General features: G+C 71.8%; 58 protein-coding genes (2 of these 58 cut by a window edge). 24 read left to right on the top strand and 34 right to left on the bottom strand.

What is annotated here, in order from left to right; all coding sequences use genetic code 11:
* Both RAN62_RS14455 and RAN62_RS14450 read right to left on the bottom strand, forming a co-directional pair.
* Positions 1-224 carry the 5' portion of a PH domain-containing protein gene (locus RAN62_RS14455; protein WP_305785107.1) on the bottom strand. It extends 139 nt beyond the left edge of the window, so the window shows 224 of its 363 coding nt (coding positions 1-224); the start codon lies at positions 222-224; its stop codon lies off the left edge, out of view.
* An 11-nt stretch (positions 225-235) separates the two neighbouring features.
* Positions 236-547 carry a pterin dehydratase gene (locus RAN62_RS14450; RefSeq protein WP_305785106.1) on the bottom strand — a complete coding sequence of 104 codons (312 nt, stop codon included), beginning with the start codon at positions 545-547 and terminating at the stop codon, positions 236-238.
* A 185-nt stretch (positions 548-732) separates the two neighbouring features.
* Between RAN62_RS14450 and RAN62_RS14445 the strand changes: the two genes are divergently transcribed.
* Positions 733-1,173, top strand: coding sequence for a (deoxy)nucleoside triphosphate pyrophosphohydrolase (locus RAN62_RS14445; RefSeq protein ID WP_305785105.1), 441 nt, complete (start codon positions 733-735; stop codon positions 1,171-1,173).
* On the opposite strand, the gene RAN62_RS14440 is transcribed toward RAN62_RS14445, so the two are convergent.
* Both RAN62_RS14440 and RAN62_RS14435 read right to left on the bottom strand, forming a co-directional pair.
* Positions 1,144-2,685 (bottom strand): long-chain-fatty-acid--CoA ligase, encoded by a 1,542-nt coding sequence (locus RAN62_RS14440; protein ID WP_305785104.1) that lies wholly within the window; start codon positions 2,683-2,685, stop codon positions 1,144-1,146. The two genes, RAN62_RS14445 and RAN62_RS14440, sit on opposite strands and share 30 nt — an antisense overlap.
* Complete coding sequence (locus RAN62_RS14435) at positions 2,682-3,854, bottom strand: acyl-CoA dehydrogenase family protein (RefSeq protein ID WP_305785103.1); 1,173 nt, start codon at positions 3,852-3,854, stop codon at positions 2,682-2,684. The genes RAN62_RS14440 and RAN62_RS14435 overlap by 4 nt, the downstream gene beginning before the upstream one ends.
* Positions 3,855-3,908: 54 nt before the next feature.
* Here RAN62_RS14435 and RAN62_RS14430 point away from each other — a divergent pair, with 54 nt between their 5' ends.
* Genes RAN62_RS14430 through RAN62_RS14415 form a run of 4 tightly spaced genes read left to right on the top strand, consistent with a single transcriptional unit; the run spans position 3,909 to position 7,552 of the window.
* Positions 3,909-4,538, top strand: a complete 630-nt coding sequence (locus RAN62_RS14430; RefSeq protein WP_305785102.1) for a TetR/AcrR family transcriptional regulator — start codon at positions 3,909-3,911, stop codon at positions 4,536-4,538.
* Positions 4,535-5,929 (top strand): aldehyde dehydrogenase family protein, encoded by a 1,395-nt coding sequence (locus tag RAN62_RS14425; protein WP_305785101.1) that lies wholly within the window; start codon positions 4,535-4,537, stop codon positions 5,927-5,929. The genes RAN62_RS14430 and RAN62_RS14425 overlap by 4 nt, the downstream gene beginning before the upstream one ends.
* A gap of 20 nt (positions 5,930-5,949) precedes the next feature.
* Positions 5,950-7,011, top strand: a complete 1,062-nt coding sequence (locus RAN62_RS14420) for an alcohol dehydrogenase catalytic domain-containing protein (RefSeq protein WP_305785100.1) — start codon at positions 5,950-5,952, stop codon at positions 7,009-7,011.
* Positions 7,012-7,030: 19 nt separating this feature from the next.
* The gene (locus tag RAN62_RS14415; RefSeq protein WP_305785099.1) at positions 7,031-7,552 is read left to right on the top strand and encodes a hypothetical protein; all 522 of its coding nucleotides are present in this window, start codon (positions 7,031-7,033) and stop codon (positions 7,550-7,552) included.
* An 82-nt stretch (positions 7,553-7,634) separates the two neighbouring features.
* Here the strand turns inward: RAN62_RS14415 and RAN62_RS14410 are convergent, their stop codons facing one another.
* Positions 7,635-8,195: an NADPH-dependent FMN reductase gene (locus RAN62_RS14410; RefSeq protein WP_305785098.1), complete on the bottom strand. Its 561-nt coding sequence runs from the start codon at positions 8,193-8,195 to the stop codon at positions 7,635-7,637.
* 90 nt (positions 8,196-8,285) lie between these two features.
* On the opposite strand from RAN62_RS14410, the gene RAN62_RS14405 reads away from it, so the two are divergent.
* The 5 genes from RAN62_RS14405 (at position 8,286) to RAN62_RS14385 (ending at position 11,012) form a co-directional block, all read left to right on the top strand.
* A complete protein-coding gene (locus tag RAN62_RS14405) occupies positions 8,286-8,765 on the top strand; it encodes a MarR family winged helix-turn-helix transcriptional regulator (protein ID WP_305785097.1) in 480 nt (159 codons plus the stop codon).
* A 175-nt stretch (positions 8,766-8,940) separates the two neighbouring features.
* Positions 8,941-9,504, top strand: a complete 564-nt coding sequence (locus RAN62_RS14400) for a ribonuclease FAU-1 family protein (protein WP_305785096.1) — start codon at positions 8,941-8,943, stop codon at positions 9,502-9,504.
* A 30-nt stretch (positions 9,505-9,534) separates the two neighbouring features.
* Positions 9,535-9,930: an ArsR/SmtB family transcription factor gene (locus RAN62_RS14395; protein WP_305785095.1), complete on the top strand. Its 396-nt coding sequence runs from the start codon at positions 9,535-9,537 to the stop codon at positions 9,928-9,930.
* A complete protein-coding gene (locus tag RAN62_RS14390; RefSeq protein WP_305785094.1) occupies positions 9,927-10,418 on the top strand; it encodes an SRPBCC domain-containing protein in 492 nt (163 codons plus the stop codon). The genes RAN62_RS14395 and RAN62_RS14390 overlap by 4 nt, the downstream gene beginning before the upstream one ends.
* A gap of 12 nt (positions 10,419-10,430) precedes the next feature.
* A complete protein-coding gene (locus tag RAN62_RS14385; protein WP_305785093.1) occupies positions 10,431-11,012 on the top strand; it encodes a phosphoesterase PA-phosphatase in 582 nt (193 codons plus the stop codon).
* A gap of 213 nt (positions 11,013-11,225) precedes the next feature.
* Here the strand turns inward: RAN62_RS14385 and RAN62_RS14380 are convergent, their stop codons facing one another.
* From RAN62_RS14380 to glpX, 3 genes are read right to left on the bottom strand one after another with little or no spacing between them, the layout of a single operon-like run.
* Positions 11,226-12,527, bottom strand: coding sequence for an MFS transporter (locus RAN62_RS14380; protein WP_305785092.1), 1,302 nt, complete (start codon positions 12,525-12,527; stop codon positions 11,226-11,228).
* Between the two features lie 33 nt (positions 12,528-12,560).
* Positions 12,561-13,106 carry a hypothetical protein gene (locus tag RAN62_RS14375; protein WP_305785091.1) on the bottom strand — a complete coding sequence of 182 codons (546 nt, stop codon included), beginning with the start codon at positions 13,104-13,106 and terminating at the stop codon, positions 12,561-12,563.
* 14 nt (positions 13,107-13,120) lie between these two features.
* On the bottom strand, positions 13,121-14,137 hold the full coding sequence (gene glpX, locus RAN62_RS14370) for a class II fructose-bisphosphatase (RefSeq protein ID WP_305785090.1): 1,017 nt from the start codon (positions 14,135-14,137) through the stop codon (positions 13,121-13,123).
* Between the two features lie 100 nt (positions 14,138-14,237).
* Between glpX and RAN62_RS14365 the strand changes: the two genes are divergently transcribed.
* Together RAN62_RS14365 and RAN62_RS14360 are read left to right on the top strand one after the other, a co-directional pair.
* Positions 14,238-14,777: a DUF4245 domain-containing protein gene (locus RAN62_RS14365; protein WP_305785089.1), complete on the top strand. Its 540-nt coding sequence runs from the start codon at positions 14,238-14,240 to the stop codon at positions 14,775-14,777.
* 132 nt (positions 14,778-14,909) lie between these two features.
* Positions 14,910-15,734, top strand: a complete 825-nt coding sequence (locus RAN62_RS14360) for a hypothetical protein (RefSeq protein ID WP_305785088.1) — start codon at positions 14,910-14,912, stop codon at positions 15,732-15,734.
* Positions 15,735-15,852: 118 nt separating this feature from the next.
* On the opposite strand, the gene RAN62_RS14355 is transcribed toward RAN62_RS14360, so the two are convergent.
* The 3 genes from RAN62_RS14355 to RAN62_RS14345 are packed head-to-tail and all read right to left on the bottom strand — an operon-like array spanning position 15,853 to position 17,848.
* A complete protein-coding gene (locus RAN62_RS14355) occupies positions 15,853-16,053 on the bottom strand; it encodes an exodeoxyribonuclease VII small subunit (RefSeq protein WP_305785087.1) in 201 nt (66 codons plus the stop codon).
* On the bottom strand, positions 16,053-17,273 hold the full coding sequence (gene xseA, locus RAN62_RS14350) for an exodeoxyribonuclease VII large subunit (RefSeq protein WP_305785086.1): 1,221 nt from the start codon (positions 17,271-17,273) through the stop codon (positions 16,053-16,055). Before xseA ends, RAN62_RS14355 begins: the two co-directional genes overlap by 1 nt.
* Positions 17,274-17,296: 23 nt before the next feature.
* The gene (locus RAN62_RS14345) at positions 17,297-17,848 is read right to left on the bottom strand and encodes a hypothetical protein (protein WP_305785085.1); all 552 of its coding nucleotides are present in this window, start codon (positions 17,846-17,848) and stop codon (positions 17,297-17,299) included.
* Here RAN62_RS14345 and RAN62_RS14340 point away from each other — a divergent pair.
* Positions 17,847-18,962 carry a 4-hydroxy-3-methylbut-2-enyl diphosphate reductase gene (locus RAN62_RS14340; protein ID WP_305785084.1) on the top strand — a complete coding sequence of 372 codons (1,116 nt, stop codon included), beginning with the start codon at positions 17,847-17,849 and terminating at the stop codon, positions 18,960-18,962. The genes RAN62_RS14345 and RAN62_RS14340 overlap by 2 nt on opposite strands.
* 336 nt (positions 18,963-19,298) lie before the next feature.
* Here the strand turns inward: RAN62_RS14340 and RAN62_RS14335 are convergent, their stop codons facing one another.
* Positions 19,299-20,111, bottom strand: a complete 813-nt coding sequence (locus RAN62_RS14335) for a hypothetical protein (RefSeq protein WP_305785083.1) — start codon at positions 20,109-20,111, stop codon at positions 19,299-19,301.
* 54 nt (positions 20,112-20,165) lie between these two features.
* Here RAN62_RS14335 and RAN62_RS14330 point away from each other — a divergent pair, with 54 nt between their 5' ends.
* The gene (locus RAN62_RS14330; RefSeq protein WP_305785082.1) at positions 20,166-21,326 is read left to right on the top strand and encodes a DNA recombination protein RmuC; all 1,161 of its coding nucleotides are present in this window, start codon (positions 20,166-20,168) and stop codon (positions 21,324-21,326) included.
* 24 nt (positions 21,327-21,350) lie between these two features.
* Here the strand turns inward: RAN62_RS14330 and RAN62_RS14325 are convergent, their stop codons facing one another.
* From RAN62_RS14325 to RAN62_RS14305, 5 genes are all read right to left on the bottom strand, one after another.
* Positions 21,351-21,890, bottom strand: a complete 540-nt coding sequence (locus RAN62_RS14325; protein ID WP_305785081.1) for a hypothetical protein — start codon at positions 21,888-21,890, stop codon at positions 21,351-21,353.
* Between the two features lie 5 nt (positions 21,891-21,895).
* A complete protein-coding gene (locus RAN62_RS14320) occupies positions 21,896-22,405 on the bottom strand; it encodes a hypothetical protein (RefSeq protein WP_305785080.1) in 510 nt (169 codons plus the stop codon).
* A 154-nt stretch (positions 22,406-22,559) separates the two neighbouring features.
* Positions 22,560-25,088 (bottom strand): valine--tRNA ligase, encoded by a 2,529-nt coding sequence (valS, locus tag RAN62_RS14315; protein ID WP_305785079.1) that lies wholly within the window; start codon positions 25,086-25,088, stop codon positions 22,560-22,562.
* Positions 25,089-25,130: 42 nt separating this feature from the next.
* On the bottom strand, positions 25,131-25,625 hold the full coding sequence (locus RAN62_RS14310; RefSeq protein WP_305785078.1) for a methylated-DNA--[protein]-cysteine S-methyltransferase: 495 nt from the start codon (positions 25,623-25,625) through the stop codon (positions 25,131-25,133).
* On the bottom strand, positions 25,622-27,067 hold the full coding sequence (locus RAN62_RS14305; protein ID WP_305785077.1) for an AlkA N-terminal domain-containing protein: 1,446 nt from the start codon (positions 27,065-27,067) through the stop codon (positions 25,622-25,624). The genes RAN62_RS14310 and RAN62_RS14305 overlap by 4 nt, the downstream gene beginning before the upstream one ends.
* A gap of 100 nt (positions 27,068-27,167) precedes the next feature.
* On the opposite strand from RAN62_RS14305, the gene RAN62_RS14300 reads away from it, so the two are divergent.
* Together RAN62_RS14300 and ychF are read left to right on the top strand one after the other, a co-directional pair.
* Complete coding sequence (locus RAN62_RS14300) at positions 27,168-28,148, top strand: SDR family NAD(P)-dependent oxidoreductase (protein WP_305785076.1); 981 nt, start codon at positions 27,168-27,170, stop codon at positions 28,146-28,148.
* A gap of 392 nt (positions 28,149-28,540) precedes the next feature.
* Positions 28,541-29,626 carry a redox-regulated ATPase YchF gene (gene ychF / locus RAN62_RS14295; RefSeq protein WP_305785075.1) on the top strand — a complete coding sequence of 362 codons (1,086 nt, stop codon included), beginning with the start codon at positions 28,541-28,543 and terminating at the stop codon, positions 29,624-29,626.
* A gap of 84 nt (positions 29,627-29,710) precedes the next feature.
* Here the strand turns inward: ychF and RAN62_RS14290 are convergent, their stop codons facing one another.
* The 5 genes from RAN62_RS14290 to phoH2 form a co-directional block, all read right to left on the bottom strand.
* Entirely contained in the window at positions 29,711-30,022 is a 312-nt protein-coding gene (locus RAN62_RS14290) for a Uma2 family endonuclease (protein WP_305785074.1), read from the bottom strand.
* A 397-nt stretch (positions 30,023-30,419) separates the two neighbouring features.
* Entirely contained in the window at positions 30,420-31,079 is a 660-nt protein-coding gene (locus RAN62_RS14285) for a rhomboid family intramembrane serine protease (RefSeq protein ID WP_305785073.1), read from the bottom strand.
* Between the two features lie 52 nt (positions 31,080-31,131).
* Positions 31,132-31,890, bottom strand: coding sequence for a serine protease (locus RAN62_RS14280; RefSeq protein WP_305785072.1), 759 nt, complete (start codon positions 31,888-31,890; stop codon positions 31,132-31,134).
* A 76-nt stretch (positions 31,891-31,966) separates the two neighbouring features.
* Positions 31,967-32,692 carry an aggregation-promoting factor C-terminal-like domain-containing protein gene (locus RAN62_RS14275; protein ID WP_305785071.1) on the bottom strand — a complete coding sequence of 242 codons (726 nt, stop codon included), beginning with the start codon at positions 32,690-32,692 and terminating at the stop codon, positions 31,967-31,969.
* 354 nt (positions 32,693-33,046) lie between these two features.
* Positions 33,047-34,441 (bottom strand): RNA 5'-3' helicase PhoH2, encoded by a 1,395-nt coding sequence (phoH2, locus tag RAN62_RS14270; RefSeq protein WP_305785070.1) that lies wholly within the window; start codon positions 34,439-34,441, stop codon positions 33,047-33,049.
* A gap of 294 nt (positions 34,442-34,735) precedes the next feature.
* Here phoH2 and otsB point away from each other — a divergent pair, with 294 nt between their 5' ends.
* The gene (gene otsB, locus RAN62_RS14265; RefSeq protein WP_438874502.1) at positions 34,736-35,569 is read left to right on the top strand and encodes a trehalose-phosphatase; all 834 of its coding nucleotides are present in this window, start codon (positions 34,736-34,738) and stop codon (positions 35,567-35,569) included.
* Between the two features lie 148 nt (positions 35,570-35,717).
* Here the strand turns inward: otsB and RAN62_RS14260 are convergent, their stop codons facing one another.
* Complete coding sequence (locus RAN62_RS14260; RefSeq protein WP_305785068.1) at positions 35,718-36,557, bottom strand: LysR family transcriptional regulator; 840 nt, start codon at positions 36,555-36,557, stop codon at positions 35,718-35,720.
* 69 nt (positions 36,558-36,626) lie between these two features.
* Here RAN62_RS14260 and RAN62_RS14255 point away from each other — a divergent pair, with 69 nt between their 5' ends.
* Complete coding sequence (locus tag RAN62_RS14255; protein WP_305785067.1) at positions 36,627-37,616, top strand: EamA family transporter; 990 nt, start codon at positions 36,627-36,629, stop codon at positions 37,614-37,616.
* On the opposite strand, the gene RAN62_RS14250 is transcribed toward RAN62_RS14255, so the two are convergent.
* From RAN62_RS14250 to RAN62_RS14235, 4 genes are read right to left on the bottom strand one after another with little or no spacing between them, the layout of a single operon-like run.
* Positions 37,604-38,374, bottom strand: a complete 771-nt coding sequence (locus RAN62_RS14250; protein WP_305785066.1) for an isoprenyl transferase — start codon at positions 38,372-38,374, stop codon at positions 37,604-37,606. The genes RAN62_RS14255 and RAN62_RS14250 overlap by 13 nt on opposite strands.
* Positions 38,375-38,406: 32 nt before the next feature.
* Positions 38,407-39,525 carry an NAD(P)/FAD-dependent oxidoreductase gene (locus RAN62_RS14245; protein WP_305785065.1) on the bottom strand — a complete coding sequence of 373 codons (1,119 nt, stop codon included), beginning with the start codon at positions 39,523-39,525 and terminating at the stop codon, positions 38,407-38,409.
* Entirely contained in the window at positions 39,522-40,373 is an 852-nt protein-coding gene (locus tag RAN62_RS14240; RefSeq protein ID WP_305785064.1) for a hypothetical protein, read from the bottom strand. The genes RAN62_RS14245 and RAN62_RS14240 overlap by 4 nt, the downstream gene beginning before the upstream one ends.
* 18 nt (positions 40,374-40,391) lie before the next feature.
* Positions 40,392-42,164 carry a phosphoenolpyruvate carboxykinase (GTP) gene (locus RAN62_RS14235; protein ID WP_305785063.1) on the bottom strand — a complete coding sequence of 591 codons (1,773 nt, stop codon included), beginning with the start codon at positions 42,162-42,164 and terminating at the stop codon, positions 40,392-40,394.
* Between the two features lie 222 nt (positions 42,165-42,386).
* On the opposite strand from RAN62_RS14235, the gene RAN62_RS14230 reads away from it, so the two are divergent.
* The 3 genes from RAN62_RS14230 to RAN62_RS14220 all read left to right on the top strand — a co-directional run bounded on the left by RAN62_RS14230 (position 42,387) and on the right by RAN62_RS14220 (position 44,383).
* On the top strand, positions 42,387-43,136 hold the full coding sequence (locus RAN62_RS14230) for a sigma-70 family RNA polymerase sigma factor (RefSeq protein WP_305785062.1): 750 nt from the start codon (positions 42,387-42,389) through the stop codon (positions 43,134-43,136).
* Positions 43,137-43,206: 70 nt separating this feature from the next.
* On the top strand, positions 43,207-43,758 hold the full coding sequence (locus RAN62_RS14225) for a GtrA family protein (protein WP_305785302.1): 552 nt from the start codon (positions 43,207-43,209) through the stop codon (positions 43,756-43,758).
* Between the two features lie 61 nt (positions 43,759-43,819).
* Positions 43,820-44,383, top strand: coding sequence for a GtrA family protein (locus RAN62_RS14220; protein ID WP_305785061.1), 564 nt, complete (start codon positions 43,820-43,822; stop codon positions 44,381-44,383).
* Here the strand turns inward: RAN62_RS14220 and RAN62_RS14215 are convergent.
* The 3 genes from RAN62_RS14215 to RAN62_RS14205 form a co-directional block, all read right to left on the bottom strand.
* Positions 44,310-44,921 carry a PH domain-containing protein gene (locus tag RAN62_RS14215; protein WP_305785060.1) on the bottom strand — a complete coding sequence of 204 codons (612 nt, stop codon included), beginning with the start codon at positions 44,919-44,921 and terminating at the stop codon, positions 44,310-44,312. The genes RAN62_RS14220 and RAN62_RS14215 overlap by 74 nt on opposite strands.
* Positions 44,922-45,039: 118 nt before the next feature.
* A complete protein-coding gene (locus tag RAN62_RS14210; RefSeq protein ID WP_305785059.1) occupies positions 45,040-45,915 on the bottom strand; it encodes a biotin--[acetyl-CoA-carboxylase] ligase in 876 nt (291 codons plus the stop codon).
* A gap of 23 nt (positions 45,916-45,938) precedes the next feature.
* Positions 45,939-47,342, bottom strand: a complete 1,404-nt coding sequence (locus tag RAN62_RS14205) for a hypothetical protein (protein ID WP_305785058.1) — start codon at positions 47,340-47,342, stop codon at positions 45,939-45,941.
* A 92-nt stretch (positions 47,343-47,434) separates the two neighbouring features.
* On the opposite strand from RAN62_RS14205, the gene RAN62_RS14200 reads away from it, so the two are divergent.
* Positions 47,435-49,006, top strand: a complete 1,572-nt coding sequence (locus RAN62_RS14200) for an acyl-CoA carboxylase subunit beta (RefSeq protein ID WP_305785057.1) — start codon at positions 47,435-47,437, stop codon at positions 49,004-49,006.
* Between the two features lie 6 nt (positions 49,007-49,012).
* On the opposite strand, the gene RAN62_RS14195 is transcribed toward RAN62_RS14200, so the two are convergent.
* Entirely contained in the window at positions 49,013-49,711 is a 699-nt protein-coding gene (locus RAN62_RS14195) for a M50 family metallopeptidase (RefSeq protein WP_305785301.1), read from the bottom strand.
* A 102-nt stretch (positions 49,712-49,813) separates the two neighbouring features.
* Positions 49,814-50,440, bottom strand: coding sequence for a Maf family protein (locus RAN62_RS14190; protein ID WP_305785056.1), 627 nt, complete (start codon positions 50,438-50,440; stop codon positions 49,814-49,816).
* A 1,170-nt stretch (positions 50,441-51,610) separates the two neighbouring features.
* Between RAN62_RS14190 and RAN62_RS14185 the strand changes: the two genes are divergently transcribed.
* Positions 51,611-51,811 carry a hypothetical protein gene (locus RAN62_RS14185; RefSeq protein ID WP_305785055.1) on the top strand — a complete coding sequence of 67 codons (201 nt, stop codon included), beginning with the start codon at positions 51,611-51,613 and terminating at the stop codon, positions 51,809-51,811.
* A gap of 292 nt (positions 51,812-52,103) precedes the next feature.
* Here the strand turns inward: RAN62_RS14185 and RAN62_RS14180 are convergent, their stop codons facing one another.
* Positions 52,104-52,667 (bottom strand): hypothetical protein, encoded by a 564-nt coding sequence (locus tag RAN62_RS14180; protein ID WP_305785054.1) that lies wholly within the window; start codon positions 52,665-52,667, stop codon positions 52,104-52,106.
* A 122-nt stretch (positions 52,668-52,789) separates the two neighbouring features.
* Positions 52,790-52,978: an acyl-CoA carboxylase subunit epsilon gene (locus tag RAN62_RS14175; protein ID WP_305785053.1), complete on the bottom strand. Its 189-nt coding sequence runs from the start codon at positions 52,976-52,978 to the stop codon at positions 52,790-52,792.
* 102 nt (positions 52,979-53,080) lie between these two features.
* On the opposite strand from RAN62_RS14175, the gene RAN62_RS41360 reads away from it, so the two are divergent.
* Positions 53,081-54,862, top strand: partial view of a serine/threonine-protein kinase gene (locus RAN62_RS41360; protein ID WP_305785052.1) — the beginning only. It continues 2,715 nt past the right edge of the window; 1,782 of the gene's 4,497 nt are visible here — the first part of the coding sequence; its start codon is at positions 53,081-53,083; its stop codon lies off the right edge, out of view.

The following is a 54,862-nucleotide window of genomic DNA, read 5'->3' as shown; positions in this document are numbered from 1 at the left end:
CTCACCACGCTCACGCTGCTGATCTTCGAGTAGGGGATGCTCGTGATCGCGAAGCGCTTCCCGGCGAAGGACTTGTCCTGGATGATCACCCGGCGCGTGGTCAGCCCGATGAACCCGGTGCCGACGCCGACCGCGTCGTACACCGCGATGATCTGCTCGCCCTCGAGCAGACCGGAGACGATCTGCTCGTACTGGCCCTTGCTGTCGTACACGGGTGCCGTCATGGCACCCAAGATTACTGAGGACCCACAACCGTCCGGTACGCGTCCTCGATCCGCGCCGCGAGCGCGACCTCACCGTCCGTGATCGCCTCGCCGTCGGTCTCCCCGAGCAGGATCAGCGTCTGACCCTCGGTCCGGTTGATGCGGGGCCGTAGGTGCAGTGTGTCGGCCGCCACCTTGATTCGCTCCGTGAGTGCGGCATGCTGACTGTCGTCACACGCGAGCACGCGCTTGAGCTGAACGCCGTCCTGCGTCCAGCCGCCGAGCACCGCAATGGCGTCGCTCAGATAGTCGGAGCGGGTGGTCCGTGACTTCCAGGCCCGCATCGAGTGCACCTCCCGGGCGTCGTTGCCGGCTTGTGGCCAAACTGTCGCCGTGTCGTCATGGTCGGTGCTTCACAGTCTTGTCTGCCACGTCAACGATGTCCACGCCCACATATCCGTGTTCTCGTGACGATCGGGACGTTCCTGTTCAACCTCTTCGGTCAACTTTTGTGGCACGCTTGTCTGTCGTGCCCCATGGACAGCATGTCACCGGCCGCCCATCACCCAGAGTGATCGTTGCGGCGGTGATCGTCACCGACGGCCGGGTGCTGGCGTGCGAACGGTCCGCCCCGCCCGAGGTCGCCGGTCGCTGGGAGTTCCCCGGCGGCAAGGTCGAGCCCGGCGAGACCGATGAGCAGGCCCTGGCCCGCGAGTGCCTCGAGGAGCTCGGTGTCCGGGTGGCGGTCGGCGCCCGCGTGGGTCCCGACGTCCCGCTGGCCCACGGCCGGGCCGTGCTGCGCGTCTTCGCGGTCGACCTGCTGGAGGGCGACGTGCCGCGGGCGCTGGAGCACACGGCGATGAAATGGCTGACGGCCGGCGAGCTGGACACCGTGCCCTGGCTGCCGGCCGACAAGCCGATCGTGGCGGAGCTGCCCGCCCTACTGAGTGCCGCCGATCGTCCGGCGTAGCTCGCGCTTGAGCACCTTGAAGCTCGGCCCCATCGGCAGCTGCTCCACGAAGCGCACCTGCCGCGGATATTTGTGCCGCCCGAGCCGCTCCTTCGACCACTCGATCAGCTCGTCCGCGGTCAGCTCGGCCCGGTCCTTGACCACGACCGCGCAGATCTCCTCGCCGTGCAGGGAGTCGGGCACCCCGATCACGGCCACCTGCACGACGGCGGGGTGCCGGGCCAGCGCCTCCTCGATCTCGCGGGGATAGACGTTGAAGCCGCCCCGGATGACGAGGTCCTTCTTGCGGTCGACGATGGTGATGAAGCCCTCGGCGTCCTTGCGGCCCAGGTCACCGGTCCGGAACCAGCCGTCCACCAGCGCCTCCGCGGTGGCCTCGGGCCGGTTGAGATAGCCGGCGAAGACGTTGTGCCCCCGGACCACGAGCTCCCCGAGCTCCCCGGTGGGCAGCAACTCGATCCGCTCGTCGACCTCGGCGCGCGCGATCTCCACCTCGACTCCCCAGAGCGGATGCCCGATGGTGCCCGCCCGTACGCCGAAGATGGGTTGATTGGTCGTGGCCGACGGCGACGTCTCGGACAGTCCGTAGCCCTCGTAGATCTGCGCGTGGAAGGTCTCGTTGAACTTCTCCAGGACCGCGACCGGCAGTGATGCCCCGCCGGAGACGCACAGCCGCAGCTCGGGCAGGCTCTCGGCCTTGGCCGCGGCCTCCAGCAGCGCGATGTACATGGTGGGGACGCCGTGGAAGACATTGACCCGCTCCTGCACCATCAGGGCGACCGCGGCCTCCCCGGTGAACCGGGCCAGCAGCACCAGCGTGGCGCCGAGCCGGAAGGCGCCGTTCATGCCGACCGTCTGCCCGAAGGTGTGGAAGAGCGGCAGACACCCCATCACGACGTCGTCGTGGCGGGCGTCGTTCGAGTCGAAGCAATTGACCGTCGCGTTGAGCACCAGATTGAGATGGGTGAGCAGGGCGCCCTTCGGCTCCCCGGTGGTCCCGCTGGTGTAGAAGACGACGGCGACGTCCTCCGCTTCGCGCGATACATACGACGGCAGGGGCGCGACGGCCGCCGCCACGTCCTCGAGCCTCGGCGGCGCGCCGGGAAGATCCGCGGGCAGAGGCCCGACACTGGCCAGTTTCACCCCGGCCTTGTGTGCCGCGGTGGCCGCCGTCTGGAGCTGGCTGGAGTGGGCGACGAGGAGATCGGTCTCGCTGTCGCGCAGGACGTACGCCATCTCCTCCGCGGTCAGCAGCAGGTGCACCGGCACGATGCGGGCGCCCACGGCGAGGGCCGCGTAGTAGACGCGGGGGAAGTCGGTGACGTTCGGGACGAGGACCGCCACCGTGTCGTCCGGGCCGACGCCGAGCTCGCGCAGGCCGGCGGCGTACGCCAAAGATTGCTGCCACAGCTCGGCATAGGTCGTCCGCAGCGGCCCGTCGACCACCGCGACCTTGTCCGGATAGCGTCGCGCGCTCTCCGCGAGGATCGTGGCCAGCGACAACATCGTCATGCGAGGTGTCCCCCGATCTTGGTGTACCCGCGCAGCAGATCGCGGGAGATGATGAGCCGCTGCATCTCGTCGGTGCCCTCGTAGATGCGCATCAGCCGGACCTGCCGGTACCAGCGTTCGAGCGGCAGCTCGCGGGTGTAGCCCATGCCGCCGTGGATCTGCAGCACCCGATCGACGACGTTGTTCACCATGGCGGCGCCGTGCAGCTTCGCCATGGAGGAGGCATGCCGCGGGTCCGAGCCCTGGTCGACCGTCCACGCGGCGCGCAGGATCAGCCAGCGGGCGGCCTCCAGCTCGACCTCCGAGTCGGCGATCATCCACTGGATGGCCTGATTCTCGCCGATCTTGCGGCCGAAGGTCTCGCGGGTGTTCGCGTACTCGACGGCCATGCCCAGCGCCCGCTCGGCGATGCCGAGGGCCTGCGACGGGATGAGGTAGCGGCCCTTGCCGATCCACTTCATGCCGAGCTCGAAGCCCTGGCCGATCTCGCCGAGGATGTTGCGCGCCGGCACCCGCACGTCGGAGAAGATCAGCGAGGCCGGCCCGCCCTCGCCCATGGTCTGGATGAACTCGGAGCGCCAGCCCATCTCCCGGTCGACCAGGAAGGCCGTCGTGCCGCCGCCGCGCACGCCCTTCTCCTTGTCGGTGACCGCGACGACGATGACGAAGTCCGCGTCGTTGCCGTTGGTGATGAACGTCTTCTCGCCGTTGAGCACCCAGTCGCCGCCGTCCTGACGGGCGCTGAGCTTGATGTTCGCGGCGTCGGAGCCGGCGCCGGGCTCGGTGATCGCGAAGCAGGAGATCCGGTCGCCCTCGATCGTGGGGATCAGGAACTCCCGCTTCTGCTCCTCATTGGCGAAATAGAGGATGTTGTCGGCGTCGCCGCCGAACTTGAACTGGACGAAGGTGCGGCCGATCTCGGTCCAGATCAGCGACTGCAGCACGGCCGGCAGGTCCATGCCGCCGTACTCCTCGGGGGTCGACAACCCCCAGAAGCCGAACTTCTTCGCCTTGAGCTGCAGCTCGCGCAGCTCACTGCGGTCCAGGCCGGGCTGATGGGCCCGCTCCCGGCGCAGCGCTTCCTGCTCCAGGGGCATGACCTCACGGGTGATGAACTGGCGGGCGGTGTCACGAACCGCGCGCTCCTCGTCGCTCAGGGAGAAGTCCACGTGATAAAACTAGCGGCGTAAGTTTTCCCGAGTAAAGAGTTTCAGGAGCGTTAAATGGCCCGGCCGCGGCACACCCTGCTGACCCGCGAGCGCATCGTCGAGGCGGCGAGCGCGCTGGTGGACAGCGAGGGGCTCGACGCGGTGTCGGTGCGCCGGCTCGCCACCGAGCTGGGGGTCGCGGGGCCGTCGCTCTACAACCACTTCCCGACCAAGGGCGACATCCTCGACGCGGTCGCCGACGCCGTGGTCGCGCGGGTCGACGTCTCGTTCTTCGCGACCCACGACTGGGCCGACGCGCTGCGGCTCTGGGCGCACAGCTACCACGCGGAGCTCGCCGCCCACCCGCACATCGTGCCGGTGCTGGCCCGCGGCCCGGGCCGGCGCCCGGCCGCGCTGGCCATGGCCGACACCGTCTACGGCGGCCTGATCCGCGCCGGCTGGCCGCCCGCCCGCGCGACCCACATCGGCGCGCTGATGCGCTATCTGGTCACCGGCGCCGCCCTGGGCTCCTTCGCCCGCGGCTTCGACGAGGACCCCGAGCTCTACGCCGGGCGGTACCCCCACCTGTCCGACGCGCACCTGCTGGCCGAGCACCAGCGCAGCGTCGACGAGGGCGCCTTCGCGCTCGGCCTGGACACGACGATCACCGGTCTCATGGCAATGAAAGAGGGAGCGCTGCGATGAAGCGGGACAAGCTGTACCTCGGCGGCCGCTGGGCGGAACCGGACTCGGACGCGACGATCCCGGTGGAGAACCCGGCCACCGAGGAGGTCATCGCGCACGTCCCGGCCGGGACCGCCGTCGACGTCGACCGGGCCGTGGCCGAGGCCCGGGCGGCCTTCCCGGGCTGGGCCGCCACCCCGCGCGCCGAGCGCGGTGCCGTGCTGGGCAAGCTGCACGCGGCGCTGGCCGGCCGGGCCGACGAGATCGCCCGCACGGTCGGGCTCGAGCTGGGCGCGCCCCTCAAGATCGCGAAGGCGGTCCAGGCCGGACTGCCGCTCACGGTCCTCCAGGGGTACGCCGACCTGGCCGCGACGCCCGCGCCGGAGGAGACGATCGGGCACTCCCGCGTCGAGCACGAGCCCGTCGGCGTGGTGGGCGCGATCACGCCCTGGAACTATCCGTTGCACCAGGTCGTCGCCAAGGTGGCGGCCGCCCTCGCCGCCGGCTGCACGGTCGTGCTCAAGCCGAGCGAGCTGACGCCCCTGACGGCGTACCTGCTGGTCGAGGCGGCCGACGAGGCCGGGCTGCCCGGCGGGGTCCTCAACCTGGTCACCGGCACCGGCGCCGAGGTCGGCGCCGCGCTCGCCGGGCACCCGGAGGTCGACATGGTCTCCTTCACGGGGTCCACGGCGACCGGCCGGGCCGTCGCGCACGCCGCCGCCGACCGGATCGCCCGGGTCGCCCTGGAGCTGGGCGGCAAGTCGGCGAACGTGATCCTGGCCGGCGCCGACCTGCCCAAGGCGGTGAAGGTGGGCGTCGCGAACGCGTTCCTCAACTCCGGTCAGACGTGCACGGCCCTGACCCGCATGCTGGTGGACCGTTCCTTCTACGACGAAGCCGTCGAGCTGGCCGCGGCGGCCGCTGGGACCTATCAAACCGGGGATCCGTTCGATCCGGCGACGCGGCTCGGGCCGCTCGTGTCGGCCGCGCAGCGGGAACGGGTGCTCGGGTTCATCGACCGGGCCGGCGCGCGGCTCGCGTACCAGGGCGGCGATCTTCCGGAGAAGGGCTATTTCGTTCCGGCCACGGTGTTCGCGGACGTCGATCCGGACAGCGAGCTGGCCCAGGAGGAGATCTTCGGGCCGGTGCTGTCGATCATCCCGGTGGACGGCGAGGACCACGCGGTCGAGATCGCCAACCATTCCCGGTACGGGCTGGCCGGCGCCGTGTGGGGGCCACCCGACCGGGCTCTGGCCGTCGCGCGCCGGCTGCGCACCGGAGCGGTCGACGTCAACGGGGCGGCGTTCAACCCGGTCGCGCCGTTCGGTGGCTACAAGCAGTCCGGCGTCGGGCGCGAGCTCGGGGCGTACGGGCTGGCGGAGTTCCAGCAGACGAAGGCGATCCAGCTGTGACGGCGTACGTGCAGGCCTTGGTGGTTCGTGAACCCGGCACCCCGCCCGAGGTCGCGGAGATCCACCTGCCCGAGGTCGGCCCCGGGCAGGTGCGCGTGCGCATCCGCGCGGCCGGCGTGTGTCACAGCGACCTGTCGATGGTCAACGGCACCCTCACGCCGCCGCACCCGCTGGTGCTGGGGCACGAGGCGGCCGGCGAGGTGGCCGAGGTGGGCGCGGGCGTGACCCGGGTCGCGGTGGGCGATCACGTCGCGCTCAACTGGGCGCCGCCGTGCCGCGAGTGCTGGTTCTGTACGCACGGCGAGCCCTGGCTGTGCTCCACGGCCAACGTGGCGGCGCTCGAGAACGGCAGCACCCTGGACGGCGTCCCCGTGTACGTGACCCTGGGGCTGGGCGCGTTCGCCGAGCAGGTCGTCGTGCCCGCGCACGCGGTCATTCCCGTGCCCGCTGCTCTGGATCACGCCGGCGCCGCCCTCCTGGGCTGCTCGGTGCTCACGGGCACCGGGGCGGTCCGCACCACGGCCGGCGTGTCCGAAGGCGACGCGGTCCTGGTGATCGGCCTGGGCGGCGTCGGGCTGTCCGTGGTCGCCGCCGCCCGGGCCGCCAGGGCGGCCGCGGTGATCGCCGTGGACGTGTCACCGGCCAAGAAGGATCTGGCCGCGGCGGCCGGCGCGACCGATTTCGTGGTCGCCGGCGACACCCTGTCCAAGGACGTCCGCGCCCTGACCGGGGGCCGCGGCGCCGACCACGCGTTCGAGTGCGTGGGCCGGGCGGCGACGATCCGCTCGGCGTGGCGGGCCACCCGCCGGGGCGGCCAGGTCACCGTCGTCGGTATGGGCCGCGGCGACGACATGCTGCAGCTGAGCGCCCTGGACATCTTCTCGTCGGCGCGCACTCTGCGGTCGTCGGTCTACGGCTCGTCCGACCCCGACGTGGAACTGCCCGTACTGGCTCGCGAGGTGGTGGCGGGCGAGCTGCGGCTCGATCACCTCATCACCGACCGGATCGGCCTGGCCGGCGTACCCGCGGCCTTCGACCGCATGGCCCGCGGCGAGGGTGCCCGGTCGGTGGTCGTCTTCTGAGCCGGGGCAAGATCGAGGCATGTCGCTGACTTACCGCCCGGTCACGCTGGTCGAGGTCGACCGGTCGCACCGCGCCGTGCTGGAGAATCTCGGCCAGCTCTACCGGCACGACCTCTCCGAGCCGTACGAGCTGCTGCCCAACGACGACGGCACCTTCAACAACCGGCCCCTGGACAGGTTCCTGGCCGGCGACGATCCGGAGCGCCGGGCGTATCTCATCGAGGTGGCCGGGCGGCTGGGTGGCTTCGTGCTGACCATGGCGGCCGAGGGCGGCGGCACGGCGATCGACGGGTTCTTCGTCGTCCGCGCGTTGCGGCGCGGCGGGGTCGGCCGGGAGGAGGCGCTGCGGACGATCGCGCTCTTCCCGGGGCGGTGGCGGATCGGCTTCCAGCGGTACAACCCGGGGGTCGAGGCCTTCTGGACCGGCGTCGCGACCGCTGTCGCCGGGGACGACTGGGAGATGCACGATCTGCTGCCGGCGCCGGAGAACAGGCCGCCGGACACGGTCGTCGTCTTCACCTCGGGGCCCGGGAACGTCTGATGAAGACGCGAGCCGCCGGCGGCACTCTGCCTGCACGCCGGCGGCTCGCGGGTCCGGTGAGCGGGCCGGGGCCCGCCGCGGATCAGGCCTGGCGCAGCGGCGCGAGGGCCTTGCTCCACGCCACGGTCTGGTCGAGCACCGTGGTCAGCGCGCCGGCCTGGTGGGCGCCCGGGGTGAACTGGCTGTAGTTCACGAAGTCGGTCGCGAGCGACAGCGTCACGGCGGCGCGGACGTCGGCCATCATGAGCTCGCCGACGATGAGGCGCAGGGTCTCGATGGCGCGGGCGCCGCCGACCGAGCCGTAGCCGACGAAGCCGACGGCCTTGTTGTTCCACTCGGCGAAGAGGAAGTCGATCGCGTTCTTCAGCGCGCCCGAGGTGGCGTGGTTGTACTCCGGGGTGACGAAGATGAAGCCGTCGAACTCGGCGATCTTCGCGGCCCAGGCCTGGGTGTGCGGCTGCGAGTACTGCGCCATCGACGCCGGGATCGCCTCGTCGAGGTGCGGCAGCTTGTAGTCGAGCAGGTCGACCAGCTCGAACTCCGCGTCGGTGCGCTGCGAGGCCAGCTCGTGGACCCACTTGGCGACGGCCTCGCCGTTACGGCCCGGGCGGGTGCTGCCGATGATGATGCCGATCTTGGTCATGACGCGGAGCTCCCGAGGTGTGCGAATTAATTTGCTTCGTCAAGGAAATACTCTGTCGGCGCCTGGTGTCAAGGTCGTAGGATCTTTGTCATGCAGCCCACACCCCTCAACGGCTCCGAGCTCGCGGTGATGCGCGCGTTCGGCCGATTGATGGTGGTCATGCCCAAGATGCTCGACGCCGACCTGCAACGCACGCAGCGCATGTCCCTCAGTGAGTACCAGACCCTGCGCCACCTGTCGGAGACTCCGGGCAACGTCATGCGCATGAGCGAACTGGCGCACCGGTGCGACATGTCCTTCAGCGGCATGACCCGGCTGGTGAGCAAGCTGGAGTCACTCGGCCACCTGTCCCGCCGGCGCTGCGAGTCCGACGGTCGCGGGTTCGACGTCCAGCTGACCGAGGCGGGCTTCGAGCGGCTGCGCGAGGCGTGGCCCGACCACCTCGAGAGCGTACGGCGGCGCATCTTCGACCACCTCGGCCGGCTCGATCTGGGGGATCTGGCGGCCGCGCTGGAGGGCATGAACGAGTCGGGCGGGCAGGCATGTCACAGTGCCGCCTGTGACAAGTGATGCACCTTTTGCCCCCGGCAATGCTGCCGCTGGTTTTACTCCCGGCACCGCCGTTGACCGCTTCGCTCCCGGCACCGCCGCTGACCGCTTCACTCCTGGCGCCGCCGATGTTCGCTTCACTCCTGGCGCCGCCGATGTTCGCTTCACTCCTGGCATCGCCGTTGTCCGCCGCTTCTTGCATCCGGACGGCCGCATAGCCGCGGCTTCCGCCGCCTTCGTCATCGCGGACGACGAGCGGGGCCTGCTGCTGTGGAGCGACATCGGCTCGGCGGCCATGCGGCGCACGACCCTTGCCGGTACGCCGACCCGCGACCTGCCCATCGCCGACGAGCTCGCGATGACCACGATGCTGTCGCCGGCGCCCCGGGAACACTTCAAGTCATTGGTGTTCCTGCCGCGCGACGCCGCGCACGCCGTGTCGTGGAGCTGGCGGGCCGACGGCACCTTCACCGGCTGGTACGTGAACCTGGAGACGCCCGCCCGGCGCCGCCCCGGCGGTGTCGACTCGTCCGACCAGGTGCTCGACCTGCTGGTGACGCCGGAGCGGGAGTGGCGCTGGAAGGACGAGGAGGACCTCGCGGACGCGTACCCGCCCGCGCAAGCGGCCCTGATCCGCGCCGAAGGTGAGCGGGTCACGAAGCTGATCGACGCCGCGGAGTTCCCCTTCAACGGCGCGTGGCGCGACTTCACCAGCGACCTCGGCCCCGCGCCCCTGCCGCCGACCTGGGACGTCCCTTAACGTATTCCCTTATGGGTATACGATTGGCGCATGGCTCGGGCAGCGACGACGACGGACGCGTTCAACGCGGTGGCGGAGCCTCGCCGCCGGCAGATCCTCGACCTCCTGATGGCGGGCGAGCGGCCGGTGGGCGAGCTGGCGGAGCTGCTCGGCCTGGCCCAGCCCCAGGTCAGCAAGCACCTGCGGGTGCTGCGCGAGGTGGACCTGGTCCGGGTGCGCGACGAGGGGCGGCAGCGGCTCTACCGGGTGCACGCCGCGCCGCTGCAGCCGCTGCACGCCTGGCTCAGCCGCTACGAGCAGGCCTGGAACGACCGGTTCGACGCCATGGAAGACGTTCTCGACGACCTGGCCTCGGACTCCCGGCCGCACGCCCCGCTTTCGGGCGGCCGCCCGGACGACCAGCACACCACGGAGGGTGAATCATGACCACGACCACCAAGGGCACGGCGAAGGTCGCGACGCCGGAGGCCCACCAGATCCTCATCACCCGCGAGTTCGGCGCGCCGCCCGCGCTCGTCTGGCGGGCCTACACGACCCCGGACCTCATCAAGCGCTGGTGGGCCGGGCAGCGCGGCACCGTCACCAGCGCCGAGGTGGACCTGCGCGTCGGCGGCCGCTGGCGCTACGTGATGGACGCGGGCGGGCACGAGGTCGCCTTCCGCGGCGAGTACAGGGAGATCGACGAGCCGGCGCGGCTGGTCAACACCGAGATCTACGAGGGCCTGCCGGACCCCGACGACCACGCGTCGGTCGTCACGGTCACGTTCACTCCCGGCGGGACGGGCGGGACCACCGTACGGATGCTCTGCGAGTACCGCGACCAGGCCGACCGCGACGCCGTGCTCTCTACAGGCATGGAGGGCGGCATGCAGGAGTCGTTGGACGCCCTCGACGAGGTCGCCGCCGGCCTTTGAGATCATGGGGCGGTGCTGTGGGACCGTACCGCCCGGATCGTGACCGAGATTCTGGCCCCGGCCGTGCTGGTCGCCACGCTGATGCTGCTGGTGGGCTGGCACGCCGGGGCCGCACCGGGCGTCTCCCGCTGGTGGGGGCTGCCCGGCGCGCTCTTCGCCGCGGGCCTCCCGATGGTGTACGTCCTGCGGGGCGTCCGCCGCGGCAAGCTGACCAGCCACCACATCCCCGAGCGCGAGCACCGCATGGTGCCGCTGGCTGTCGGGGTCGCCTCGGTGGCGCTGGGCCTGATCGCGCTGATCCTGCTGGGGGCGCCGCGTGACGTGGTCGCCCTGCTGGCCGCCGGCGGCACGGGACTGCTGGTCTACACGGCCGTGACCCGCTGGTGGAAGATGTCGATCCACGCCGGCGTCGCCGCCGGGACCAGCGCGACCCTGGTTACCCTGTACGGCCCGCTGCTGCTGCTCACGGTGCCGCTGGTCGTGCTGGCGGGCTGGGCGCGGGTCCGCCTGTCCGCCCACACGACAGCCCAGGTCGTAGCCGGCGCCCTCGTCGGCGCGGTGATCGCCGGTTCGGTATTCCCCGCCCTGCGCTGACCGGCCGCGGCGAACGCCCGCCACCAACCGCAGCCGCCGCAACTGCCTGGCGGTTGCCGCGCCGCAACTACCTGGCAGTTGCCCGCGCCGCACTGACCCCGCAGTTGCCCGCGCCGCAACTGTCCCGCAGGTGCCCGCGCCGCAACTGCCTGGCCATTGCCCGCGCCGCGACTGTCAGTTGTTGCAAAAGCTTGGCAACTGCAGCGGGTGGGGCTATTGCAGAACCGGCGTTGCCTGGTCAGCGGCAACTGGTTGTTGCACACGCATGGCAACAGCCACAAGAGCCACGCTCAATAGTGCGGTGCACAGGAACGGACCCGCACCCGCCAAGAGCCCCGTAACAGCAAGCGTCGCGCTCGTGCCGATCGTCTCGGAGATGCTCTTGGCCGCCGTGTGGAAGCCCTGCTGCCCCGGCGCCGACCAGCCGAGCACGAGCGCGCTGATCCGCGGGTACATCGTGCCCATGCCCGCCCCGGCGACGAACCAGCCCACCACCGCCACCGCCAGCGGCAGATGCGCGACAACAGTCAGCAGCACCACGCCGGCCCCGGCGGCCAGCAGCAGCGCGCCCGCCCGTACGGCGGTGCCCGCGTTCAGCCTCTCCCCCAGCCGGCCTTGCATCATCGACGCGCCCGCCCACGCCACGGCGCCCACGGTGAGCGTGATGCCCGACAGCCACGGCGGCAGCCCGTACCTCTCCTGCAACAACAACGGCAGGTACACGTCCGTACCGATGAACACGCCGCCGGCGAACGCAGGCAGCGCAACCGCAGCAGGCAGCCCGCGCCGCAGCTGGAACGTGCCGCCGGGCACCAACGGCCGCAACGCCACGAGTGTCACCGCGAGCGCGACCGGCATCCAATACCAGGCAACAGCTCCCATAGCGACAACGCTCACAGCTGCCACCGCCGCGGTCACGAGCCGCCGCATGTCGAACGGTCCCGGCTCACCGGTCGTGTGCCCGGCCAGCGCGGGCAGGATCAGCACCGTGGCGACGACGACCAGGGCCACCACCCCGAGGAACACCCACCGCCACCCCACCGCGTCGGCGACGAGCCCGGCGACGAACGGCCCAATCAGCGACGGCAGCACCCACGCGGTCGAGAACGCGCCGAAGACCTTCAGGTGCAGGTCGGGCGGATAGACGCGCGCCACCAGCACGTACAGGACAACAGTGTGCCCGCCCGCGCCGAGCCCCTGCACCAGCCGCCCGGCGATGAACGCGGGCATGGAAGTCGCCGTGCCCGCGATGACGAGACCCAGCGCGAAGACCGCGACCGCCGTCAGCAGCGGGGCGGCGGGCCCGCGCCGATCGGCCCAGCCGCCGAAGCCGACCATGCCGATCACGCCGGTGGCGAGCGCCGAGGAGAAGGCGAGCGCGTACTGTCCGCGCCCGCCCAACTCCGCGGTCACCTGCGGCATGACCGTGGTGACGGCCAGCGACTCGAAGGCGGCCAGGAAGACGAGACTCCACGCCCCCGCAGTGGTCAGGGTGTACGGCCGCCGCAAGATCATGCGAGCACGCTAAAACTTCAAGCGCACTTGAGGTCAATTCCGGTTGGTGAGCCCGCTCACGAGAGCCGACGCGCCGGAGATCGCGCCCATGCGCACGCCCAGCGCGCGGTAGGGGTGCGGATGCCCCTGCCGTTCCAGCCGCGCCAGCCACCGCCGTTCGAGGAAGCGGCGGCCGACGATCGCGCCGCCGGAGATCGCGAACGCCACGCCGGTGGCGATCAGCTTGCGCTTGTCGATCGGGGGCTCGTCGGCGATCTTCAGCTCGGCGGCCGCCCGGGCGTCGGCGATCTCCTGCCGCGCGGCGTTGCCTCGCAGCTCGGCGTCGGTGTGCAGCACGGCCTCCTGCAGATCGGCGGCCTCGTCGAGCCACCCCTCGTCCGGCGAGCGCTTGACGTCCCGGCCGGAGGCGCCGGTCCGAGCGGCGCCGGTGCCGACGAGGGCGGCCGCGGCCAGCCCAGCCACGGCTCCGGCGCGCACCAGTCGGCGCCGGGCCGGGGAGAGGCCGCCGGCGCCGACCCAGATGCCGGTCAGCAGGCCCTGGGTCACGGCCGTGGAGGCGGTTCGCACGTAGAAGTTCATGCGCCGACCCTATTTCAGGCGGGCAGGTGCCCGTCGAAGTCGATCGACGAGTAGAGCTTCAGCTTCTCCAGCCGGTGGTAGGAGTCGATCACCCGGATCGTGCCGGACTTGGACCGCATGACGATCGACTGGGTGTGCGCGCCGCCGGAGCGGTAGCGGACGCCCTTGAGCAGGTCGCCCGAGGTGACGCCGGTGGCGACGAAGAAGCAGTTGTCCCCGGTGACCAGGTCGTTGGTGGTGAGGACGCGGTCGAGGTCGTGCCCGCCGCCGATGGCCTTCTCGCGCTCGGCGTCGTCGCGGGGCCAGAGCTTGGCCTGGATCTCGCCGCCGAGGCACTTGATCGCGCAGGCGGCCGTGATGCCCTCGGGGGTGCCGCCGATGCCCATGAGGACGTCGACGTCGGACTCCGGCCGGGCGGCGGAGATGGCCCCGGCGATGTCGCCGTCGGCGATGAACTTGATGTTGGCGCCCGCCGCGCGTACCTCGTCGACCAGGGCCTGGTGCCGCGGCCGGTCCAGGATGCAGACGGTCACGTCGGAGACGTCGGACCGCTTGGCGCGGGCGATGCGGCGCAGGTTCTCGGTGGCGCCGGCGTTGATGTCGATCACATCGGCGCAGTCCGGGCCGACCGCGATCTTCTCCATGTAGAAGACCGCGCTGGGGTCGAACATCGCGCCCCGCTCGGCGACCGCGAGCACGGCGACGGCCCCCGGCATGCCCTTGCTCATCAGCGTGGTGCCGTCGACCGGGTCGACCGCCACGTCGACCTCGGGGCCGGTGCCGTCGCCGACCTGCTCCCCGTTGAAGAGCATGGGCGCCTCGTCCTTCTCGCCCTCGCCGATGACCACGACGCCGCGCATCTGGATCGAGTTGATCAGCTTGCGCATGGCGTCCACCGCGGCGCCGTCGCCGCCGTTCTTGTCGCCGCGGCCGACCCAGCGGCCGGCGGCCATGGCGGCCGCCTCGGTGACCCGGACGAGGTCCAGGGCGATGTTGCGGTCGAGGTCCTGAGGGTTGGCGGAGACGGGCACGATGGCCTCCTCGCGACGTTGCGGGGCTGGTTGGTGTCCCGATCCTCACATGTGTGACCGGCGAAGTCGCTGGGGAAGCGACATGGGTAACAATGGTGAAGTGTCCAGCACCGAAGCCCCCGCCCTCGGCAAGCGGGGCGAGCGCCGCCCTCGCGACATGGCGTTGTCCCTGGCTGTCCTGCTCGTTCCCATCGCGCTGGGCATCTTCTTCTACCAGTTCTTCCTCGACGGCAACAAGCCGGTGACCTACGACGCCCGGCCGACCCTCGAGTCGGCCCGCGCGGCGGCGTTGTTCCCGGTCAGCGAGCCGCAGGGGCTGAGCGACGACTGGCACGTGCAGAGCGCCACCTTCAAGCGGGAGAGCACCGGCGCCACCCTGCGCCTGGGCTATTCCGACCCGGACGCCAGCCCCGTCCTGCTGGTCGAGAGCAGCGTGCCGACGGCGACGCTGATCCCCGCCGAGCTGGGAGAAAACCCCCAAGCCACCGCCACCGTACGGGTGGGAGCGCGCGCCTGGCAGCAATACGACGGCCGCCCGGGGGAAACCGCGCTGGTGCTCCTGGAAAAGGGGCGCACGATCCTCGTCATCGGCTCCGCGAAGTCCGACGAGCTCGAGAAGTTCGCCGCCGCCCTGCCGTAACGAGCCGGGGTGGCGTGGCCAGTCGCCGCGCTGGATTCGCCGGAATGCGGTGAGCGGAACGGGGCAGCGCGCCGGCGGGGTCATCCTCTACGCTCCCGCAGTCTGTTTCGCACTGCCTTCGGAGCACCCCACATGAATCGTCGGCTCGTCGCCGTCCTCGTTCCCGTCGTCGCCCTCGGGCTGACCGCCTGCACCGGCGACGACCCCAAGACGGAGCTGCAGGAGTCGACCTCCGGGCTTCAGGCCGGCAACTACAACTTCTCGGTGGCCATGCCCGGCGGCAGCAGCGCCAAGAGCGTCGTGCACAAGCCGAGCCACACCGCCTCGATCGACTACGTGTCGAAGACCGCGGACGGCGACGCCACGGTCAACCTGCGCTTCGTCGAGCCCGACCGGTTCATGAAGCTGACCGCCGACATGGGCGACTCCGCCAAGCAGCTGCAGGCCATGCAGGCGGCGGGCGGCACGGACCCGGCCGACGCCAAGCTGGTCCAGGGGCTGCAGTCGATGGTGGACATGTTCAGCGGCAAGACCTGGATGAAGGTCGACATGAGCAAGGTCACCGAGAACGCGGAGCTGAAGGTCGACTTCGCGAACCCGGACCTGACCGGCGTCTCGGACCTGCTCAAGACGGCGTCCACGGCCGAGCGCGAGGACGACGTCATCACCGGCAAGCTCGATGTCACGGCCGCCGGTGACGACACTCACCTGCTCGGCCAGAGCGCCTTCGCGGGCGTGGACGCGACGGCCGGCAAGGCGGTGCCCTTCGAGGCGACGCTCGACGGGGACGGCCGGCTCACCAAGCTGGTGCTGGACATGCCCAAGACCAGCGACGCCGAGGCGGGCAAGTGGACCGTCGAGGTTTCCCAGTACGGCAGCGCGGCACAGCAGGAGGCGCCGCCGGCCGACCAGGTGCAGGAGGCGCCCGACTCCGCGTACGAGATGCTGAACTCGTAGATCCGCAGTGCGCGAGCAAGGCCCGGGCCGAGCGGTCCGGGCCTTCTTGTTCGTCGCGGGCGGCGCATTCTTGCCCGCCCCGCGACGACGCGTTTTCGCCCGCCGCGGATGGCGCCTTCTACTCGCCGCGGGCGGCGCGGGCGGTCTCGATGCGGTCGCGGGCGCCGTCCAGCCAGGTCTGGCAGACGTCCGCCAGTTTCTCGCCGCGCTCCCACAGCGCGAGGCTCTCCTCCAGCGAGGCCCCGCCCTGCTCCAGCTTCTCGACGACCGTGGCCAGCTCGGCGCGGGCCTGTTCGTAGCTCAGCTTCTCGTCGCTCATCAGCCCTCCCGGACTTCCGTGTGCAGTTCTCCTTCGGCCAGCCGCACGCGCAGCTGGTCGCCGGGGCTGACTTCCGCGGCGCTGCGGACCACGTGACCGTCCGCACGTTGCACGATCGCGTAACCGCGCTCGAGGGTGGCCGCGGGTGACAACGCCCGCAGCCGGGCCAGCGTGTGCCGCAACTCGTCGTCGGCCCGGCGTACGCGATGGTCGAGGCTGCGGGTCGCCCGGTCCCGCAGCGCACCCACCTCGGCCGACCGCTGGTCGATCAATGTCTCCGGCCGGGCCAGGACCGGCCGCGACCGCCAGGCCTCGAGCCGGTGGGTCTCGCGGTCGATCTGCGTGAGCACGGCGCGGTCCAGCCGCCGGCGGGCGTGCTCGATCAGCCGGCTCTCCTCCTCGAGGTCCGGCACGATCCGCTTGGCGGCGTCGGTCGGCGTCGAGGCGCGCAGGTCGGCGACATAGTCGAGCAGCGGCGCGTCCGTCTCGTGCCCGATCGCGCTGACCACCGGCGTCCGGCAGCCGAAGACGGCCCGGCACAGCGCCTCGTCGGAGAAGGGCAGCAGGTCCTCGACGCTGCCGCCGCCGCGCGCGACGACGATGACGTCCACGCCTTCGTCGTTGTCCAGCACCTTGAGCGCGTCGATGATCTGCGGCACGGCGGTAGGCCCCTGCACCGGCACATTGATCACGCGGAAGTCGACGCTCGGCCAGCGGCGGCGGGTGTTCATCAACACATCGCGTTCGGCGGCGGACGCGCGGCCGGTGATCAGCCCGATGCGCTGCGGCAGGAACGGCAGCCGCCGCTTGCGCTCGCGCGCGAAGAGCCCCTCGGCCGCCAGCAGCTTCTTGACCTGCTCCAGCCGGGCCAGCAGCTCGCCGAGGCCGACCTGGCGGATCTCGTCGGCGCGCAGGCTCAGCGACCCGCGCGCCGGGTAGTACTCGGGCTTGGCGTGCAGGGTGACCCGTGCGCCCTCCGCGAGATTGGGGGCTCCGGCGTCGAGCACGTCGCGGTGCGCGGTCACGGTGAGGCTGAGGTCGGCGGAGGGGTCGCGCAGGGTCAGGAAGACCACACTCGCGCCCGGGCGCCGGCTGATCTGCGCCACCTGTCCGTCGACCCAGACCCAGCCCAGGCGGGCCACCCAGGCGCCGACCTTCTGACTGACCACGCGTACGGGCCAGGGCGCGTCGGCGGTCGACTTCGGCTCGGGCTCGGTCACCCGCCTACCCTACGGGCGCCTCCTCAGCGGGGCGGGTGGTGGTGTGCGCCACGGCGCCGCGTGTCCTGCTGCGTCGCGCGCCGTAGCAGCGAGACGGCGAGCAGGGCCACGAGCCCGAGGAAGCCCCAGAACAGCAGATCGGCGAGGAGATGCTGGCTGTCCACGTGCCACCGGCTGCCGGCGTTGCGGGCGATGAGAGTGAACGGGTAGCCGTGCCGCTCGTCGAAGGCGCTCATGCAGCAGACAGTGTTGTTCCGCGGCAAGGCGCTGAGCACGACGCCCGCGACCAGGACGGCGGCCCCGGCGGCGTACCCGGGAAGGCCAGGTCTGGGGTCGAACCAGCCGAGGCCGATCAGCAGCGCGCCACCCACCAGCAACACCGCGTGAAACAGCAGGTAGGCGCCGTCCGGTGTCGCGTCGGAGCGGTCGATCTCGACGACCAGGTTGAGGATGCCGATCGCGACGGAGAACCAGCCGACGATGAGCCGCAGGGCCGCCCCGAAGGATCCCCACAGGCCGGGGGCCTCTTCTTCCTCCTCTTCGAGGGCGGGATCCACGTCGCCGACGGTGCTCATGGCCCGAGTATCACCCGCAACCGCCCCCTTACGGGCCAAAACGCCCTTCTCGCGCTTCCGGCGCCGGGTGGCTGTGGTACGCGTCGCAGCCGGGCGACATGCGGCGCGGGGTGCGTACCATTGCCGGGTGACCTCGAATGCCGCTGCCCCCGTCCGCAAGCGTGTGCTCCTCGCGAAGCCGCGGGGCTACTGTGCCGGCGTCGACCGTGCGGTGCAGACCGTCGAGGAGGCGCTCAAGCTCTATGGCGCCCCGGTCTACGTGCGCAAGCAGATCGTGCACAACAAACATGTCGTGAGCACGCTCGAGGCGCGCGGCGCGATCTTCGTCGAGGAGAATTTCGAGGTGCCCGAGGGCGCGACCGTGGTGTTCTCCGCCCACGGCGTGGCGCCCGAGGTCCACGAGCAGGCCCGCGAGCGCAACCTCAAGGCCATCGACGCGACGTGCCCGCTGGTCACCAAGGTCCACCACGAGGCGAAGCGGTTCGCCCGGGAGGACTACGACATCCTGCTCATCGGGCACGAGGGCCACGAGGAGGTCATCGGCACAGCGGGCGAGGCCCCGGCGCACATCCAGCTGGTGGACGGCCCCGACGACGTCGACAACGTCGTGGTGCGCGACCCGTCGAAGGTGGTCTGGCTCTCCCAGACGACCCTGTCCGTGGACGAGACCATGGAGACCGTCGCCCGGCTCAAGACCCGGCTGCCGCTGCTCCAGTCGCCGCCCAGCGACGACATCTGCTACGCCACGTCCAACCGGCAGCACGTGGTCAAGGAGATCGCGCCGGAGTGCGACGTGGTCATCGTGGTCGGCTCGGCCAACAGCTCCAACTCCGTCCGCCTCGTCGAGGTCGCCCTGGGCGCCGGCGCGCGGGCCGGCCACCTGGTCGACTACGCCGCCGAGATCCGCGACGAATGGCTCGAGGGCGCGACGACCGTCGGGGTGAGCTCGGGCGCGAGCGTGCCCGACGAGCTGGTCATGGAGGTCCTGGCCCACCTGGCCGACCGCGGCTTCGGCGAGGTCACCGAGTTCACGACCGCCGAGGAGCGGCTGACCTTCTCCCTCCCCCAGGAGTTGCGGCGCGACATGCGGGCCGCGGCGGCTGCGCGGGGCTGACGCTCTTTTTCCTGTACGTCATAGCTCTCCCTTCCCTCGCGGCCAGTGGCCTGCGTCCGCGGGTCGTGTGATCTCCGCGGCGCCGGATTGCCCGCGGGTCGTGTGATCTCCGCAGTGCCGGATTGCCCGCGGGTCGTGTGATCTCCGCGGTGCCGGAATGCCCGCGGGTTCGTGAAGCGTAGCGACCCGTCCCGCGGTCCGATGAGTTATCCACAGGCCGCGGTTATCCACAGGCCCGCCGCCGGCCGGAGGCGGAAAAACATACGGTTCCCCCGTCTCCGACGAACGGGGGAACCGATGATGTCCTGCTCTACTCGTGCCCGGCGCGCGGACGGCTCAGAAGTCGCCGCCGAAGTCCCCGCCGCCGAAATCTCCGCCGCCACCCCAGTCACCACCACCGAAGTCGCCACCACCGCCGAAGTCGCCGGCCTGGTTGCCTCCGAAGTCGCCGCCCTGGTCCCCGCCGAAGTCGTTGCCGCCGAAGTCGCCGGCCGCGTCCTGGAAGCCGTCCTGATAGCCGTCGCCGTAACCCATGTCGCCGAAGGCCGGCGAGAAAAGCGCGTCGAAGATCAGCATGCCGCCGAGCACGCCGGCGCCCGCGCCGAGCGCCGTCTTCCACACCGGCGTCGAATACCAGCCGGCCGGCACCGGGCGGCCCTGCACGCGGCCTCCCGGGTAGTAGTAAGGCATGTCCGGCCCCGGCTGCGGCCCGGCCTTGTAGTGCTGGCCCTGGACCGTGACCTCACGCTCCTTGGTCAGCTGGCCGGCGCCCTGGGTTGCGCTGAGGGCGGGCAGCTCCGGGCCCGGGTCCAGGCCCATAGCGGTGCGGGCGGCCCGGATGTAGGCGAGCCCTTCCAGGGCCGACTCGCGGGCCAGCTCGAACTGCCGGACCGTCTTCGCCTGTTGCAGCTGACCACCGGCTGCGTTGTAACGCTCACCGGCGTCGGCCAGGGCCTGGCGGGCCGCGGGGTCGTCGCCGTGGAGGTTCATGACCTGGCCGCCCAGGCGTTCGTACCAGCGCTGGGCCTCGGCCCGGGCGTCGTCGAGGCGCTGCTGCTCACGCGCCGCGCCGCCGCGACGGGCCACCACCACCATCCCGGCGACGGCGACCAGCAGCACGAGGACGACCAGCAGCAGAAACACGCTCATGTATCCGACGGTACCCGCGCCGGGAAAGTCGTACCCCTCTGGCAAGCTCGCAGGGTGACCTTCTCGACGCTGGCGGTCGTGCTCCTCTGTCTGGCGGTCGGCGCCGCCCTGGGCTGGCTGGCGGCACGGTTGCGTGCCGCCGCCGACATCGCGCGGCTGGAGGCGACGGTCCAGGCCCGGCGCGAGGGCGAGCAGCAGATGGAGCAGTCGCTGCGCGCGCTCTCCTACGAGTCCACGGCCCAGTCGCAGGAGGCGGTCGCCCGCGGTGTCGCGCCGTTGCACGACGCCCTGCGCCGCTACGAGGAGCGGGTCGCCGAGCTGGAGCGGGACCGCGTCGACTCCTACGCGGAGCTGCGTGAGCAGGTGCGCGCCATGGGCCTGGTCTCGGGCGAGCTCCGCACGGAGACGAAACAGCTGGTCGCGGCCCTGCGGGCGCCTCAGGTGCGGGGCCGCTGGGGTGAGCACCAGCTCCGGCGCATCGTCGAGGCGGCCGGGCTGCTGGAGCACTGCGACTTCGCCGAGCAGGTGACCTCGGTCAACGATCGGCAGGTCGTCCGGCCGGACATGGTGGTGCGGCTGCACGGCGGGCGGTCGGTGGTCGTGGACGCCAAGGCGCCCTTCGACGCGTACCTGTCGGCGATGGAGGCCCGCGACGAGCGCACCCGCGACGGGCACCTCGACCAGCACGCCCGCGTGTTGCGCGGCCATGTCGACGCGCTGGCGGCCAAGTCCTACTGGACGGCGTTCGACCAGAGCCCCGAGTTCGTGGTGCTGTTCGTGCCGGCCGACCCGTTCCTCGACGCCGCGCTGCAACGCGACCCGGGCATCATGGAGCACGCCTTCACCCGCAACGTCGTGCTCGCCACCCCGGCGACACTGGTCGCGCTGCTGCGCACGGTCGCCTACTCGTGGCGACAGGAGGCGCTGGCCCGCAACGCGCTGGCGGTGCACGGCCTGGCCCGCGAGCTGTACGGGCGGCTGGCCACGCTCGGCGACCACGTGGGCAAGCTGGGCTCGTCGCTGGGCGGGGCGGTGACGGCGTACAACCGGGCTGTGGGATCGCTGGAGTCCCGGGTGCTGGTCAGTGCCCGCAAGCTGGCCGAGATGGGCGTCTCCGACGAGGAGCTGGCCGCCCCGGCCCAGGTCGAGGTCACTCCCCGGCAGCCGCAGGCGCCCGAGCTGCTCGACGACGCGAAGCCGACGCTGCCCTTCTAGCGCCCGTCCGGGACGGGGCCGGCGCTAGCCGAGGTGACGGGCCAGCTCGCGGCGCAGGGCGCGGGGGCCGGGCCACACCTGGGTCAGGTCGGCGGTGAAGGCCGTGCTGCCGTCCGGCTCCTGCAGGAGCGCGGGCCAGCCCTCGTCCTCCTCGGAGACGGGGTGGACGCGGTCCAGGTCCACCGGCGTGACGTCCAGGATCATCCGGAAGCCGTCACGGCGGATGACGGCGTGGTCGATGTCCGGCCAGGCCAGCAGGACGGGGTCGCTGCCCTGTGCGGCCAGCTCCAGGCCGGCCGACGACGACCGCACCCAGGTCCGCAGCGAGGAGCGCGCGGTCACGCCGTAGAGGCCGGACGTGATCACGGCGATCGCCAGCCCCTCCACCAGGGTCTCCCACCACGACTCGGCGGGAGCGCCCAGCAGCCAGGCCACGAGCGGCGACACAGCGACGTAGGAGACGAGGAGGGCGGCGAAGATGACGGCGAACGTCCGCAGCGGGTGCGAGCGGAACAGCACAGCGTCCCGGGCGGGCGCCTCGACCTCCTCCGGCGGGATGGACATGGCTCCTATGCTGCCGTGTCCGCGGGCCACGCAGGCCCTTCTTGGCGAACGTAGGCGCGGTAGCGGCGCACCTGGGTCCACTGATAGGCGGCGAACAGCGTGAACAGGACAGCGGAAGCCAGGCGCAGGACGAGTCCGTTCCAGTCCCGGTCGGCGATCTCCTCGGCCGCCAGGTACACGTCGAGGGCCGCCACGAGGGCGAAGACGACGATGACCCAGCGCGTGCTGATGACCCGCGGGGCGCTCTGCCGGATGATCGCGTCGATCCGCGGGTCGTCCGTGCGCCCGTTCCGCAGCGCGCGGGCCACGTCGCGCTGGGACGGCCGGTCGAGGCCCGCCACCAGCTCGGGATTGTCGAGACGGCGCCGGATGACCAGCACGACGGCGGTGGCCCCGGCGACGACCAGCAGCAGGCCCACGCCGATGAAGGTCCAGCCCCGGGCGCCGAGGGAGCGGTCGGCCGACAAGCCGAGGCCGAAGGCCAGGACCGTCGCGGCGGCGGCAATGGCGGGCACCAGCGAGAACATGCGAACGCGCTTCGCCGCGCGCTCGCGCAGCTCGGCCCTGTCCGGAATCGGGTCGGTGCCGGTCGTGGTGAACCCCCGTCCACGTGCGGCAAGCGGTGCCCGGGACGTACCCCGGGCACCGCTCGGCTACACATTGGACGGTTTAGAAACCGCAGACGATGACCAGCTCCGGCGTGCGGTCGGCCAGCATGTCGAGCTTCCCGATGCGGCCGGCCGCCTTGACGTCACCCTCCACCGAGGCGAGCCGGTCGAGCAGCGCCGCCGGGCCGAGCGCCTCGGCCAGCGGCACCTCCGCCTTCATCGACAGCTTGCGGTCGGACTTGGCCTTGCGGATCTGGCGCAGCGCCTCGCCCGCCAGGTCGAGCAGCGTGGCGTCGCCGTCCGGGGCGACACGGGTCAGCTCGTAGCGGGTCGGCCACGTCGACTGGTGCACCGAGCCGTAACGCCACCAGGACCAGATCTCCTCGGTGGCGAAGGGCAGGAACGGCGCGAAGAGCCGCAGCAACACCGACAGGCCCGCCGCCAGGGAGGCGCGCGCCGAGTCGCCCGCGGGCCCCGGGGCGTAGGCGCGGTCCTTGACCAGCTCGATGTAGTCGTCGCAGAACGTCCAGAAGAACGACTCCGTGACGGTGAGCGCGGTCGTGTGGTCGTAGGCGTCGAAGGCCTGCGTCGCCTCCTCGACCACGGTGGCCAGCCGGGCCAGCATCGCCCGGTCCAGCGCCGCGGTGACCGGCTGCCGCAGGGCGTCCGCCGCGCCGAGGCCCAGGGCGAAGCGGGAGGCGTTGAGCAGCTTGGTGGCGAGCCGCCGGCCGACCTTGATCTGCGACGGGTCGAAGGCCAGGTCGGCGCCGGGCCGCCCGTTCGCCGCCCAGTAACGCACCGCGTCCGAGCCGCTCTGCTCCAGCAGCGCGGTCGGGGTGACGACATTGCCCTTGGTCTTGGACATCTTCTTGTGGTCCGGGTCGAGGATCCAGCCCGACTGGACGGTCGTGCGCCACGGCAGCGTGTCGTGCTCGAAGTTCGAGCGGACCACCGTGTCGAAGAGCCAGGTGCGGATGATGTCCTGACCCTGCGGGCGCAGGTCCATCGGGAAGACCCGGCGGAACAGGTCCTCGTCCTCGCCCCAGCCGCCGACGATCTGCGGCGTCAGCGAGGAGGTCGCCCAGGTGTCCATGACGTCCGGGTCGGCGGTGAAGCCACTGGGCACGTCGCGCTGCGTCTCGTCGTAGCCGGGCGGGCACTCCGACGACGGATCGACCGGCAGCGCCGAGACATCCGGCATGAGCAGCTGGTCGTAGTCCGGCTCGCCGGCGTCGTCGAGCTTGTACCAGACCGGGAACGGCACGCCGAAGAAGCGCTGCCGGCTGATCAGCCAGTCGCCGGTCAGGCCGCCGACCCAGTGCTCGTAGCGGTGCCGCATGTGCTCGGGCACCCACTGCAGCGCCCGGCCCCGTTTGAGCAGCTCGTCGCGCAGCGCGGTGTCCCGGCCGCCGTCGCGCAGGAACCACTGGCGGCTGGTGACGATCTCCAGCGGCGAGTCGCCCTTCTCGTAGAACTTCACCGGGTGACTGATCGGCCGCGGCTCGCCGAGCAGGTCACCCGTCTCGGTCAGGATGCGCACGATCTCGCGCCGCGCGGCGTTGACCGTCAGGCCGGCGAACTGCTGATAGGCGGCCTCGGGGACCCCGGCCGGGCGGTCGGGCAGGAAACGGCCGTCGCGCCCGAGCACCACGCGCGTGTCGAGCTGCAGGTCACGCCACCAGGTCACGTCGGTCAGGTCACCGAACGTGCAGACCATGGCGATGCCGGTGCCCTTGTCGGGGTCGGCGAGCGGGTGGGCGTACACGGGAACTTCGACGTCGAAGAAGGGCGTGCGGACGGTCTGGCCCACCAGGGGGTTGCCCTCCGCGCAGACCAGTGCGACACAGGCCGGGAGCAGCTCGGGCCGGGTGGTGTCGATCTCGACCGGCCCGTCCGGGCCGTGGAAGCGCAGCCGGTGGTACGCACCCGGGCGCTCACGATCCTCGATCTCGGCCTGCGCGACGGCGGTGCGGAAGCCGACGTCCCACAGCGTGGGGGCCTCCGACTGGTACGCCTCCCCGCGCGCGAGATTGTCCAGGAAGGCGCGCTGCGAGACGGCCTGCGCCCGCCGCCCGATGGTCGTGTAGGTCAGGCCCCAGTCGACGGACAGGCCGAGCCGCCGCCACACCGCCTCGAAGGCCTTCTCGTCCTCGGCGGTCAGCCGGTTGCACAGCTCGACGAAGTTGCGCCGCGACACGCCGACGGCCGGCTTGGGCGGCTTCGCCGGCGGCTGCCACTCGGGGTCGAAGGGCAGCGACGGGTCACAGTAGACGCCATAGACGTTCTGCACCCGGCGCTCGGTGGGCAGCCCGTTGTCGTCCCAGCCCATGGGGTAGAAGACGGCCTTGCCGCGCATCCGCTGGAACCGCGCGACCGTGTCGGTGTGGGTGTACGAGAAGACGTGCCCCATGTGCAGCTCGCCCGATACGGTCGGCGGAGGCGTGTCGATCGCGTACACGTCCGCGCGCTCCTTCGAGCGGTCGAACGCATACGTTCCTTCCTCCTGCCAGTGGCGCGACCACTTCTCCTCGAGCCCGTCCAGGGACGGCCGCTCGGGGAGACCGCGCGCGAACTTCTCCGTGTCGGTCATCCCGCGACATTAGAGCCCCGCACGGCCCGGTGCCAGGAACTTTCAGGCGCGTTCGTGATCGAGGAGCCACGTCTTGACCCCGAGCCCCCACCGGTAGCCCCGCAGGGTGCCGTCGGTGCCGAGGACCCGGTGGCACGGGACGAAGAGCGCCACGGCGTTGCGGGCACACGCGGCGGCGGCGGCCCGGATCGCCGCCGGCCGTCCGGCCAGCTCGGCGAAGCCCCGATAAGTCACCGGCGCGCCGGGCTTGATGTCGCGCATGACCCGCCACGCGTACTCGGTGAAGGGGCCGGTGGTGTGCTGCTCGACCACGACACTGTCGAGGGCCGTGAGGTCGCCTGTCAGATATGCGCGTACCGCCTCGCCCGCCGGGCCCGGTGCGGTTGCGGGCCGGACCTCGTCTCGCAGGCTCGGGTGCACGAGCGGCAGCAGAGCATCCGCCGACGTCGTGAAGCCGGCTGCCCGGACTGCGCCCGCGTCGCTGGTCAGATAGGTGAAAGGGCCGGCCGGGGTGTCCAGCGTGGTGCTGCGGATCATGCTGACCTCCAGAGTCGCATCAGGGCGTACGAGCGCCAGGGCCGCCAGGCTGCCGCTCGGGAGCCGAGCGCGGCGGGTGAGTCGGGCAGGCCGAGCGCGCGGGCGCCGCGCCGGGCTGCGAGATCGGTGGGCAGGAAGACGTCCGGGTCGCCGATCGCGCGCATCGCGATGTATCCGGCCGTCCAGGAGCCGATGCCGGGCAGGCCTTGCAAGTGCGCGACGGCCTCGTCACGGTCGGCGCCCGGGTCGAGGGAGAGCTTGCCGTCGGCTACTGCCTCGGCAAGTGCACGCAGGCTCGCGCGGCGGGCGGCCGGCATGCGGAATGCCGCGTCGGGCAGGTTCGCGACGACGGCGGCCTGGGGGAAGGGGCGGAGCGGTTCGCCTTCGGGCGACGGCTCGGCGTCAGGTGCCGGGGGCACGGCTCGGAGCAGGCGGCGCAAAGTGGTGCGCGCGCCGGCGACCGAGACCTGCTGGCCGACCACTGCGCGGACGGCGAGTTCGAAGCCGTCGGTCGCGCGGGGCACCCGGACACCGGGCTCGGACCGGACAAGCGCTGTCAGCGCGGGATCCGCGGCCAGCGTGTCGTCGACGGCGACCGGGTCCGCGTCCAGGTCGAGCAGCCGCCGGCAACGGGCCACCGCGGGCGCCAGATCTCGTACGTCCTCCAGCCGCAGTGTCGCGGAAACGAACCGCTCGGCCGGGGTCAGCGCGACGATGCCGGTGGCGTGCGGCAGTTGCAGCGCCTTGCTGAACGTCGTGGCGTCCACGTCCTCGGTGCCGGGCAGCGAGCGCGCCCGCAAGAAGCCGAGCAGCGCTTCCGCGTGCAGGGGCGCCCGGTATGCGAGCCGGACCGTGATCGTGCCGGCCTCGGTCAGGCGGCTGGGGCGGGTGGTGCGCAGCTGGGTGGGTGAGCGGGCGTACACGTCCTGGATCGTGTCGTTGAATTGGCGGACGCTGCCGAAGCCGGCCGCGAAGGCGATCTCGGCGAAGCTGAGCGAGGTCGTTTCCACCAGGATGCGGGCGGTCTGGGCGCGCTGGGCGCGAGCCAGCGCGAGCGGGCCGGCGCCGAGCTCCTCCGACAGCATGCGGTGGAGGTGACGCTCGGTGTATCCCAGCCGGGCGGCCAGGCCCGGTACGCCCTCGCGGTCCACGACGCCGTCGCCGATCAACCGGACGGCGCGACCGACGACGTCGGCCCGGACGTCCCACTCGGGTGAGCCGGGCGCGGCGTCGGGGCGGCAGCGGCGGCATGCGCGGAAGCCGGCTCGCTGGGCTGCCGCGGCGCTCGGGAAGAAGTCGACGTTCTCGCGCTTGGGGGTGACGGCGGGGCAGGACGGCCGGCAGTAGATGCCGGTGGTCCGCACGGCCGTGCAGAACCACCCGTCGAACCGCGGGTCACGGCTGTCGACCGCCCGGTAACACCGCTCGAAGTCCAGCTTCATGCCGTCGAGTCTGCCCCGGCGACCACCCCGGTGGCTGGCGGGATTCGGACATGACCGTGCCGTCCTACTCCTGCTCGGTGCGCGCCCCTGCACCCGCAGTGTGCAACTGCCTGGCAGTTGCGCTCACGCACCTGCCGGGCAACAACGCGCACTTGCCGGGCAACAACAGGACTCGCTCGCGCGTCGCAGCACGCCCGATGTCGCTGAGCTTCGGCGGGGTGCGCCACTTCTGCGGCCAGGAGCGGACGTCGCGACAATTGCGGAGGTTGGCGGCGACGGATGGGGAGGAGTGGTGATGCGGCGGTTCGAGGGGAAGGTTGCGTTTGTCACGGCGGCGGCGCAGGGCATCGGGGAAGCCGTTGTCCGGCGGATCGCTGCCGAGGGTGGCGCGGTGGTTGTCACGGACCTGCAGCAGGACGCGGTGACGGCGCTGGCCGACGAGCTTGGCGCTGAGCACGCGCTCGGGGTCAAGGTCGATGTCACCTCACGCGCCGACATCGACGCCGCGATCGGCGCGGCGGTTGGGCGGTTCGGGCGGCTTGATCTGGTGGTCAACAACGCGGGCGGCTGCATCGTCACCTCGATGCCGGAGGACACCTCGGCCGAGGACTGGCACCGTCAGCTCGACTTCACGCTGCTCAGCGCCGCCCGTTGCATTCAGGCCGCCATCCCGCACCTGATGCGGACCCGCGGCAACGTCGTCACGATCAGCTCGGTCAACGGCATCTCCGCCTTCGGCAACGTGGAGTACGCCGCGGCGAAGGCCGGCCAGATCGCGATGTCCCAGAACTACGCCGCCCGGTACGGGCCGCTCGGTGTGCGCTTCAACGTCGTCGCCCCCGGCACCGTCCGGACACCGAACTGGGACTCTCAGCCGGGCGTGCTGGAGGAACTGGAGTCGATGTACCCGCTCGGCCGCGTCGGCGAGCCGGAGGACATCGCCGCGGCGGTCGCCTTCCTCGGCTCCGACGACGCCGCGTGGATCACCGGCCACACCCTCCCCGTCGAGGGCGGCGTGCTGACCGGTCCCAACCCCGCCGGGCCACGGTTGCCCGACACCACGGCACCAAAGCCCGCATAACGGGCACGGCAACTACCGAGCAGGTGCCACGCCGACCTGCACGGCAACTACCGCTTTGGTGCACTTGCCCGGCAACAACCGCGACGCGCACCTGATTGGCAGTTGCGGCGGCACAACCCGGGACACCGCGTGCAATTGCCCGGCAACAACCGCGACAGGCACGTGATCGGCAACTGCGGCGGCAAAACTGCGGGCGCCGCGTGCAATTGCCCGGCAGTTGCGGTCATGCCGCTGGCCAGGCTGAGTGCGACCGCTTGGCGATTGCCTCCACGCAACTGCGACGTCCGCACCGCAGCGCCTCACCGGCGGTAGGGCTTCATGAGCGGCTTGGTGGCCGGGTTCGCGCACCTGGGCCTCCGGGCGGGCGGCGTGCGGCCGTAGACTGGTCTCCCGTGAGCCTCACCATCGGGATCGTCGGCCTGCCCAACGTCGGCAAGAGCACCCTCTTCAACGCCCTGACCAAGAACGACGTGCTCGCCGCGAACTACCCGTTCGCGACGATCGAGCCCAACGTCGGCGTGGTCGGCCTGCCCGACGAGCGGCTCAACCAGCTGGCCGCCATGTTCGGCAGCGAGAAGATCATCCCGGCGCCGGTGTCGTTCGTCGACATCGCCGGCCTGGTGCGGGGCGCGTCCAAGGGCCAGGGCCGCGGCAACGCCTTCCTCGCGAACATCCGCGACGCGTCGGCGATCTGCATGGTCGTCCGGGCGTTCTCCGACCCCAACGTCCTGCACGTGGACAGCAAGGTCGCGCCGGCCGACGACATCGAGACGATCAACACCGAGCTCATCCTCGCCGACCTGCAGACGGTCGAGAAGGCCCTCCCTCGCCTGCAGAAGGAAGCCAAGCTCAAGAAGGACCGGGCGCCCGCCGTCGCCGCCGCCGAGGCCGCGTTCAAGCTGCTCAACGACGGCACGACGCTCTACTCGGGCGCGCAGGCCGCCGGCATCGACCTGGACCAGCTCGCCGAGCTGCACCTGCTCACCACCAAGCCATTCCTCTACGTCTTCAACGTCGACGAGGCCGAGCTCAACAACGCCGCGTTCCTCGACGAGATGCGCGCCCTGGTCGCCCCGGCCGAGGCCGTCTTCATGGACGCGAAGATCGAGTCCGAGCTGATCGACCTGCCCGAGGACGAGGCCAAGGAGCTGCTCGAGTCGACCGGCCAGACCGAGCCGGGCCTCGACCAGCTCATCCGCGTCGGCTTCAACACCCTCGGCCTGCAGACCTATCTGACGGCCGGCCCCAAGGAGGCCCGCGCCTGGGTCATCCCGGTCGGCGCCACCGCGCCCGAGGCGGCCGGCGTCATCCACTCCGACTTCCAGCGCGGCTTCATCAAGGCCGAGATCGTCAGCTTCGAGGACCTCATGGCCGCCGGCTCGATGTCGTCCGCCAAGTCCGCGGGCAAGGTTCGCATGGAGGGCAAGGACTACATCATGAAAGACGGCGACGTGGTGGAGTTCCGCTTCAACGTCTGACGGAACCAGCGGCGAGAAATCGCGTCCAACGAACAGCCGGCCGAGGGAATCCGAGACCGCCGGGCGAGAGAGCGCGTGCCCGGTTCAGCTCCGGCGACCGGGCACCAGGCTGTCCAGATCGAGCTCGATCGGAAACGGCCTCGTGGTGCGCAGCTCGTGCCGGTGGATGGCGGTCGCCACGTAGGACTGGGTGGGCTCGTCGAGCTCGTAGACGTGCACGACCGGCAACCCCGACTCCTCCTCGACACGCCAAAAGTTCGCGATGCCGGCCTCCGCGTACTTGCGCAGCTTGACCGTCCGATCGCGGTGCGCGGACTCCGGCGACACCACCTCGCCGACCAGCAACACCTGGTCAGGCGTAAGGAAGGTGAGATCCGGATCGGAGATCGTGGTCACCAGGAAGTCGGGCTCGGGACGGTTCCGCTTGTCCAGCCGGATCGTGATCTCCCCCGCTCGACCTCCAGACCGGCCGGCGCCTCTCGCCTGAGGGACGAAACCAAGCCGTCGATGAGCCGGGCGTGCCAAGCCCGTTGCGGAGACAGCACGAAGACGAGCGCTCCATCGATCAGTTCGGTGTGCCGGGGAGCTTCGGGAAGCTGATCGAGATCGTCGGCGAACCAGCCCTCAGGGCGAGGCGGTCGCATCCACTCAGGCACCGCGGTCATGCTGTCACCGTAGCCTTGGGGAACGGCGGTTCAACCGCTCCGACGATGGGTGTTGATGAGGCATCACCAGCACTTCCATGGCCAGTTGTCATCATGGGAATGACGCGCCCGGCAGGGTCCGCGACCGGTCAGAAGTCGGTGAGGGTGGGGGCGTCGCCGCCGTAGAGGGAGGGGGTGGGCTTGGGACGGCGGCGGCGGAAGGCGATGGCCGCGGCGACGCCGCCGAGGAGGCCGAGGAGGTGACCCTGCCAGGAGATGGGCTGGTCGGTCGGCAGGATGTTGTAGATCTGGTACCAGTAGAGCAGCCCGATGAAGGCGGCCACGCCCAGGTTCCACCAGCTGCGCTCGACGAAGCCGCGGGCGAAGAGCAGACCCAGGTAGCCGAAGACGACGCCGCTGGCGCCGACGACGACGCTGTCGGGGTCGCCGATGAACCAGACGCCGATGCCGCTGACCAGGATGATGACCAGGGTCGACCAGAGGAAGCGGCGGGTGCCGCCGGCCAGGGCGAAGGTGCCGACGAGGATGAGCGGGACGCTGTTGCCGTAGAGGTGGTCCCAGCCGGCGTGCAGGAACGGGCTGAAGAGGATGCCGTCGAGGCCGTCCGCGCGGCGCGGGATGATGCCGCCGGCGACGTCGAGGTGGCCGGCGCCGAGGCCGACATCGATGGCCTCGATGAGGAACAGGATCGGGACGACGGCGCACATGGCGACGAAGGCGCGCCCGATGGACGCGAAGAACGCCTCGCTGCCGAACTTGGTGGCGGCTTCCTCCGACGCATAGCTCATGCCTCGATGGTTACCGACGGAAGCCACCCACGCCAAATCAGGTAGCGAAACGTCAGCTCAGCTTGCGCGTGGCCGCCGAGATGTCGGCACGGAACGTCGCCACCTGCGTGTAGACGCCGGGGAAGTCGCGGCGGGCGCAGCCGAGGCCCCAGCTGACGATGCCGACCTGCACCCAGGCGCCGCCCGACCGGCCGACCAGGGGACCACCCGAGTCACCCTGACAGGTGTCGACGCCCTTGCCACTGGCGCAGAGCTGCTCGGCGGGCACGAGGGCGATGTCGATCTTCCGGTACGCCGCCGCGCACGTACGGTCGGGAACGGCGCGCACCGTCCCGTACCGCAGGCTCTTCTCCTGGCGGGTGGAATGTTCGCTGGTCTGGCCCCAGCCGATGATGGTGAGCGGGCCCGCCGGCCCGGTGGCCGGAGGCAGGCCGAGCGTGGGCAGCCCGAGTGCGTGGTCGAGCTTGACCAGCGCCCAGTCGTCGCCGTGGGTCTCGTCGCGGAAGCCGGTCGCGCGGATCACCTCGACGGAGTGGGCGGTGCGGGCGTGCGGGTCGCCGAGGCGGGTGACGCCCGCGACGGCCTTGATCGTCTCGTCCTTGCCGGTGCCGGTGACGCAGTGGCCGGCCGTGAGCACTACCCGGGGCGCGGTCAGCGCGCCGCCGCAGCCCATCGACAGGCGCACCATCCAGGGGAACTGGCCGGCGCCGGCGACGTCACCTCCGACCACTCCACGCAGGTGCATCGCGGCGGAGGCGGGGGTGGCGGTCAGCAGAACGGCGGCGACAAGGAGCGCGACTTTCCGGACCATGCGGACATTTCACCACTATTGACACCGCAAGAAGGGGTACGCGCCGAAGCACGCACCCCTCCCGGCAAGAAAAGACTCAGTACCAGCCGACGCTCTCGGAATGGTTCCAGGCGCCGCACGGGCTGTCGTAACGGCCCTCGATGTAGCCCAGGCCCCACTTGATCTGGGTCGCCGCGTTGGTCCGCCAGTCGGAGGCGACCGTGGCCATCTTGCTGCCGGGCAGCGCCTGAGGGATGCCGTAGGCGCCGGAGCTCGGGTTCGAGGCGCCCTCGTCCCAGCCGCTCTCCCTGTTCCACAGCTTGTTGAGGCAGGAGAACTGGTCGATCCCGAAGCCGGCGTCGAGCATCAGGGCGCAGCCCGTGGCGCGATTGCCGCTGAACTCGCCGCACGAGGCGGGGATGTCGCCGACCTCGACCGTGCTGCCCCCGGACGAGGACTCTTCCTTCTTCGCCGCCTCGGCCTTGGCCTTGGCCTCCTCGGCCTTCTTTTTGGCCGCCTCGGCCGCGATGACCTTCTTCTCGCTGGCCCGCGCCTTGCCGGCGGCGGCCGCAGCCGCGGCGGCGGCCTCGACGGCTGCCTCGCTGCCCGCCTGGTTCCGGTAGGCCCGGTCGGCGGCGTGCTGGCTCTGCCGCTCCTTGAGCAGCGAGCTCTCGTCGACAGTCGCCTGGAACACCAGCTGCGCCTGCTGCTTCGGTTGCTGGACTTCCCGGTCCTTCGCGACGTAGACGCCGCCGACCACGCCCAGGACGAGCAGGCCGACCGATGCCGCGCGGATGCTGACCCGGCCCCAGAGCCGATTCACGAGTGTCCTCTCGTTGGGGGCAAAGACGCGGCACGCCACCACCGGCTCGAGGCCGGCGGCTCCGCGTGCCGCGAGCGTCGCCGCATAGCGTCAAGACATGGGCCCCAGTCGATCTCCGACTGCCCCTACCATGCGAACGATGCTCGCCAGCCACCATGGCTCACCGTGAAGGCGATGTGAAACGACAACGCCAAGCTGTGAACCTAATCACAGGATGTTTGCGCATCAAACTGGACAAAGCTGGGAGTACTCGCTCACCCGTACGGTATAAGCCGTTTCACCATGAGTAGTCATCCAAGAGCGAAAAGTAAGGCGGGGACCCCGGAGAGTCCCCGCCTCGGTGGTTACTCAGCGTCAGAGCGGGATTTCCTCGAGGAGATCGGTGACGACCTCGGCGATCGGCGAGCGCTCGGACCTCGTCAGGGTGACATGGGCGAAGATCGGGTGGCCCTTCAGCGCCTCGATCACCGCCGTCACGCCGTCGTGCCGGCCGACGCGCAGGTTGTCGCGCTGGGCGACGTCATGGGTGAGGACCACCCGCGAGCCCTGGCCGATCCGTGAGAGCACGGTCAGCAGGACGTTGCGCTCCAGCGACTGCGCCTCGTCGACGATCACGAAGGCGTCGTGCAGGCTCCGGCCGCGGATGTGGGTCAGCGGCAGCACCTCGAGCATCCCACGCGCCATGACCTCCTCGACCACGTCGGCGTGCGCCACCGCGCCGAGGGTGTCGAAGACCGCCTGCGCCCACGGCGACATCTTCTCGGACGCGTCGCCCGGCAGATAGCCGAGCTCCTGGCCGCCGACGGCGTAGAGGGGCCGGAAGACGATCACCTTCTTGTGGCGCTGCCGCTCCATCGTCGCCTCGAGGCCGGCGCAGAGGGCGAGCGCCGACTTGCCGGTGCCGGCCCGGCCGCCCAGCGAGACGATGCCGATGGACTCGTCCATGAGCAGGTCCAGGGCCACGCGCTGCTCCGCCGACCGGCCGCGCACACCGAAGGCCTCACGATCCCCGCGCACGAGCTTCACGGTCTTCTCCGCGGTGACCCGGCCGAGCGCCGAGCCCTTCGTGGAGTGGATGACGAGGCCGGTGTGGCAGGGGAGGTTGGCCGTCTCCTCCAGCTCCAGCTCCTCGCCGGCGTACAGGCCGCTGACCTCGGTCTCGCCGAGCTTGAGGTCGGCCATGCCGGTCCACGTGGGATCGCTGGCCTGGCCGTGCCGGTACTCGTCGGCGGCGATGCCGACCGACGCCGCCTTCACGCGCAGCGGCATGTCCTTGCTCACGAGCGTCACGTCGCGGCCCTCCGCGGCCAGCCCGAGGGCGACCGAGAGGATGCGGGTGTCGTTGGAGTCGTTGCGGAAGCCGTGCGGCAGGACGCTCTGGTCGGCGTGGTTCAGCTCGACCCGCAGGGTGCCGCCCTCGTCGTTGCAGAGCACGGGCTGGTCCAGCCGGCCGTGCTTGATCCGCAGCTCGTCGAGCATCCGCAGGGACTGCCGGGCGAACCAGCCGAGATCGGGATGGTGCCGCTTGCCCTCCAGCTCGGAGATGACCACGAGGGGGACGACCACCTCGTGATCGGCGAACCGGCGGAACGCCCCCGGGTCGGACAGCAGGACCGACGTGTCGAGCACGAAGACCTTGCCGGCTGGGGCGGGCTCCGCATCGAGGTGACGGTCGCGGGTCTTGCGGCGTGCCGAAGAGGCGCGAGTGCTGGTCGTCTCGGCCCCGGCTTCAGTACGGCGAGATGTCACAGGCCTGCTCCAGCGGGCGTGCAACCCGAGCCGCCCGCGGTCCGCCAAGGTCCGGCGCCCGTCACATGACACGGGGTCGGGATGCGGGCCCCGTGGCGCACTTGTCGCAGGTCCGGGCCGGCCGGCTGGCCCAGGATTACCCTGTGCCATGACAAGAACGCTAGCGGTCATCAGCCGCCCGCGGTAGTACCGGCTTCGCCACATCCGCAAGGACAAACGCGCCGGGAGTCGGGAATCCGACGCGCGGGCAAACGGGGGGGCAACCTGTGGATTCGTCAGGATGCATCGGGCCGGATGCCGGGTAGTCTGGGGGACGTGCCAGAGTCCCCGCGTCCCGCGCATCCCCTCAGCGCCGCAGAGGCCCTGCAGCTCACCGCCTCGCGAGCCAAGGACACGACGTTCTTCTTCGACTTCGACGGGGTGCTCTCCCCCGTCACCGACGACCCCGACGCCTCCCAGCCGGTCCCCTCCGTGCTGGGCGTGCTCGAGGAGCTGGCCACCCGGGTGGCCCGCGTCGCGATCGTCTCCGCCCGGCCGGTCAGCTTCCTGCGCTCGCGCTTCCAGTCCCTGGAGCACGTGGATCTCTACGGGCTCTACGGCCTGGAGGTCTGGCACGACGGCGAGGTGGTCACCGAGCCCGCCGCCGAGCCGTGGGTGCCCGCGATGGCCGAGCTGGCCGACCGCGCCCGCGCCGAGCTGCCCGAGGGCGCCTTCGTGGAATACAAGCGGCTCTCCGTCGCCCTGCACTACCGCACGGCGCCGCAGCTCGGCGCCGAGATCGAGCGGTGGGCCCACGAGCAGGCCGAGCGCATCGGCCTGCGCACCCAGGGCGGCCGCATGGTCGTCGAGCTCAAGCCGCCGGTCGACCAGGACAAGGGCATGGTCATCAGCGAGGGCGTGCTCGACGCCGGCTGCGCCTGGTACTTCGGCGACGACATGTCCGACATCAAGGCGTTCGACGCGCTGCGCGCCCGCGAGGCCGTCGACCCGGCCTTCATCGGCGTGTGCGTGGCGGTCGCCAACCCGGAGACCGGCGCCGACGTCTCCAACGCGGCCGACCTGACCCTCGAGTCCCCCGAGGCCGTCGCCGCCTTCCTGACCGAGGCCCTGCCGACCTTCGCCCGCTGACCGAGCGGCACAAGGCCAAGCCCACGCCGTACGAGGGCGGGGCGGGAGCGACGCCACGCCACGCGGAAGCCACGCCACGCCGGGCGGGAGCGACGCCACGCCGGGCGGGGCCGGGCGGCAACGAGCGCACGGGCAAGCACGATCACGGTCAGAAGCGGGCCAGGCCGAGGAGTTCGTCCAGCCAGGCGGGTGGATCATCTTTCCACCAGGCCAGCCGTACGGAGATCGGCGGCGCCTGGCGCAGCGCCCGGTAAGCGACCCCGGGGCGCGGATACTGGTGCGCCGTGGACGACGCGGTGACGCCGACCGCCTGCCCCGCGGCGATGAGGGTCAGCCACTCGTCGATCGCGCCCGTCTCCCGGAGCGAGCCGGGCCGGGCGCCGGGAGGGAACAGTTCCTCGGTCGTCGTGCCGACCCGCGGGACGATCGCGACGGTGTAGCGGGCCAGGTCTTCGAGGCGCAACGTCCGGCGCCGGGCGAGGGCGCTGTCCGTGGCGACCGCGGCGTAGCGGGGCTCCTGACCGATCTCGGCCGTTGCGAAGCGCGGGTCGTCGAGTGGACGGCGGATCACGGCGACGTCCGCGGAGCCGTCGGCCAGGCCCGCCGAGGGCTCGTTGACCTGCACGAAGACCAGCGGCTGGGCCGGATGAGCCGTCGCCCACGCCTTCTGCAGGCGCCGGGTGTGCCGGCCGAGCGCGGCCCAGGAGAAGCCGACGCGGATCTCGCCGCGGTCGGTCACGAGCGCTTCCAGGTGGGCCACTTCATCGAGTACGCGGCGGGCCTGCGCGGCGACCCGAACGCCGGCCGCGGTCAGCTCGACCTGCCGGGTCGTACGCCGGACCAGTGAGACGCCCAGGTGACGTTCGAGGGCGGCGACGGCTCGGGAGACCGACGCCTGGGAAAGTCCGAGCCGGGCCGCCGCGTCGGTGAACGTGCCCGCGTCCACCACTGCCACCAGCGCGCGGAGCTGGCCGACCCGGACATCCATACGTGCAGCGTATAAGTGCGGCGGCGTACGCATTTCCCTTCCGCCCCGGCGCCGCGTTGCCTGGGAGCCATGAAGGGTCTTTCCACGATGCTCGGCAGCGCGACCGCCAACCAGGTCGGGGCGGCGGCGGGCGCCCATGCCTTCGCCGCCGTCGGGCCCGCCGGAGTGGTGGCCGTCCGGCAGCTGGTCGCGGCCGCCGTGCTGCTGCCCGTGGCGCGCCCGGACCCGCGCCGGTTCACGCGGGCGCAGTGGTGGCCGGTGCTGCTGCTCGCGGCGGTGTTCGCGGTGATGAACCTGAGCGTCTACACGGCGATCGACCGGATCGGGCTGGGCCTGACCGTCACGCTGGAGGTGCTCGGGCCGCTGGCCGTGGCACTGCTCGGCTCGCGGACCCGCGCCGACCTGGCCTGTGCGGTGGCCGCGGCGACGGGGGTCTATGTGCTGGTGCTGCCCGGGCCGGCGAGCGACTGGACGGGCATCGCCGTGGCGCTGCTCGCGGCCGGGTGCTGGGCGGCGTACATCCTGCTCAATCGGGTGATCGGAGCGCGGCTGCCCGGAGTGGAGGGGCTGGCCGTGGCGACGTCACTGTCGGCGCTCGGCTATCTGCCGCTCGCCGTGGTGCTGGCCGTCGAGGGCCGGTGGAGTGCCGGGGCGCTGCTGTGGGCCGCGGTGGCCGGGGTGCTCAGTGCCGTCCCGTACGCCGGGGATCTGATCGCTCTTCGCCATGTGCCGCCGCGCGTTTTCGGGATGTTCATGAGCGTGCACCCGGTGCTGGCGGCGCTGAGCGGGCTGGTGCTGCTCGGACAGGCGCTGCGGCCGCACGAGTGGGCCGGCATCGTGATCGTGATCACCGTCCTCGCCGCCGCCAACCACCGCCGCACCGCCTCGGCGAAAGGCCGGCAAGGCGGCGAAGAAATCGCGCGCAAAGGCAGGAAGGCCGACGAGGGCCAGGAGGTGAGCGAAGGCCAGGAGGTAGGCGAAGGCCAGGAGGTGGACAAAGAGCGGCGGCGGGAAAGCGGGCGACAGCGGGGAGAAAAGCAGCAGGCTCAGGCGCCGTAACGACGCTGGCGGCCCGCATAGGACCGCAACGCCCGCAGGAAGTCTGTCCGCCGGAAATCGGGCCAGTTGGCGTCGTGGAAGTAGAACTCCGAGTGCGCCGACTGCCACAGCAGGAAGCCCGACAGCCGCTGCTCCCCGCTCGTGCGGATGACCAGGTCGGGATCGGGCTGCCCGGCGGTGTAGAGGTGCTCGGCGATGTGCTCGACGTCGAGGATCTCGGCCAGCTCCTCGAGGGTGCGGCCGGCTGCGGCGTGCTCGTAGAGCAACGAGCGCACGGCGTCGGTGATCTCGCGGCGGCCGCCATAGCCCACCGCCATGTTGACCTCGACGCCCTCGGTGCGGTCGCGGGTCTTCTCCTGGGCGGCCTTGAGGGCGACCGCGGTGTGGGCGGGCAGCACGTCGAGCGCGCCGACGATGCGCAGCCGCCACGGGTTGCCCTCCTCGGCCAGCTCGGTGGCGAGGTCCTCGATGATGGTGAGCAGCGGGTCGAGCTCGGCCGCCGGGCGCTGCAGGTTGTCGGTGGCGAGCAGATAGAGCGTCACGTGCTTGATGCCGGCCTGGTCGCACCAGCCCAGCAGCTCCTTGACCCGGGTCGCGCCGACCCGGTGCCCGTCGTTGGGGTCGACGTAGCCCATCTCGCGGGCCCAGCGCCGGTTGCCGTCGCACATGACGCCGACGTGCTGGGGCACCGGCTTGCCCGCCAGCCGGCCGGCGAGCCGCCGCTCGTAGAGGGAGTAGACCAGTGACCGCACACTCATCGCGCCCAAGCCTATCGGCAGCCCGCGCGGGCTCAAGAGGGCGGCGGGACCAACCGGACGATCTCGGCCCCGATGCGCCCGATAGTGCGAAGATCGAAAACTCCGTCACCGAGCCCCAGATCCACCATACGGTGGAATATCCGCTCGTCGCGGCGGGCGGCGCGCACCGCGGCGTCCACGACGCGCGGCTGCCGGGTCAGCAGCGTCGCGAAGCCGGAGTGACGAAGATGACGTCCGAGCCGGGCCCGCAACGCGCGGGTGTAGTGCCGGCCCGCGGTGTCCGGCCCGGCCGCCGCGGCCGCCCCGGCGAGGGCCCCCGACAGCACCGCATAGAAGATGCCCTCGCCGGTGAAGGGGTTGATCAGCGAGAGCGCGTCGCCGGCGAGCAGCACGGGTCCGCGGGCGGGCGCCGGGCGGTGGGTGGACAACGGCAGGTGGTGCGCGCGCAGGCTCTCCGGCTCGGCGCCGGGCAGGAGCTGCCCGAGCCGTTCCACCAGGTACGCCTTCGTGAGCGGCGTGCCCCGTAACACCTCGCCGTACCCGACGTTGGCCGTGCCGTCGCCGATCGGGAACTCCCACGCGTACGCGGGCCAGCGCGCCGACGTGGTCTTGATCAGTTGCTCGGTGACCGTCGCCGGCCGATAGCCCCGGATGGCCAGGGCGAGATGGCCGCTCGGGTTGACGCGGTCGCCCCGCTGACGTCGTACCGTCGAACCGGCGCCGTCCGCACCCACCAGGACGCGCGCTCGCAAGGTCCCGTCGATGGTGATCGCGCCGGGTTCCACCGTAATCTCGTGAACGGTGTGCCGGCGCAGCTCGGAGCCCCGGTCGACGGCGGCCGCGACCAGCCGGGCGTCGAAGACTCGGCGTGGCACGGTGTGCGCGGGGCGCGGCAGCCGGCGAGAAACGTCACCGCCGCCGGGCGCGACCAGGCGCAGCCGCTCGACCGGCGGGTAGCCGTCGGTCACTCCCGTCACGCCCAGGTCCGCCAGCACGTCGAGGGTCTCGGCGGCGATCCCGTCCCCGCACGGCTTGTCGCGCGGAAAGAACGATCGATCCAGCAGCACCACTGAGGCACCGGACCGGCGCGCGGCGATCGCGGCGGCACAACCCGCGGGGCCCGCCCCGGCGATCGCGACGTCCCAGATCATGACGTCATCCGCCGTACGCGCCACAGGGCGAAGAGCGTGAGCAGCGCGGCGGCCACCAGCGGGGCGCCGTCGCGGATCAGGCCGTCGACGCCGAGCAGCAGATAGCAGAGCGGCAGATCGATCACGAGCACGCCGACGGTGATCCACGCCAGGAAACCGGACGCCCACGCCTTGCCGCGCATCAGGAACGCGGTCGCGAGCAGCACCGCGTAGCTGGCCGCGATGCCCGCGCCGAACCAGAAGACGACCGCGAGCAGCCACTGCGGACGGTGGCCGAGCTCACTGACCGAGATGAGCGCGGGCACCAGCATCAGCGGGCTGAAGGTGAAGGCCGCCACGCGCGCGGTGATCGCCCAGCCGGCCAGCGGCGGGCGCTTCGGCGTGGCCTCCTGCCAGCGCAGGCCCTCGCGGGTGACGACCAGCTTGTTCGGGTGCCGGACCAGGTGAGTCTGGACGCCCGGGTGCCGGTAGAGCAGCGCGACCACCAGCACACACAGGGCGACGAGGACGGCGAAGCCCAGCACGCCCGGCGTCGGGGGCGTGCCGCTGCGGGGCACCACGAGCCGGCCGACCGCGAAGATCGTCGTGACGGCCAGGATCAGCCCGAGGGGACGCGCGGCGGCCCGCCCCCGGCGGACGTGCCAGATCAAGACCAACCAGCCGACGGTACGCAGGAGCGCCCAGCCCGTCCGGACCGCGAGCCCGAAGCCGTGCTCCGGCGCGTACCAGTAGTTGAGCAGCTCGACCACCGCGGTCGCCGCCGCCGTCGCGACCAGGAGAAAGGTCAGCACCCGGACGACGCGCGGGCGCCCGTAGTCGGCGATCACGGGCGCCCCGACGGTGGTCATGAGCCGAAATTGCCCGGGCTACCCGTCCTTCAACCGTGCTTTGAGCGCGTCGAGTTCGGACCAGAGGACGGCCGGGAGCTTCTCGCCGAACTTCGCGAACCACTCCTCGACGTGCGGGAGCTCGGCGCGCCACTCGTCCGGGTCGACGGTCAGGGCGGCGGCCAGGTCGGCCGGGTCGAGGTCGAGGCCGGTCAGGTCGAGCGCCTCGGGCGGGGGCACGGGCCCGATCGGGGTCTCGACGGCGGGCGCGGTGCCGTCGAGGCGCTCGGTGATCCACTTGAGGACGCGGATGTTCTCGCCGAAGCCGGGCCACAGGAAGCGCCCGTCGCCGCCGCGGCGGAACCAGTTGACGTAGAACACCTTCGGCAGCTTGTCCGGGGTCGCCTTGCCCAGCTCGATCCAGTGGTTGAAGTGGTCGCCGGCGTGATAGCCGATGAACGGCAGCATCGCCATCGGGTCGCGGCGCACCACGCCCACCTGACCGGCGGCCGCCGCGGTCGTCTCCGAGGAGAGGGTCGCCCCGAGATAGACCCCGTGGACCCAGTCGCGGGCCTCCGTGACGAGCGGCACAGTGGTGCGGCGCCGGCCTCCGAAGAGGATCGCGTCGATGGGGACGCCGCGCGGGTCGTCGTACTCGGGGGCCAGGACGGGGCACTGGCTGATGGGCGTACAGAAGCGGCTGTTGGGGTGGCTCGAAGGGGTTGCCGACTCCGGGGTCCAGCCGGCGCCGCGCCAGTCGGTCAGGTGCGCGGGCGGTTCCCCCATGCCCTCCCACCAGACGTCGCCGTCGTCGGTGCGGGCGACGTTGGTGAAGATCGAGTTGCCGCGGGCCAGGGTGCGCATCGCGTTCGGGTTCGTGTGTTCGTCGGTGCCCGGGGCGACGCCGAAGAGGCCGTACTCGGGATTGGTCGCCCACAGCCGCCCGTCGGAGCCGAAGCGCATCCACGCGATGTCGTCGCCGACCGTCTCGACCTTCCAGCCCGGCAGCGTGGGCTCGAGCATCGCCAGGTTGGTCTTGCCGCAGGCCGACGGGAACGCCCCGGCCACGTAGCGGACCCGCCCGGCCGGCGAGGTCAGCTTCATGATCAGCATGTGCTCGGCCAGCCAGCCCTCGTCCCGGGCGGCGACGCTGGCGATGCGCAGCGCGAAGCATTTCTTGCCGAGCAGGGAGTTGCCGCCGTAGCCGGAGCCGTAGGACCAGATCTCGCGCGTCTCGGGGAAGTGCGAGATGTACTTCGTCTCGTTGCACGGCCACGCCGCCGCTGACATCGGGGCGCCCACGGAGTGCAGGGCCGGGACGAAGTCGGCGTCGGTGCCCATGGCCTCGAGCACAGCGGTGCCCATCCGGGTCATGATCCGCATGCTGGCGGCGACGTAGGCGCTGTCGGTGAGCTCGACGCCGAACATCGGGTCCGGGGCGTCGAGGGGACCCATGCAGAACGGGACGACGTACATGGTCCGGCCCCGCATGCTGCCGCGGTAGAGCTCGGTCATCGTGGCCTTCATCTCGGCCGGCGCCATCCAGTTGTTCGTGGGGCCGGCGTCGGCGGGATCGGTGGAGCAGATGAAGGTGCGCTCCTCGACCCGGGCGACGTCCCCGGGGTCGGTGCGGGCCCAGAAGGAGTTCGGCCGGCGGCCGGGGTCGAGGCGCACGAGCGTGCCGGCGGCGACGAGCTCGTCGGTGAGGCGGACCCACTCGGCGTCGGAGCCGTCGCACCAGTGCACACGGTCGGGGAGGGTGAGGGCTGTCACTTCGCGGACCCAGTCGAGCAGGCGGACATGATCGGTCATGAGCGATTCCCTTCGCCGGAAGTTCCGTCAGCCTAGGGGCTCCGACCGTGATTTCTTCGGCTCCAGTGGACTTTCTCCGCTTTTTCTTCGGTCGAGCTGCGCAGTGGCGTTCGAATCTTCGCGGTTTGCCGCACGTCCGCTCAGGGAGCGCTCCCACTTTCACAAAATGGACAAAACGCCTTAAGCTGGTCTTTGCTCCCACTCCTCGCGCCAGGAGGCGGAATGACCTCAGACAGTGACACCGCGTTGCTCGCGGCCGTACGGGCCGGGGACACCGCCGCCTACGGCGTTCTCTACGAACGGCACCGGGCCGCGGCCCGCACGCTGGCCCGCGCCCTGGTGCACGACCCCGCGGACGCCGACGACCTGGTCGCCGAGACCTTCGCCAAGGTGTTCGCCACCCTGCGTGCCGGGCGGGGACCCCTCGTGGCGTTCCGTGCCTACGTGAACACGACCCTGCGCCACGTGTCCTACCACCGGGCCCGGCGCGACCGCCGGCTCGAGTTCACCGACGATCTGACCAGGTACGACTCCGGGCAGCCGTTCCTCGACCCGGCCCTCGACCGGCTCGAGCGCACCTATGCCGCGCAGGCCTTTCGCGCGCTGCCCGACCGGTGGCGTGACGTGCTGTGGCGTACCGAGGTGGAGGGCGCCACCCCCGCCGAGGTCGCCCCGCAGCTGGGCCTCACGCCGAACGCGGTCGCCGTCCTCGCCCACCGGGCGCGCGAAGGATTGCGCCGGCTCTATCTCCAGCAGCACGTGGCGGCCGCGGACACGCCCGAGTGCCGCTGGGCCGGCGACCGGCTGGGGGGACGGGTGCGCGGACGACTCGCGCAGCGGGATTCCGTACGGCTGGAATCGCACCTGTCCTGGTGCGCCGACTGCCGCGCGCAGCTCGCCGAGGTTACGGAAATTGACCAAGTAGGTCACCGTCAGTACCGCCAACGGCAACCCGCGAGCCCCGCAGATTAAGAGTCGCGAACGAAAACAGCGGTACGTGACCCGCCCCGGTACTCTCGGGGACGTGCCTGCTGCCACGATCATGCCCGCGCTGCGGGCACGCTTCGGGGCCCTGGTGCGCGAGGTCGGCAAGTTCGGCACCGTCGGCGGCATCGCGTTCGCCATCGACCTCGCTCTCTTCAACGTGTTCCTGCAGGCCGGGGCGGAGTCCCTGCTCGCCAAGACCGGATCCACCCTGATCGCCACCACGGTGGCCTTCGCGGGCAACAGATTCTGGACCTGGCGGCACCGCTCGCACAGCAACATGGCCCGGCAGTACACGTTGTTCTTCCTGCTCAACGGGGTGGGTCTCGGCATCGGGCTGGCCTGCCTCGCGATCAGTCACTACGGGCTCGGCTCGATCTGGCCCGAGTTCCAGACCCCGCTCGCGGACAACATCTCCGGCCAGCTGGTCGGCACCGCGATCGGCACCCTCTTCCGTTTCTGGTCCTACCGCCGCTTCGTGTTCGGCGAGCACCCGGGCACCGAGCCGGCCCGGCCGGCCGCACCCCAGGACCCGGCCCCGCCGGCCGGTGAGGCGGCACCGCAGCAGCCCCCGCACGCGTCAGCGCCCCGGGCTGTCCCGCGCATGTGACGACGATCGCGCCTTCCGGCTCGATTCCTCGTCCGCGCCCTTCCCCCCGTAAGGTTGCCCAATGCCCTCAGCTCGCCCGCTGTCGGAACGTCTGCGCCGCCTGGCTCCCGAGGCCCTCGCGTTCGGCGCGATCGGTGCCGCCAACACGCTGCTCTACATGGCCATCACCTGGGCCCTGCTGCCCATCGGAGCCGTGAAGGCCAGCGTCGTCGCGACGGTCGTGACCACCACGCTGGCCTACCTCGCCAACCGCTACTGGACGTACCGCAACCACACCCGCAGCGCGCTCCGCCGGGAGTACACGCTGTTCTTCGGCTTCAACCTGGTCGGCATGGTCATCCAGTCCGGGGCCGTGACGATCGGCAAGTACGGCTTCGGGCTCTCCGAGGAGAAGGACGCCGTCCTGTTCATGGGCGTCACCCTGATCGGCATCGTGGTCGCCACGGTGTTCCGCTTCTGGGCCTACCGGACCTTCGTCTTCCTCAAGCCCCCGGTCGACGGGCACGAGGCCGCCGTCGCGGAGATGGACGTCGCCGCGGGCCTGGCCGAGCTCAGCGCCGAGGCGGAGGACCGCCTGGACGTGGAGATCGCGCAGGAGATCGACGCGCAGCGCCGCGCTGTCTGACCCGTACCTCCGGTTCCGGTTCCTCCTCGTCCTCATCGTCGTCCGGCCGCAGCTCGCGGTCGGTCTCGATGAGTTCGTAGAGCGTCGTCTGCACCTGGTGCACGTGCGGCACCGACACCAGCACCGCCGACTGTTCGCCGATCGAGTCGACGGTGAGGGTGCCGCAGCCCAGCGCCCGGTCCAGCAGCGACTGGTTCGTCACGTGGTCATTGACCCGGTTGAGCGGCAGATCCCGCCGCTCCCGGGCCACGACCCCGTCCTGCAGCAGGATCCGCTCGTCCGTGAAGACGTAGTGCGTGGTCCGCCACACCAGCAGCGGCCAGACGCCCCGGCGCACGGCCACCCAGAGCGTGATCGCGCCGACCACGCACACCCCGATGGCACCGCCGGTCGTCCGGGGGAGCATCACCCACGTCATGATGAAGACGGCCAGGGTCGCGAGCAGGACGATGCTCGGCCACACGGCCGCCTTGGCGTGCGGGTGGAGGTGGAGGACGACCTCCTCCTCCTCGGTCAGGACCTCGTCCGGGAAGGGCACGCCGTCAGCGTACGGTGCTTTTTCCCCTGGTTCTTCTCGGCGCGTGTTTCTCTCACCGGACGGTTTTCCCCGGTGCGTGTTTCTCTCACCGGACGGTTTTCCCCGGCGCGTGTTCTTCTTACCGGACGTGCAGCACGTCACCCGCCGAGACGCGACGCTCGGCGCCTTCGCCGGTACGGATGACCAGCTGGCCGTCGCGGTCCACATCGGTGACTTCGCCGGTCACCTCGCCGCCCGCGGGCAGCAGCACCCGCACGGGCCGGCCCAGCGTGGCGCAGTCCCGCCGGTACGCCGCGAGCAGCCCGCACATCTCCGCGTCGCCGCCCGCCTCGCGCCAGCCGCCGTACCAGCGGTCGAAGCTCCGCAGCAGCGCGCGCAGCAGCGGGTCCCGGTCGGTGCTCGTGGCGCCCGCCTCGAAGAGGGAGGTGGCGGGGAGGCCGTTGGTCGGCGGAAGCTCGGCCGCCTTGGTCGAGACGTTGAGACCGATGCCGACGACGACCGCGTCGCCGGTGACTTCGGCGAGGATGCCGGCGGTCTTGCCGTACTCCCCCGGGTCTTTCTCCGGCCGGGCCAGGAGGTCGTTGGGCCATTTGAGGGCGGCGTCGACCTCGGCGACGCGGCGCACAGCCTCGAGCAGGGCCACCCCGGCCAGCAGGGGCAACCAACCCCAGGCCCGCTGCGGTACGGCCGGCCAGTCCCGCTCCGGATCGGCCGCACCGGGCCGCAGCAGCACACTGAGCGTCAGCCCGGCCCGCGGCGGCGACACCCACTGCCTGTCCCGCCGCCCACGCCCGGCCACCTGCTGCTCGGCGACGACGATCAGGCCCTCGCCGGCGCCCTCCCGCGCGGCGTCGGCCACGTCGGCGTTGGTCGAGCCGGTCTCCCCGACCACGTCGAGCCGCCGCCAGAAGCCGCCCGGCACGACCAGCGCACGCTGGAGCGAGCGGGCGCCCAGCGGCGGCCGGGTGAGATCCGAGTACGGCGAGGCGGACATGACCAAACCCTAGCCGGGGCAGCTCACGTCGGTTCGGCCGCGTGACGGCTGCGGTAGACGGTGCTGCGCGGGTCGGCGGGCTCGACCGGATCGGCGCCGGGCCGGGGGCGGGGACTCGGGCGCGGGCGGGGACGCTGCTCTCCCGCGCGCTGGCGGCGCATCCTGAGCTGGCGGCGGGGCAGCTCCTCCCGCTGCGGCGCCCAGCTGAGGTCGGGCAGGGCCGCTTCCGGCAGGTCGGGAACCGTCCAGATCGGGCCTTCGACGCTCTCGGGGCGGCCGGCCAGCGGGCCCGCGACGCTCTCGGGCCGGCCGGCCAGCGGGCCTTCGACGCTTTCGGGGCGGCCGGCCAGCGGACCCGCGACCGGCTGGGGCTCGACGGGGACCCGCTGCGGGAGCGGGGACATCGGTTCCGTGGACCGGGGGCGCCAGTCCAGGGGGAGCATCGCCGTGGGTTCCGCCTCGGCTTCCGGCTGGGCCGGGGCGACGGGCGGGGGGACCTGCGGGAGGCGTTCCACCGGGACGGGCCAGCCGTAGCCCGCGTCCGGGGCGGGTGTCCAGTAGTCGCCGGTCACGGGCTCGTCGCGGTACTCGGGGCGGACCCAGCCGTCGACGCGGTCGCCGTACCGGGGCTGGTCGTCCTGCTTCTTCTCCTCCGGCCGCCAGGGCCGGATGGCGGCCGCGTCGTCCGGCTCGGAGCGGGTGTTGAGCGGCCATCGGTCGCGGCCTTCGGCGTTGCGGTCGACGCGGGTGCCGGTGCTGCGCTCGACGTTGAGGCGCTCGCGGACGATGCGGCCGGGGGCGTGCAGGGTCTCGGCGTCCGGGAGGCGGGCGGGGGCGGCGTCGAGCGGGCGCATCCGCTGGTTGACATCGATCATCGCCGCCGGGCGGGGCCGCGTGTTCAGGCCGGGCGGGTTGCGCTGGGCGTTCATGCCGGGCGGGTTGCGCTGCGCGTTCATGGGGGTCCGCTTGGGCAGGTCCAGCGGCGCGCTCATTGCCGGCCGCTTGGGCAGGTCCAGCGGCGTGCCCACAGCCGTCCGCTGGGGCAGGTCGAGCTGCGTGCCCATCGCCGGCCGCTGGGGCAGGTCGAGCTGCGCGTTCGACGCCGGAGCCGGGCGGGCGGCCGGCGGCGTGGCGCTGTCGCGGTGGGGGCGGGTGGCGCCGCGGCGGCGGCTGCGCGGGCCCTGGCTCGGCCCGGCCGGGGTCCGGCGGTCGCGCGGGCCCGGCTCGGCCGGGGTCGGGCGGTCGCGCGCGCCCGGGCTCGGCTCGGCCGGGGTCCGGCGGCTGGCGCGGCGCTGCCGGCCACGCTCGGTCGTGCCGCGGCGGCGCTCGGGGCCGGACGCCTCGAACAGGATCCTGCGGAAAACGATGAGCGTGGTGATGCCACCGACGATCAAGGCCACGCCGACGGGGGTCATCCATGTCGTCACGGGGGATGTAACGAATGGTGCAATAGGAACGAAACGTTCGGCCCCTTGCGCTCCGGGGCGCATCGGTGCCCACCGCTCGATACGATCATCCGGTGAGCGCAGTGGAGAACATTCACACCACCGCCGGCAAGCTGGCCGACCTGACGCAGCGCACCGAGGATGCCGTGCACGCCGGCTCCGAGCGCGCCGTCGAGAAGCAGCACGCGCGCGGCAAGAAGACGGCGCGCGAGCGGATCGAGATGCTGCTCGACGAGGGTTCCTTCGTGGAGCTCGACGGGCTGGCGCGGCACCGGTCGACCAATTTCGGGCTCGAGCGCAACCGGCCGTACGGGGATGGTGTCGTCACCGGTCACGGCACGATCGACGGCCGTCAGGTGTGCGTGTTCTCGCAGGACTTCACGGTGTTCGGCGGGTCGCTGGGCGAGGTCTTCGGCGAGAAGATCGTCAAGGTGCTCGACCTCGCCATGAAGATCGGCTGCCCGATCATCGGCATCAACGACTCCGGCGGCGCGCGCATCCAGGAGGGCGTCGTCGCGCTGGGGCTCTACGCGGACATCTTCTTCCGGAACGTACGAGCCAGCGGGGTCATCCCCCAGATCTCACTGATCATGGGCCCGTGCGCGGGCGGCGCCGTCTACTCGCCGGCGATCACCGACTTCACGGTCATGGTCGACCAGACGTCGCACATGTTCATCACCGGACCCGACGTCATCCGCACGGTCACCGGCGAGGACGTCGGCATGGAGGAGCTGGGCGGCGCGCGTACGCACAACACGCGCAGCGGCAACGCGCACTATCTGGCGTCGGACGAGGAGGACGCCGTCGACTACGTACGCGCGCTCCTCACCTATCTGCCGAGCAACAACCTCGACGAGCCTGCTTTTGTTGAAGCCGCTGCCGACCTCGAACCGTCGGTGGACGACCTTGCCCTCGACACGCTCATCCCCGACTCGGCGAACCAGCCCTACGACATCCACGCGGTCATCGAGGCCGTGGTCGAGGACTTCCTCGAGATCCAGCCCCTCTACGCGCCGAACATCGTGATCGGATTCGGACGCGTCGAGGGCCGGCCGGTCGGGATCGTCGCCAACCAGCCGATGCACTTCGCGGGCACCCTGGACATCGCCGCGTCCGAGAAGGCGGCGCGATTCGTGCGTACCTGCGACGCCTTCAACATCCCGGTGCTGACCTTCGTCGACGTGCCCGGCTTCCTGCCCGGCACCGACCAGGAATGGGACGGGATCATCCGGCGCGGGGCCAAGCTCATTTATGCGTACGCGGAAGCGACCGTGCCGAAGGTGACAGTGATCACGCGGAAGGCGTACGGCGGCGCCTACGACGTGATGGGCTCCAAGCACCTCGGCGCCGACATGAACTTCGCGTGGCCGACGGCGCAGATCGCGGTCATGGGCGCCCAGGGCGCGGTCAATATCCTCTACCGGGGCGAGCTGGCGGCGGCTGAGGACCCGGCGTCGCTGCGCACCTCGCTGATCCAGGAGTACGAGGACACGCTCGCCAACCCGTACATCGCCGCCGAACGAGGCTACGTCGACGCCGTGATCGCCCCGTCCACCACGCGCGCCCAGGTCACCCGCGCCCTGCGTACACTCCGCACCAAGCGCGAAACGCTGCCGCCCAAGAAGCACGGCAACATCCCGCTCTGATCATCGTCAGGCGGTGCTGAGCTCCGGCAGCCACTGGCCCGCGAGCAGGAAGGCGCCCACGACCAGGGCGGCGAGGTCGACCACGAGGAAGACGCCGACCCAGAAGAGCGCGGGTACCCGGGTCACGCCGGCCAGCTGATCGGCGTCGGACTCGGGCATGCGGCCCCGGCTGCGCAACTTCTGCAGCTCGAAGACCGGCCGCACCCCGCCGAAGAGCAGGAACCACACGGAGGCGTACGCGAAAACCGCCTGCACCTGCGGCGACGCGTACCAGGAGACGGCGAGCACGATCGCCCCCGTCACCACCAGCGACAGCACGCCGAACAGGTTGCGGATGTTGATGAGCATCAGCAGCAGCAGGACGACGGCGAGCCAGAGCAGCAGCGTGATCCTGTTCCCGCCGAGCAGCCACGCCCCGCCGAGCCCCACCAGCGACGGCGCGATGTAGCCCGCCAGCAGCGTGAACATCATCCCGGGCCCGGTCGGCCGCCCCGCCGAGAGCGTCAGCCCGGACGTGTCGAACTCCAGCCGGATGCCCCGCAGCTTCCGCCCGGTCAGCAACGCCACCAGCGCGTGCCCGCCCTCGTGGGCGATGGTCACGGCGTTCCGCGCGATCCGCCACACCGGCCGGAAGGCCACCGCCGCGAACCCGATCACGGCCGTGACCAGCACGAGCACGCCGGGAGGATCGGGCTGGGCGCTCATGAGCGTGTCCCAGAGGTCAGGCAGCGAGTCGATCGACACAGCCCGGGAGCGTAGCCGATGAGCTTGTGCGACGCCCCCGTCCACACCCGCGGAGCAGGCGCGTCACTGCTTCCAGAGCTGGGCCACGCTCACCCCGAAGGTACGCAACAAGCGCCGCAACAGAGGCAGCGAAAGCCCCACCACGTTGCCGTGATCGCCCTCGATCCGTTCGACGAACGCCCCGCCCAGCCCGTCGATGGTGAACGACCCCGCCACGTGGAGCGGCTCCCCCGAAGCCACGTAGGCCGCGATCTCCGAGTCACTCACATTCGCGAAATGCACGACTGTCCCGGCGCTCTCCCCGACCGCCCGGGCTGCGCCCCCGTCCGAACTCAACTCGATCAGGTGATGCCCGGTGTGCAGCACCCCCGACCGTCCCCGCATCGCCCGCCACCGACGGGTCGCCTCATCGGCATCGCGCGGCTTCCCGAGAATCTCCCCGTCGAAGGCCAGCACCGAGTCACACCCCAGCACCAGCACTCCTGCCTCCGCCGGCAACGTCGCCGCCACGGCCTCCGCCTTCAACCGCCCCAGCGAAAGACTCAACTCGGCCGGGTCGGACGTCACCACCACCGACTCGTCAACCCCACTGACCTGCACCGAAGGATCGAACCCGGCCGCCCGCAACAACCCGAGCCGCGCCGGACTGGCAGAAGCGAGAACAAGCCGATAGCCGGAAGCATGCGTCACAGCCGCCTACGCTAGCCCGACCGCCGGCCCCGGGTCGAAGAACCCAGCCCCCACCGGCCGAACCACCCGTCACGCAATCCCCCTATCACTGGCCCCGGGTCGAAGTCCCCGGCCGCAGGCGACCGGATAACCGCCGGACCACCCCGGCGCACCTCCCACACCTCCTCACCCGGCCTCCACCCCGCCGGCCGCCGGGGCTCCTCCGCCGGCGCCCCGCCCGCCGGCCGCCCCTGAGCCAGCAACGGCACATGCTCAGCCGCCCCGCTCCCGGAACTCCCACCAACGACATACCCGGACGGCAACACCGACCGCCCCGGCACCGACCTCCCCGGCCCACCCGGCTCGCCTGGCGCACCTGGTGTCCCCGTCCAGCTCCCCGGCCCTCGGCTCCCCGGCCCGTCCGGCACCTCGGGCCCTCGCACCCCAGGCTGCGCGAATTGCCCAGGCTGACTCGGCAGACCCGACCGGCTCCCCACACCCGGCCGGCCAGGCTGTCCTCCCCCACCCGCTTGCCCGAACGCTCCTGAGCCACCTCGCTGACCAGGCAGTCCCCACCTCCCCGGCGCCCCGGGCCGCCCCGCTGCGTCCGCCCGTCCAGTTCGGAAACCACCGGGCGCCCCAACCGACCCCGGCCCTCCAATCAACCCCAGCCCCGCCCCAGCGCCCGGGCTCGCCACTCCTGCCCCTGCCGCTCCCGGCACCGTCCCAACCCCGCTCAATCCCGTCCCCGAGCCGCCAGATACCCCCGCCGAACTCCCCAAGCCCGGCAACAGCGCAGCCCCTCCCGCCAAGCCCACCGCACTCTGTCCAACTCCAGCACCGACCCGCCCCGAGGAACCGTCAGCAAGAACCGCCCCCGGAGCACCCACGCCCGCCCCGCCGCCGGAGGACAACGCGTCACCCATCGCCACGTCGGCCGACGGCACCCGGAGCTTGGCTTCGGCGCTGATCAGAGTGCTGCTCAGCGCGTACATGACGGGTCGGGCCAATCTGTTGAGCCGCTCCCGCTCGGCCGCAACCGAAGCCGCAGCCGCCGCGGCGACCGACGCTCCCAGGCCCCCACCCGCGATGTCCCCGGCCGTTGACGCCGAACTCGGCGCACCGATAACGCTCGGCACAGCCCGCGCAGCACTAGGAACAGCCCGAGCACCCGCCGCTCCCGTCCCGGACATGACGCCGGAAGTCGAAGCCGCACTCGATCCGATCCCGGGTGCCGCTGCCGCACCGCGCGAGCCTGTCGCCGGCGACCGCGTGACCGCCGGCCCCGGCGCCGGGGTGGCGCCGGCCGCCCGCACCCACTCCCGGTACAGCGGCTCGATCTTCGCCCGCGCCTCCGCCAGCGCCGACACCCCGGCACCGAAGGCGGAGTAGTTCGCCACGGCCACCTCATAGGTCTCGCGAAGATCGGCGATCAACCGATCCAGCCGCCCGACATAGGCCGCAGCCGCCGGACTCCGCGCGGGCGGCCACACCGCGACCAGATCATCCCGGTACGCAGTCACCCGCCGAAGATGCGTCTCCACCAGCTCCGCCGTCTCCCGCCAGCCGGCCACCACGCCGAAGTGCGCATCGGTCCGCTGATCCCGCAGCACCGACCACACGTCCCCGAGATCCCGCGACTGCCAATCGGTCCCGCCGTAGCCCCCGCCCCCGTCGAACTCCATCAGCGCCCCACCCGCCCGTCGCCAGTCCCGGCCCCGTCCCCCTCTGGCGAATCTCCGCCGAACGCCTCGGCCAGCCGCGCCGCGCCCGAATCTCCGCCGAACGTCTCAGCCAACCGCGCCGCGCCCGAATCTCCGCCGAACGTCTCAGCCAACCGCGCCGCGCCCGACGACGCGGGCCGGCCTCCGCCGCTCACGGCACTCGACGCGCCCTCGAAGGCGGCGGCGATGTCCCCGACACGCGCGCTCGCGAAGGCGTCGGCGCCCCGATATCGCTCGCTGACGTCGTGGGCCGCCCAGGCCACGCGTACGGTCGCGGGGGCGAAACCCACCGCGTTGGCGACCGTGCGCACCTGGGCCGTCGCGTGCTGGTGCAGGAAGCTGCGCAGCTCGGGGAACGCCTCGTCGCCCGCGGGCAGCCGGGTGCTCATCATGGCGGTCACGTGGTCGAGGTGGGGACCGAAGCCCTTCGCGACCTCGGCCGCCAGCGCACGGGCGATGTCCTCCATCGCCTCGATGTCGACCTCGACCGAGACCTGGTCGCGCAGGTCCTCCTCCGGTGTCATTGCCGCACCTCCCGCCGCGGGCCGGGCGGCCGGATCGCCGCCGTGGGCCGAGGCTAGCGAGAAAGAGGAGATCCCTTCGAGTCCCGAAGGCGAGCCTGTGGATAACTCGCGCCTGTGGATAACTAACGCGGCAGACCCGACGCGCGCCATGATGGGGGCGACCCGCCCGGGCGTCCGCTCGTTGTCCAGAGCGTGGCGCGGGGTTGCGGGGCTGGCGAGTCATGGCGGCCGGACAGGGCGATGACCAGGGCGGCCAGCTCTTCCGGGGCGGGCTCGCCGCGAACCACGCTGACCAGCGGTTCCTCATCCATCGATCAAGCGTACGGTCTCACTCAGCGTGACGCGGTGACACGCATCCCACACAGGGCTGATCGATTCGCTGCCGCTCGACAGGACCGGGTATTTTCTGCGTGATGTCTACTTCCCCCCCGCTCGTTGTCGCTGACCGCTACCGGCTCGTCGCGCCGCTCGGTCAGGGCGGGATGGGTCGTGTCTGGCGGGCGACCGACGTCGTCCTGCACCGCGACGTCGCGATCAAGGAGCTCGTGCCACCGCCCGGCCTGACGCCGGACGAGCGGCAGGAGATGCGCGAGCGCTCCCTGCGCGAGGCGCGGGCGATCGCCCGGCTCAACAACATCAACGTGGTGCGCGTCTTCGACGTCCTGCGCACGGACGCCGACCCGTGGATCGTGATGGAGTACGTCCCCTCGCGCTCCCTTCAGGACATCCTGGCCGCCGACGGGCCGTTCAATCCGGTTCGCGCCGCCGAGATCGGCCTGGGCGTGCTCGGGGCCCTCGGGGCGGCCCACCGCGCCGGCGTGGTCCACCGCGACGTCAAGCCGGGCAACGTGCTCATCGGCGAGGACGGCCGCGTCGTGCTCACCGACTTCGGCCTGGCGACGGTTCCCGGCGACCCCAATGTCACCCGCACGGGTCTGGTGCTGGGCTCCCCGGCCTACATCGCGCCGGAGCGCGCCCGCGACGGCACGGCCGGCCCCGGCGCCGATCTCTGGTCCCTCGGCGCCACCCTCTATGCCGCGGTGGAAGGCGCCTCGCCCTTCGCCCGCCCGTCCGCGATCGCGACCCTGGCCGCCCTCGCCACGGAAAATCCGCCGCCCGCCCGCAACGCCGGGCCGCTCAAGCCTGTCCTCAACGGCCTGCTCCGCAAGGACCCCGCGCACCGCATCAACGCCGAAGAGGCCGAGCGGTTGCTGCTCCGCGCCGCCGGCCGACGCTCCAAGCTCAGCTTCCCGATGAGCCCGACCATGCGCCGCCCCGGCGCGGGCCGCGAACGCCCGCCGATCGTCCCCGGCATCTCGGCGAGCGCTCCGGTCGTCCCCGGCCCGCGCCCGCCCGTCACCCAGGGCCGCGCCGACCAGGCTCACCCTCCCGCGGCCCAGGGCCGCCAGCCCGGCCAGCAGCTGCCCCCGGCCGCGCAGAGCCGCCCACCCGCCGCGCAGGGCCGCACCCCCATTCCGGGTACGCAGTCCGGGGCCCCCGGCGCCACGCCGCCCGGCCGCCCCGGCGCCACGCCCGCGGGTCGCTCGTCGGTGACCCCCGGCACGGCCCCGGGTCGCCCGGCCAACCCGCTCCAGGGCCGCGCCGCCACGCCCGCCAACCCGGCTCAGCACCGCCCGGGCCCGCCCGGCGCCAACCCGGCTCAGCACCGCCCAGGCCCGTCCGGCGCCAACCCCGCGCAGGGCCGGGCCGGCACGCCGCAGGCAGGCGCCAGCCCGGCCGGTCCCGCCCAGGGCCGGGCCGGCACGCCGCAGCCGGGCGGCAACCCGCAGGAGCGTCCGATCTTCGCCCCGGGCAAGGCCGCAGTGGGCCGCACGCCCCGCCCGGCCGACACGCCGACCCGCATCGACGGCCCCAAGCCCCCGCTCGACGCCACCCGCCTCGACGCCCCGCCGGTGCCGCCCGCGGGGAAGCGCCCGCCCGCCGACACCCCGCACAACCCCGCCCTCGACGCGACCATGCGCGGGGCCGGCGGCGGCCTGGGCTCCTTCACCGCCGACGAGGTGGCCGCAGCCCTCCGCCAGCGAACCGGCGCCCACTTCCCGGTCCCCGGCACCCCGGCCGGCTCCCCACCCGACGCGGCGGCCGAGACCCGCATCCAGCCCAACCCGGCCGCCGAGACCCGCGTGCAGGCCAACCCGGCCGCCGAAACGCGCGTCCAGCCCAGCCCCGCGACT

This window comes from Symbioplanes lichenis (genome assembly GCF_030709675.1).
Lineage (GTDB): Bacteria > Actinomycetota > Actinomycetes > Mycobacteriales > Micromonosporaceae > Actinoplanes > Actinoplanes lichenis.
The sequence above is the reverse complement of the archived record's forward strand: the minus strand, read 5'-3'. Positions and strand labels throughout refer to the sequence as shown.

Coding starts and splice junctions, on each gene's coding strand:
- RAN62_RS14225 (WP_305785302.1), top strand. CDS start 43,207: ATGCCCGCGCTGCGGGCACGCTTCGGGGCCCTGGTGCGCGAGGTCGGC.
- RAN62_RS14410 (WP_305785098.1), bottom strand. CDS start 8,195: ATGACCAAGATCGGCATCATCATCGGCAGCACCCGCCCGGGCCGTAAC.
- RAN62_RS14310 (WP_305785078.1), bottom strand. CDS start 25,625: ATGATCCGCAGCACCACGCTGGACACCCCGGCCGGCCCTTTCACCTAT.
- RAN62_RS14415 (WP_305785099.1), top strand. CDS start 7,031: ATGTCGCTGACTTACCGCCCGGTCACGCTGGTCGAGGTCGACCGGTCG.
- RAN62_RS14430 (WP_305785102.1), top strand. CDS start 3,909: ATGGCCCGGCCGCGGCACACCCTGCTGACCCGCGAGCGCATCGTCGAG.
- RAN62_RS14355 (WP_305785087.1), bottom strand. CDS start 16,053: ATGAGCGACGAGAAGCTGAGCTACGAACAGGCCCGCGCCGAGCTGGCC.
- RAN62_RS14325 (WP_305785081.1), bottom strand. CDS start 21,890: ATGTCCATCCCGCCGGAGGAGGTCGAGGCGCCCGCCCGGGACGCTGTG.
- RAN62_RS14245 (WP_305785065.1), bottom strand. CDS start 39,525: ATGATCTGGGACGTCGCGATCGCCGGGGCGGGCCCCGCGGGTTGTGCC.
- RAN62_RS14195 (WP_305785301.1), bottom strand. CDS start 49,711: ATGAGCGCCCAGCCCGATCCTCCCGGCGTGCTCGTGCTGGTCACGGCC.
- RAN62_RS14395 (WP_305785095.1), top strand. CDS start 9,535: ATGGCTCGGGCAGCGACGACGACGGACGCGTTCAACGCGGTGGCGGAG.
- RAN62_RS14220 (WP_305785061.1), top strand. CDS start 43,820: ATGCCCTCAGCTCGCCCGCTGTCGGAACGTCTGCGCCGCCTGGCTCCC.
- RAN62_RS14230 (WP_305785062.1), top strand. CDS start 42,387: ATGACCTCAGACAGTGACACCGCGTTGCTCGCGGCCGTACGGGCCGGG.
- RAN62_RS14440 (WP_305785104.1), bottom strand. CDS start 2,685: ATGACGATGTTGTCGCTGGCCACGATCCTCGCGGAGAGCGCGCGACGC.
- RAN62_RS14305 (WP_305785077.1), bottom strand. CDS start 27,067: ATGAAGCTGGACTTCGAGCGGTGTTACCGGGCGGTCGACAGCCGTGAC.
- RAN62_RS14180 (WP_305785054.1), bottom strand. CDS start 52,667: ATGACACCGGAGGAGGACCTGCGCGACCAGGTCTCGGTCGAGGTCGAC.
- otsB (WP_438874502.1), top strand. CDS start 34,736: ATGCCGGGTAGTCTGGGGGACGTGCCAGAGTCCCCGCGTCCCGCGCAT.
- RAN62_RS14450 (WP_305785106.1), bottom strand. CDS start 547: ATGCGGGCCTGGAAGTCACGGACCACCCGCTCCGACTATCTGAGCGAC.
- RAN62_RS14390 (WP_305785094.1), top strand. CDS start 9,927: ATGACCACGACCACCAAGGGCACGGCGAAGGTCGCGACGCCGGAGGCC.
- RAN62_RS14360 (WP_305785088.1), top strand. CDS start 14,910: ATGAATCGTCGGCTCGTCGCCGTCCTCGTTCCCGTCGTCGCCCTCGGG.
- RAN62_RS14185 (WP_305785055.1), top strand. CDS start 51,611: ATGACGCCGGAAGTCGAAGCCGCACTCGATCCGATCCCGGGTGCCGCT.
- RAN62_RS14335 (WP_305785083.1), bottom strand. CDS start 20,111: ATGAGCGTGTTTCTGCTGCTGGTCGTCCTCGTGCTGCTGGTCGCCGTC.
- RAN62_RS14260 (WP_305785068.1), bottom strand. CDS start 36,557: ATGGATGTCCGGGTCGGCCAGCTCCGCGCGCTGGTGGCAGTGGTGGAC.
- valS (WP_305785079.1), bottom strand. CDS start 25,088: ATGACCGACACGGAGAAGTTCGCGCGCGGTCTCCCCGAGCGGCCGTCC.
- RAN62_RS14250 (WP_305785066.1), bottom strand. CDS start 38,374: ATGAGTGTGCGGTCACTGGTCTACTCCCTCTACGAGCGGCGGCTCGCC.
- RAN62_RS14255 (WP_305785067.1), top strand. CDS start 36,627: ATGAAGGGTCTTTCCACGATGCTCGGCAGCGCGACCGCCAACCAGGTC.
- RAN62_RS14175 (WP_305785053.1), bottom strand. CDS start 52,978: ATGGATGAGGAACCGCTGGTCAGCGTGGTTCGCGGCGAGCCCGCCCCG.
- RAN62_RS14425 (WP_305785101.1), top strand. CDS start 4,535: ATGAAGCGGGACAAGCTGTACCTCGGCGGCCGCTGGGCGGAACCGGAC.
- RAN62_RS14210 (WP_305785059.1), bottom strand. CDS start 45,915: ATGTCCGCCTCGCCGTACTCGGATCTCACCCGGCCGCCGCTGGGCGCC.
- RAN62_RS14280 (WP_305785072.1), bottom strand. CDS start 31,890: ATGGTCCGGAAAGTCGCGCTCCTTGTCGCCGCCGTTCTGCTGACCGCC.
- RAN62_RS14235 (WP_305785063.1), bottom strand. CDS start 42,164: ATGACCGATCATGTCCGCCTGCTCGACTGGGTCCGCGAAGTGACAGCC.
- RAN62_RS14240 (WP_305785064.1), bottom strand. CDS start 40,373: ATGACCACCGTCGGGGCGCCCGTGATCGCCGACTACGGGCGCCCGCGC.
- RAN62_RS14345 (WP_305785085.1), bottom strand. CDS start 17,848: ATGAGCACCGTCGGCGACGTGGATCCCGCCCTCGAAGAGGAGGAAGAA.
- RAN62_RS14340 (WP_305785084.1), top strand. CDS start 17,847: ATGGCCCGAGTATCACCCGCAACCGCCCCCTTACGGGCCAAAACGCCC.
- RAN62_RS14405 (WP_305785097.1), top strand. CDS start 8,286: ATGCAGCCCACACCCCTCAACGGCTCCGAGCTCGCGGTGATGCGCGCG.
- RAN62_RS14375 (WP_305785091.1), bottom strand. CDS start 13,106: ATGAACTTCTACGTGCGAACCGCCTCCACGGCCGTGACCCAGGGCCTG.
- RAN62_RS14285 (WP_305785073.1), bottom strand. CDS start 31,079: ATGAGCTATGCGTCGGAGGAAGCCGCCACCAAGTTCGGCAGCGAGGCG.
- RAN62_RS14380 (WP_305785092.1), bottom strand. CDS start 12,527: ATGATCTTGCGGCGGCCGTACACCCTGACCACTGCGGGGGCGTGGAGT.